This is a genomic window from Massilia horti (genome assembly GCF_004614195.1).
GTDB classification, from domain to species: Bacteria; Pseudomonadota; Gammaproteobacteria; order Burkholderiales; family Burkholderiaceae_D; genus Telluria; species Telluria horti.
In genome coordinates this window covers 1-56,795 of sequence record NZ_SPUM01000123.1, presented here as the reverse complement: position 1 = coordinate 56,795, position 56,795 = coordinate 1, and the positions used below count along the sequence as shown (strand labels likewise).

52 protein-coding genes and 1 pseudogene are annotated in these 56,795 nt (G+C 64.8%); 31 read left to right on the top strand and 22 right to left on the bottom strand.

All coding sequences use genetic code 11. From position 1 onward, the window contains the following. Positions 1-330 precede the first annotated feature (330 nt). Positions 331-1,356: a tryptophan--tRNA ligase gene (gene trpS, locus E4O92_RS18555; protein ID WP_135191137.1), complete on the bottom strand. Its 1,026-nt coding sequence runs from the start codon at positions 1,354-1,356 to the stop codon at positions 331-333. A 290-nt stretch (positions 1,357-1,646) separates the two neighbouring features. Here trpS and E4O92_RS18550 point away from each other — a divergent pair, with 290 nt between their 5' ends. After that, complete coding sequence (locus E4O92_RS18550) at positions 1,647-3,914, top strand: family 1 glycosylhydrolase (RefSeq protein WP_135191136.1); 2,268 nt, start codon at positions 1,647-1,649, stop codon at positions 3,912-3,914. A gap of 24 nt (positions 3,915-3,938) precedes the next feature. Here the strand turns inward: E4O92_RS18550 and E4O92_RS18545 are convergent, their stop codons facing one another. Next, on the bottom strand, positions 3,939-4,379 hold the full coding sequence (locus E4O92_RS18545; RefSeq protein ID WP_167759825.1) for a host attachment protein: 441 nt from the start codon (positions 4,377-4,379) through the stop codon (positions 3,939-3,941). Positions 4,380-4,503: 124 nt separating this feature from the next. Here E4O92_RS18545 and E4O92_RS18540 point away from each other — a divergent pair, with 124 nt between their 5' ends. After that, a complete protein-coding gene (locus tag E4O92_RS18540) occupies positions 4,504-6,261 on the top strand; it encodes a cation:proton antiporter domain-containing protein (protein ID WP_135191134.1) in 1,758 nt (585 codons plus the stop codon). 22 nt (positions 6,262-6,283) lie between these two features. On the opposite strand, the gene E4O92_RS18535 is transcribed toward E4O92_RS18540, so the two are convergent. The 3 genes from E4O92_RS18535 to E4O92_RS18525 form a co-directional block, all read right to left on the bottom strand. Next, entirely contained in the window at positions 6,284-7,510 is a 1,227-nt protein-coding gene (locus E4O92_RS18535) for an SGNH/GDSL hydrolase family protein (RefSeq protein WP_135191133.1), read from the bottom strand. A gap of 260 nt (positions 7,511-7,770) precedes the next feature. Next, positions 7,771-9,381, bottom strand: coding sequence for an NAD(P)-binding protein (locus tag E4O92_RS18530; protein WP_135191132.1), 1,611 nt, complete (start codon positions 9,379-9,381; stop codon positions 7,771-7,773). Next, the gene (locus E4O92_RS18525) at positions 9,381-10,892 is read right to left on the bottom strand and encodes a polyamine aminopropyltransferase (RefSeq protein ID WP_135191131.1); all 1,512 of its coding nucleotides are present in this window, start codon (positions 10,890-10,892) and stop codon (positions 9,381-9,383) included. Before E4O92_RS18525 ends, E4O92_RS18530 begins: the two co-directional genes overlap by 1 nt. 63 nt (positions 10,893-10,955) lie before the next feature. Here E4O92_RS18525 and E4O92_RS18520 point away from each other — a divergent pair, with 63 nt between their 5' ends. From E4O92_RS18520 to E4O92_RS18500, 6 genes are read left to right on the top strand one after another with little or no spacing between them, the layout of a single operon-like run. Beyond that, positions 10,956-11,342: a DUF350 domain-containing protein gene (locus tag E4O92_RS18520; protein WP_135191130.1), complete on the top strand. Its 387-nt coding sequence runs from the start codon at positions 10,956-10,958 to the stop codon at positions 11,340-11,342. Positions 11,343-11,369: 27 nt separating this feature from the next. Next, on the top strand, positions 11,370-12,404 hold the full coding sequence (locus E4O92_RS18515) for an SPFH domain-containing protein (protein ID WP_135191129.1): 1,035 nt from the start codon (positions 11,370-11,372) through the stop codon (positions 12,402-12,404). Between the two features lie 10 nt (positions 12,405-12,414). Next, entirely contained in the window at positions 12,415-13,878 is a 1,464-nt protein-coding gene (locus E4O92_RS18510) for a DUF4178 domain-containing protein (protein ID WP_135191128.1), read from the top strand. Beyond that, positions 13,875-14,042 (top strand): hypothetical protein, encoded by a 168-nt coding sequence (locus E4O92_RS24910; protein ID WP_167759824.1) that lies wholly within the window; start codon positions 13,875-13,877, stop codon positions 14,040-14,042. The genes E4O92_RS18510 and E4O92_RS24910 overlap by 4 nt, the downstream gene beginning before the upstream one ends. After that, entirely contained in the window at positions 14,039-14,401 is a 363-nt protein-coding gene (gene speD / locus E4O92_RS18505; protein WP_135191127.1) for an adenosylmethionine decarboxylase, read from the top strand. The genes E4O92_RS24910 and speD overlap by 4 nt, the downstream gene beginning before the upstream one ends. A 34-nt stretch (positions 14,402-14,435) precedes the next feature. Continuing rightward, complete coding sequence (locus E4O92_RS18500; protein WP_135191126.1) at positions 14,436-15,683, top strand: CaiB/BaiF CoA transferase family protein; 1,248 nt, start codon at positions 14,436-14,438, stop codon at positions 15,681-15,683. A 166-nt stretch (positions 15,684-15,849) separates the two neighbouring features. Here E4O92_RS18500 and E4O92_RS18495 read toward each other — a convergent pair whose 3' ends face one another. From E4O92_RS18495 to E4O92_RS18460, 8 genes are all read right to left on the bottom strand, one after another. Then, entirely contained in the window at positions 15,850-17,445 is a 1,596-nt protein-coding gene (locus tag E4O92_RS18495; RefSeq protein WP_135191125.1) for an MFS transporter, read from the bottom strand. A 59-nt stretch (positions 17,446-17,504) separates the two neighbouring features. Next, on the bottom strand, positions 17,505-19,613 hold the full coding sequence (locus E4O92_RS18490; protein ID WP_135191124.1) for a TonB-dependent receptor plug domain-containing protein: 2,109 nt from the start codon (positions 19,611-19,613) through the stop codon (positions 17,505-17,507). A 3-nt stretch (positions 19,614-19,616) separates the two neighbouring features. Further along, positions 19,617-21,182, bottom strand: coding sequence for a M23/M56 family metallopeptidase (locus tag E4O92_RS18485; RefSeq protein ID WP_135191123.1), 1,566 nt, complete (start codon positions 21,180-21,182; stop codon positions 19,617-19,619). Then, the gene (locus E4O92_RS18480; RefSeq protein ID WP_135191122.1) at positions 21,179-21,565 is read right to left on the bottom strand and encodes a BlaI/MecI/CopY family transcriptional regulator; all 387 of its coding nucleotides are present in this window, start codon (positions 21,563-21,565) and stop codon (positions 21,179-21,181) included. Before E4O92_RS18480 ends, E4O92_RS18485 begins: the two co-directional genes overlap by 4 nt. Positions 21,566-21,863: 298 nt before the next feature. Then, a complete protein-coding gene (locus E4O92_RS18475; protein WP_135191121.1) occupies positions 21,864-22,736 on the bottom strand; it encodes a DUF6178 family protein in 873 nt (290 codons plus the stop codon). Between the two features lie 17 nt (positions 22,737-22,753). Then, complete coding sequence (locus tag E4O92_RS18470; protein WP_135191120.1) at positions 22,754-23,533, bottom strand: hypothetical protein; 780 nt, start codon at positions 23,531-23,533, stop codon at positions 22,754-22,756. Continuing rightward, complete coding sequence (locus tag E4O92_RS18465) at positions 23,530-24,039, bottom strand: hypothetical protein (RefSeq protein WP_135191119.1); 510 nt, start codon at positions 24,037-24,039, stop codon at positions 23,530-23,532. Before E4O92_RS18465 ends, E4O92_RS18470 begins: the two co-directional genes overlap by 4 nt. A gap of 43 nt (positions 24,040-24,082) precedes the next feature. After that, positions 24,083-24,373: a DnaJ domain-containing protein gene (locus E4O92_RS18460; RefSeq protein ID WP_135191118.1), complete on the bottom strand. Its 291-nt coding sequence runs from the start codon at positions 24,371-24,373 to the stop codon at positions 24,083-24,085. A gap of 251 nt (positions 24,374-24,624) precedes the next feature. Here E4O92_RS18460 and E4O92_RS18455 point away from each other — a divergent pair, with 251 nt between their 5' ends. Together E4O92_RS18455 and E4O92_RS18450 are read left to right on the top strand one after the other, a co-directional pair. Continuing rightward, positions 24,625-26,382: a glutamine--tRNA ligase/YqeY domain fusion protein gene (locus E4O92_RS18455; protein WP_135191117.1), complete on the top strand. Its 1,758-nt coding sequence runs from the start codon at positions 24,625-24,627 to the stop codon at positions 26,380-26,382. 349 nt (positions 26,383-26,731) lie between these two features. Beyond that, a complete protein-coding gene (locus tag E4O92_RS18450) occupies positions 26,732-27,463 on the top strand; it encodes a zinc-binding metallopeptidase family protein (RefSeq protein WP_135191116.1) in 732 nt (243 codons plus the stop codon). A gap of 137 nt (positions 27,464-27,600) precedes the next feature. On the opposite strand, the gene hemW is transcribed toward E4O92_RS18450, so the two are convergent. Then, a complete protein-coding gene (gene hemW / locus E4O92_RS18445) occupies positions 27,601-28,830 on the bottom strand; it encodes a radical SAM family heme chaperone HemW (RefSeq protein ID WP_135191115.1) in 1,230 nt (409 codons plus the stop codon). Then, complete coding sequence (gene rdgB, locus E4O92_RS18440; protein WP_135191114.1) at positions 28,827-29,411, bottom strand: RdgB/HAM1 family non-canonical purine NTP pyrophosphatase; 585 nt, start codon at positions 29,409-29,411, stop codon at positions 28,827-28,829. Before rdgB ends, hemW begins: the two co-directional genes overlap by 4 nt. Before the next feature lie 183 nt (positions 29,412-29,594). On the opposite strand from rdgB, the gene E4O92_RS18435 reads away from it, so the two are divergent. Further along, the gene (locus tag E4O92_RS18435; RefSeq protein WP_167759823.1) at positions 29,595-30,338 is read left to right on the top strand and encodes a CPBP family intramembrane glutamic endopeptidase; all 744 of its coding nucleotides are present in this window, start codon (positions 29,595-29,597) and stop codon (positions 30,336-30,338) included. A gap of 169 nt (positions 30,339-30,507) precedes the next feature. On the opposite strand, the gene rph is transcribed toward E4O92_RS18435, so the two are convergent. Genes rph through E4O92_RS18420 form a run of 3 tightly spaced genes read right to left on the bottom strand, consistent with a single transcriptional unit; the run spans position 30,508 to position 33,179 of the window. Beyond that, positions 30,508-31,242 (bottom strand): ribonuclease PH, encoded by a 735-nt coding sequence (gene rph, locus E4O92_RS18430; protein WP_135191112.1) that lies wholly within the window; start codon positions 31,240-31,242, stop codon positions 30,508-30,510. 12 nt (positions 31,243-31,254) lie between these two features. After that, positions 31,255-32,190, bottom strand: coding sequence for a PP2C family protein-serine/threonine phosphatase (locus tag E4O92_RS18425; RefSeq protein WP_135191111.1), 936 nt, complete (start codon positions 32,188-32,190; stop codon positions 31,255-31,257). Between the two features lie 8 nt (positions 32,191-32,198). Next, positions 32,199-33,179 (bottom strand): serine/threonine protein kinase, encoded by a 981-nt coding sequence (locus E4O92_RS18420; RefSeq protein WP_135191110.1) that lies wholly within the window; start codon positions 33,177-33,179, stop codon positions 32,199-32,201. 93 nt (positions 33,180-33,272) lie between these two features. Between E4O92_RS18420 and E4O92_RS18415 the strand changes: the two genes are divergently transcribed. The 4 genes from E4O92_RS18415 (at position 33,273) to E4O92_RS18400 (ending at position 37,629) form a co-directional block, all read left to right on the top strand. Further along, positions 33,273-34,160: a YicC/YloC family endoribonuclease gene (locus tag E4O92_RS18415; protein ID WP_135191109.1), complete on the top strand. Its 888-nt coding sequence runs from the start codon at positions 33,273-33,275 to the stop codon at positions 34,158-34,160. A gap of 130 nt (positions 34,161-34,290) precedes the next feature. After that, positions 34,291-34,941 carry a guanylate kinase gene (gene gmk / locus E4O92_RS18410; protein WP_135191108.1) on the top strand — a complete coding sequence of 217 codons (651 nt, stop codon included), beginning with the start codon at positions 34,291-34,293 and terminating at the stop codon, positions 34,939-34,941. Positions 34,942-35,104: 163 nt separating this feature from the next. Next, a complete protein-coding gene (gene rpoZ / locus E4O92_RS18405; protein ID WP_135191107.1) occupies positions 35,105-35,308 on the top strand; it encodes a DNA-directed RNA polymerase subunit omega in 204 nt (67 codons plus the stop codon). 80 nt (positions 35,309-35,388) lie between these two features. Then, positions 35,389-37,629 (top strand): RelA/SpoT family protein, encoded by a 2,241-nt coding sequence (locus E4O92_RS18400; protein ID WP_135191106.1) that lies wholly within the window; start codon positions 35,389-35,391, stop codon positions 37,627-37,629. A 206-nt stretch (positions 37,630-37,835) separates the two neighbouring features. Here E4O92_RS18400 and E4O92_RS18395 read toward each other — a convergent pair whose 3' ends face one another. Together E4O92_RS18395 and greB are read right to left on the bottom strand one after the other, a co-directional pair. Beyond that, positions 37,836-38,267: a YciI family protein gene (locus tag E4O92_RS18395; protein ID WP_135191105.1), complete on the bottom strand. Its 432-nt coding sequence runs from the start codon at positions 38,265-38,267 to the stop codon at positions 37,836-37,838. 160 nt (positions 38,268-38,427) lie between these two features. After that, positions 38,428-38,994, bottom strand: coding sequence for a transcription elongation factor GreB (greB, locus tag E4O92_RS18390; RefSeq protein ID WP_135191104.1), 567 nt, complete (start codon positions 38,992-38,994; stop codon positions 38,428-38,430). 64 nt (positions 38,995-39,058) lie between these two features. On the opposite strand from greB, the gene E4O92_RS18385 reads away from it, so the two are divergent. The 12 genes from E4O92_RS18385 (at position 39,059) to E4O92_RS18330 (ending at position 51,836) form a co-directional block, all read left to right on the top strand. Continuing rightward, positions 39,059-39,646, top strand: a complete 588-nt coding sequence (locus E4O92_RS18385; RefSeq protein ID WP_135191103.1) for a hypothetical protein — start codon at positions 39,059-39,061, stop codon at positions 39,644-39,646. Continuing rightward, positions 39,643-41,118 carry a PAS domain-containing sensor histidine kinase gene (locus tag E4O92_RS18380; RefSeq protein WP_135191102.1) on the top strand — a complete coding sequence of 492 codons (1,476 nt, stop codon included), beginning with the start codon at positions 39,643-39,645 and terminating at the stop codon, positions 41,116-41,118. The genes E4O92_RS18385 and E4O92_RS18380 overlap by 4 nt, the downstream gene beginning before the upstream one ends. Further along, positions 41,119-41,763: a response regulator gene (locus E4O92_RS18375; RefSeq protein ID WP_135191101.1), complete on the top strand. Its 645-nt coding sequence runs from the start codon at positions 41,119-41,121 to the stop codon at positions 41,761-41,763. Positions 41,764-42,069: 306 nt separating this feature from the next. Next, positions 42,070-43,617: a GGDEF domain-containing protein gene (locus tag E4O92_RS18370; RefSeq protein WP_135191100.1), complete on the top strand. Its 1,548-nt coding sequence runs from the start codon at positions 42,070-42,072 to the stop codon at positions 43,615-43,617. 492 nt (positions 43,618-44,109) lie between these two features. Beyond that, entirely contained in the window at positions 44,110-45,579 is a 1,470-nt protein-coding gene (locus E4O92_RS18365) for a flagellin N-terminal helical domain-containing protein (RefSeq protein WP_135191099.1), read from the top strand. A gap of 84 nt (positions 45,580-45,663) precedes the next feature. After that, on the top strand, positions 45,664-45,993 hold the full coding sequence (locus E4O92_RS18360; RefSeq protein ID WP_135191098.1) for a flagellar protein FlaG: 330 nt from the start codon (positions 45,664-45,666) through the stop codon (positions 45,991-45,993). 99 nt (positions 45,994-46,092) lie between these two features. After that, positions 46,093-48,756: a flagellar filament capping protein FliD gene (gene fliD / locus E4O92_RS18355; protein ID WP_135191097.1), complete on the top strand. Its 2,664-nt coding sequence runs from the start codon at positions 46,093-46,095 to the stop codon at positions 48,754-48,756. Between the two features lie 20 nt (positions 48,757-48,776). Then, positions 48,777-49,205, top strand: coding sequence for a flagellar export chaperone FliS (fliS, locus tag E4O92_RS18350; RefSeq protein WP_135191201.1), 429 nt, complete (start codon positions 48,777-48,779; stop codon positions 49,203-49,205). Beyond that, on the top strand, positions 49,202-49,534 hold the full coding sequence (locus E4O92_RS18345) for a flagellar protein FliT (RefSeq protein WP_307721755.1): 333 nt from the start codon (positions 49,202-49,204) through the stop codon (positions 49,532-49,534). Before fliS ends, E4O92_RS18345 begins: the two co-directional genes overlap by 4 nt. A 167-nt stretch (positions 49,535-49,701) precedes the next feature. Next, positions 49,702-50,748, top strand: a complete 1,047-nt coding sequence (fliK, locus tag E4O92_RS18340; RefSeq protein WP_135191096.1) for a flagellar hook-length control protein FliK — start codon at positions 49,702-49,704, stop codon at positions 50,746-50,748. Then, the gene (locus E4O92_RS18335; protein ID WP_135191095.1) at positions 50,741-51,100 is read left to right on the top strand and encodes an EscU/YscU/HrcU family type III secretion system export apparatus switch protein; all 360 of its coding nucleotides are present in this window, start codon (positions 50,741-50,743) and stop codon (positions 51,098-51,100) included. The genes fliK and E4O92_RS18335 overlap by 8 nt, the downstream gene beginning before the upstream one ends. Further along, positions 51,093-51,836: a flagellar brake protein gene (locus E4O92_RS18330; protein WP_229483508.1), complete on the top strand. Its 744-nt coding sequence runs from the start codon at positions 51,093-51,095 to the stop codon at positions 51,834-51,836. The genes E4O92_RS18335 and E4O92_RS18330 overlap by 8 nt, the downstream gene beginning before the upstream one ends. 139 nt (positions 51,837-51,975) lie before the next feature. Here E4O92_RS18330 and E4O92_RS18325 read toward each other — a convergent pair whose 3' ends face one another. Both E4O92_RS18325 and fliE read right to left on the bottom strand, forming a co-directional pair. Further along, entirely contained in the window at positions 51,976-52,587 is a 612-nt protein-coding gene (locus E4O92_RS18325) for a hypothetical protein (RefSeq protein ID WP_135191093.1), read from the bottom strand. 13 nt (positions 52,588-52,600) lie between these two features. Further along, a complete protein-coding gene (fliE, locus tag E4O92_RS18320) occupies positions 52,601-52,948 on the bottom strand; it encodes a flagellar hook-basal body complex protein FliE (RefSeq protein WP_135191092.1) in 348 nt (115 codons plus the stop codon). A gap of 160 nt (positions 52,949-53,108) precedes the next feature. On the opposite strand from fliE, the gene fliF reads away from it, so the two are divergent. From fliF to E4O92_RS18300, 4 genes and pseudogenes are all read left to right on the top strand, one after another. Next, positions 53,109-54,776 carry a flagellar basal-body MS-ring/collar protein FliF gene (gene fliF / locus E4O92_RS18315; protein ID WP_135191091.1) on the top strand — a complete coding sequence of 556 codons (1,668 nt, stop codon included), beginning with the start codon at positions 53,109-53,111 and terminating at the stop codon, positions 54,774-54,776. After that, positions 54,773-55,777, top strand: a complete 1,005-nt coding sequence (gene fliG / locus E4O92_RS18310) for a flagellar motor switch protein FliG (protein ID WP_135191090.1) — start codon at positions 54,773-54,775, stop codon at positions 55,775-55,777. The genes fliF and fliG overlap by 4 nt, the downstream gene beginning before the upstream one ends. Positions 55,778-55,780: 3 nt before the next feature. After that, entirely contained in the window at positions 55,781-56,455 is a 675-nt protein-coding gene (gene fliH, locus E4O92_RS18305; RefSeq protein ID WP_229483506.1) for a flagellar assembly protein FliH, read from the top strand. After that, positions 56,452-56,795: pseudogene (locus E4O92_RS18300) on the top strand (flagellum-specific ATP synthase FliI); the annotation flags it as partial. The gene fliH and the pseudogene E4O92_RS18300, both read left to right, overlap by 4 nt.

The following is a 56,795-nucleotide window of genomic DNA, read 5'->3' as shown; positions in this document are numbered from 1 at the left end:
CAAACGTTCAGCAGAAGAAGTACGAAGGTCAGCTGGTATAGCCAGCTCGTACTCGATTTTGCTGACGTCACGGTTGTTGCTAGCCGTCTTCCCTCCCTTGGTCCTCGCTCAATCACATGCAATAGACCTGACCCAAGTCCTTTCCGCGTTTACGGTCCAGCCAGCCGCCCCTATGGGCGCTCTAGCATGTCGGCTTGGTGCAAGATTTCACACGCACATCTGTTGCATTTGCAAACGAACAGCGACCCGGCAATCCGTGGCATATATGTGCGAGCCGGTAACCGAAAACGCGCAGCGCCCTGACCGGGGCCGCCTGCGCGCGCCAGTGCGTCAGAAGTATGACAACCCCAGCCCCCGGCGCAGCTCGTCGACCGTGCTGGCCGCCACTTCGCGCGCCCTGGCCGTGCCTTCCTTGAGCACCTGCATCACGTAGCCTTTGTCCTTGGCAAATTCCTCGCGCCGTGCGCGGATCGGCGCCAGCAGCTCCTGCAAGATGCCCTCCAACCGTTTCTTGACCACGCTGTCGCCCAGGCCGCCGCGCACGTAATGCGCCTTCATCTCGGCCAGGCCCTCCTTGTCCGGGTCGAACGCATCGAGGTAGATGAAGGCGACATTGCCCTCCAGGTGCCCGGGGTCGGACACGCGCAGGTGCAGCGGATCGGTGTACACCATCTTCACCGCGGCGCGGATCTCGTCCGCCGACGCTCCCAGGTTGATCGTATTGCCGAGCGACTTGCTCATCTTGGCCTTGCCGTCGATCCCAGGCAGGCGCCCCACTTCCGGCACCAGCGCCCGGCACTCGACCAGGATGTCCTGCCCCGCCACGCGGTTGAAACGCCGCACGATCTCGTTGGTTTGCTCGAGCATCGGGATCTGGTCTTCGCCCACCGGCACGATGCTCGCCTTGAACGCGGTGATGTCCGCCGCCTGGCTGACCGGGTAGGTCAAAAAGCCCGCGGGAATATCACGCTCGAAGCCGCGCAGGCGGATTTCTTCCTTCACCGTCGGGTTGCGCTCCAGGCGCGCGACGGTGACCAGGTTCAGGTAGTAAAAGGTCAGCTCGGCCAGTTCGGGAATCTGGGACTGGATCAGGATCTTCGATTTGGCCGGGTCGATGCCAGCGGCCAAGTAATCGAGCGCCACCTCCACCACGTTCCGGTGTACCTTACCGAGGTCATCCATGTTGTCGGTCAGGGCCTGCGCGTCGGCAAGCATGACGAACTGCCGGTAGTGATGCTGGTAGGCCACGCGGTTGCGCAGGCTGCCGACGAAATGGCCCAGGTGCAGCGGGCCGGTGGGGCGATCCCCGGTCAGGATGACCGGAGCGGGAACAGCAGAAATGTCTTGCGAGCTCATCGAGTTTCCTTATCTATGCCTCGATCCTGCTGCGCGCGAAAAGACAAAACGCCACCCGAATCGAGGCGGCGTTCGCTGAATGTCACATCCTGTCCAGTAGCGCCGCAGTCAGCGGCGCCACCATGGGAAAAGGAGAGGATGCGGGTTCAAAAAATTCATGGATCGCATGGTTACAGGTTGGCGCGGCGCTGTCAACCGCCTTTGGGGCCCGGTTCAGCGCGAACTTTCGCCGGTCGAGCTCGCTCTAAGGAAATGTTTTGGCGTCAAGAAATCAGGAAACGGCAGGTCTTATGCAGTCACAACCAAGCAAGAATCCCCCGCCGCACCCGCTCGAACTGTGGGGCGGCCTCGAATGCACCGTCAACCGGGTGCGCGACACCTATTTTTCCCAACTCGACAGGAACGGGCACGCCACGCGCCTTGACGATATCGCCCGCTTCGCCTCGCTCGGCATCCGCGCGATCCGCTACCCTATCCTGTGGGAACGCACCGCGCCGGACGGGCTGGCCAGCGCCGACTGGAGCTGGGCCGATGCGCGCCTCACGGCCCTTCGCGACGCTGGCGTAACGCCGATCGCGGGACTGGTCCACCACGGCAGCGGCCCGCGTCACACCAGCCTGATCGACCCGGACTTCGCGACGCAACTGGCCGCCTACGCGGCTGCCGTCGCCGCGCGCTACCCCTGGCTCGAGTATTACACGCCCGTCAACGAACCCTGCACCACAGCCCGCTTTTCCGGCTTGTATGGCGTGTGGTATCCGCACGGGCATGACGACCGCACGTTTGTGCAGACCCTGCTCAACCAGTGCCGCGCGGTCGTGCTGTCGATGCGCGCGATTCGCCAAACCAACCCGAACGCCAAGCTGGTGCAGACCGACGACCTCGGCAAGACCTACAGCACGCCCGAACTGGCGCACGTAGCCGATTTTTACAATGAGCGGCGCTGGCTGGCGTGGGATCTGCTGTGCGGCAAGGTCGATCCTGAACATACGTTGTGGGACTACCTCACCGGCACCGGCATCGACGCAGCCGAATTTCTCTGGTTCCGCGACAACCCCTGCCCGCCGGACATCATCGGCGCCAACTACTACGTCACGAGCGAACGCTGGCTCGACCACCGCCCGCAACGCTATCCAGCCAACCGCCGCGGCACCGCCGGCGACCGGCCATGCGCGGACATCGAAGCCTCGCGCGCGCTGGCCACGCCGACGCCGGGCATCGGGCCGCTGCTGCAGGAGGCATGGGACCGCTATCGCCTGCCGCTGGCCGTCACCGAAGCGCACATCGACGCCACCCGCGAAGACCAGTTGCGCTGGCTGCGCGAAATCTGGGAAGCGGCCCGGCGGGCGCGCGACAACGGGGCGGACGTGCGCGCGGTCACGGTATGGTCGCTGCTCGGCTCGTTCGACTGGAACTGCCTGGTCACCCAGTGCCACGGCTATTACGAACCGGGGCCGTTCGATGTGCGATCGCCCGCACCGCGCCCCACCGCGCTTGCCAAGATGATGCGCGAGCTGTCGGCAGGGAGCGCGTTGTCACACCCGGCCCTGCACGGCCAGGGCTGGTGGCGCCGCCCGGGACGCTTCTTGTGCCCGCCCGTGGCAACGCCCGCCGCGCTGACCTCGATTCCCGCAGACCCGCACCACCTGGTCCGCGCCCCGGCCGCGCCAATCCTGGTCATTGGCGCCACCGGCACCCTGGGCCGCGCATTTGCACGCATTTGCAAGGAGCGCAACCTAGCCTGCCGCCTGCTGTCCCGGCAGGACATGGACATTGCCGACGCCAACGCCGTGGAACGGGCGCTGGAACAGTACCAGCCATGGGCAGTCATCAATGCATCCGGTTACGTGCGCGTCGACGACGCGGAGCGCGAACCGGACCTGTGCTTCCGCGAAAACACGCTCGGCCCGGCGATCCTGGCTGCCGCGTGCGCACGCCACGGCGTGCACCTGACCACGTTTTCAAGCGATTTGGTGTTCGACGGCAAGCGCGACGCGCCCTACGTCGAATCGGACCGGGTCTCCCCGCTCAACGTCTATGGCAGGAGCAAGGCCGAAGCGGAGGCAAGCGTGCTCGACCGGCACCCGAACGCTCTGGTCGTGCGCAGCAGCGCCTTCTTCGGGCCGTGGGACAGCCACAACTTCGTGACGCAGGCCTTGTGCGCGCTGGAACGTGGCACACCTTTCGTTGCCGCCAGCGACATGACCGTCTCGCCCACCTACGTTCCCGACCTGGTGAACGCGTGCCTGGACCTGGCGGTCGATGGCGAAAGCGGCGTGTGGCACCTCTCGAACGGGCATCCGGTCACCTGGGCGGAACTGGCCTTGCGGGCCGCCGAACGGGCCGGCATCGATGCCAGCCGGTTACAGGCCCAGCCGAGCAGCGCCTGCCAATACCGCGCGCCGCGGCCGGGCTACAGCGCCATGGGCAGCGAACGCGCGCTGCTGCTCCCTGGGCTGGACAGCGCACTGGACCGGTATTCCCAGGCGCGTGGCGTCAAGGACGCCGAGTACGAGGAACTGGTCAACGCAACGGTGGGCCACCGGCGCGCAGGATGATGATGCTGCCCGGTGGCCGCAGGCCTAATGCGGCCGCTGGCGCAGGTACTCCTCCACCTGATGGCCCTCGAACCAGGAAATATCCTTCGGAATTTCCTCTTCGACCATCTGCTGCACTTCCTTCGTCATGTTTTCACGCAGCAGGCCCAGCATCTCGGGCGCGGCAATCACGCACAGCTTGTCAAAGCGATGTTCGTTGCGCGCCTTGTCGAGCTCGCGCGCAACCGTCTCGGAGAACCGTTCCACCTCTTTCTTAACCGGCGTCACGTCCGGTTCGTAGGTGTCGCTCGGGGCCTGCGCGCCCTTGCCGTAAAAGCGGTCCTGCGGCTCGGCATTGATGTCCTCGTTCTTCATCCGGCCCTTGGGGTTGACCATGTCCTCGACCTCGTGCAGATGCTGATCCGCCGACCATTCGAAAATGCGCGCGCGGTAGCCGTCCGCGGCCAATACCCATGTCGTTTGCATAGACTCCTCCTGTAGATTCGGATACATCGAAGGAACAGTGTAGCGCCCTGCGCAAAAACGCGGAGTTTGGTAAGCAACGTTATAAAATGGACCGCTTGTCAAACAATCACAAGGGCCCGACACAGTGCAAGAGCAACACGCATTCCCCTTCATTCGAGAAATTCTTTTATTTCTCACCCTCGCCGGCATCCTCATTCCCACGCTGCAGCGTCTGCGCATCAACCAGGTGCTCGGCTTTCTCGCGGTCGGCGCGCTGGTCGGCCCGTACGGTCTGGTGCTGCTGGCGCCGCACTACCCGCTGCTCGGCTTCCTGACCTTCCCCAGCGGTGGCGGCGTGTCGATGCTGGCCGAACTGGGCGTGCTGTTCCTGATGTTCATGATCGGACTCGAACTGTCCGCCGCGCGCCTGTGGGCGATGCGGCGCTGGGTCTTTGGCGCCGGCAGCCTCCAGGTGCTGGCCAGCGCCCTGCTGATCGGCGGGGCGGTCTACCTGCTCGGTGAACCGCCGGAAGCCGCGGTGATCCTCGGCCTGGTGCTGTCGCTCTCGTCCACCGCCGTGGTCATGCAGCTGATGAGCGAACAGCACACAACCGGCAGCCCGCTCGGCCAGGCCGCGTTCGCGGTGCTGATGCTGCAGGACCTGGCCGTGGTGCCGATCCTGATCCTGATCGGCGCGCTGGGCGGCGGCGGGCATGAAAACGTAGCGATGCTGGCCCTCTTCACCATGCTCAAGGCCGGCGCCGCGATCGCGCTCATCTACCTCGTTGGCGGGCGCGTGATCCACCCGCTGTTTCGCGCCTTTGCGCGCCAGCGCCAGCCGGACGTGTTCATGGCGCTGATCCTGCTCTCGACCTTCGGCATCGCCAGCCTGTCGGCGGCGGCCGGGCTGTCGATGGCGCTTGGCGCGCTGATCGCGGGCCTCCTGATCGCGGAGACCGAGTTCAAGCACGAAGTCGAACTGATGGTCGAGCCGTTCAAAGGGCTGCTGATGGGCCTGTTCTTCATGACGGTCGGGATGGGCATGGACGCACGCCAGATCATGCAGGCGCCGCTGTGGCTGTGCGAAGCGGTGATTGGACTGGTGCTGCTCAAGGCACTGGTCGTGGCGCTGCTGTTTCGCGCCGGCCGGCTGCCCTGGGGCCGCGCGCTCGAAGGCGGCCTGCTGCTCGGCCAGGGCGGCGAATTCGCGTTCATCGTGGTCGGCTACGCGGTCTCGCAAAAACTCCTCGATCCTGGACTGGGCGCGCGCGTGATGCTGGCGGTCGGCCTGTCGCTGTTCATCACTCCCCTGCTCGCGCGTGTCGGACGCTCGCTTGGGGAAAAGTCGGAGAAGGCCGAACACGAACATGTGACGAGCCTGGATGACGCACAGCTCGAACCGGCATCCGGGCGGATCGTCATCGCCGGCTTTGGGCGCGTCGGCCAGCATCTGGCCAAGCTGCTGACCGAACAGGGGATCGAGTACGTCGCGTTCGAGATCAATGCCAAGCAGGTGTCCAAGCTGCACAAACAAGGGCTGCCGGTCTACTTCGGCAATGCTTCCCGCTCGGAGCTGCTGCGCCGCGTGCACGCGGGTAACGCCCGGGCGATCGTGCTGACGATGGACCATCCGGCATCGGCCCTGCAAGCGGTGCGCGGCATCCGGCGCGAGTTCCCGCACGTGCCGGTGTTCGTGCGCTCGCGCGACGAAAAGCATGCGCGTGCGCTCAAACAGGCCGGCGCGAGCGTGGTGGTGCCGGAGACGCTGGAAGCGAGCTTGCAGTTATCGGCGTTCGTGCTTGACGCCCTGGGGCTGGACGAGCGCACGGTCGACCGCATCGTTGAAAATGAACGGGAACTGTTCGTGGCGACACTGACGGGTGAAGCGACGCCGCCAAAGTAAATCATCAGCGCCCAGCAGCCGTTCAACCCGGATTATTCGGCCGCAGTTCCACTCCGAGCATGTGCAGATCGATCGTCTCTGCCATCAATCTGTAGCCGGCTTCGTTAGGATGAAGATGATCGCCGCTGTCCAAGTCTGGGCGAAGCCGGCCCGGATGGGCCGGATCCCGTAGGGCCAGGTCGAAGTCGACAACCACATCAAATGCGCCAGAGTTGCGAATCCACGTATTGACCGCCTGGCGTTTGGCCTCGGCCGCTTCGGAGTAGAAGCGTTTGGTACCTTCGAAGGGCAATAAGGTACCCGCCCAGATCCTCACCCCGCTTTCCCGCGCGCGCGCAGCCAGCGTCTTCATCCCCTCGATAATCTGTTCAACCGACACCTGTTCCTTCGCGCTGGGCAGCATGTGCGAGGCTGCAATGTCGTTGATTCCTTGATGCATTAGGATCCAATGTACCCCTGGCTTGTCCAGCGCGTCCCGCTGGAAACGCGACAGCGCGCTTGGGCCGACGAAGGGTTTGGACGCATCGTTCAGCAGACGATTGCCGGCAATGCCCGCGTTCAGGATCGCGATCTGTGCGAGGCTGGGGTTCCCCTGCATGCGCTGCGCCAGTGCATCGGTCCAGCGAGCGTTGTGGTCGATCCCGGATCCGATTCCATCGGCAATCGAATCCCCCAGCACGACAAAGGTACGTGCTTCGCCGGAAGGAACGACCTCAACGTCGGTCAAGAAGTAGCGGCTGTCGTCGGTCTGCTCCGCGAAAAAACTCTGCGCAGCACCAAGATCGTCAGTCGTCATGAACGCGGTCTGCATCCCGGCGCCGTGAATGGTCGACACGGTCACTTGGGTGGGCAGGTACATACTAATCACGAGGTTGCGTAAAGCTGGCACCTCCATGTCGACGGGATCGCTCAGCACGCTCTCGCCGGCAGCGATCGTCACTTTCGGCCCGCCAGCGAACGTCAGCGTATGATCGGTGCCCGATTGTACTTGCCCGCCGCCAGCGTCCACGCCCAGATGCACAGGACCAATGCTGACAGGAGCGGTGCCGTACAGGTTGGACAGTCGAATGCGGATTTTCGACCCGGCGATGGTGTTCCGGACCACTTGTCGGATCGTTTGGGCTTTCAGCGCCGGGCCTGGGGAATCGGGCACGGCGGCCCAGGAGGCATTCCAGCGCTCATTCTCTGCGCCGTGCGCGAATGCACTAAACGTTAAAGATAGAAGCAACGCATTCAGCACATGTCTCATTATGGCTCCGTAGTCACGATTAATTCGAACACGATTTTGCTAACGATTAATTTCCAATTCGCTATCGATTCTACGCGGTTCTACGTGTGCGATTACTCTCCAAATCTTGCAGTTCCAGATATATTCAACGATCCTCGCAGGAGTAGCGTCAGGCCGGGGAAGACTGGGCAAACGTCGTTCCTGGCCGGTTGCGGCCGTCTGTCAAGGTTCGGTTACGACGAATGTTATTTTCACGTCAATCAGGACTTTAGTTACTCGTTCTAAGCCATCGCCCGCTCGGCAGCACGAATTCCCCACCACGCCGCCTCTTCAAACACCGAAAACCCCGACAGGTCCGCATGCGCGAACAGGATCGGCCCATCGGCTTCGCGCAATGCCTTCAATCCTTCGTTACTGCGAAACCCCGGCAATGGCGCCGCCATCGCGTGCCCGCGCAGCGTAATGTCCACGCGCTCCACGCAGGGCGCGAAGCGCCAGCCGTACGCAGTTTTCAGGTCCACGCTCGCCAGTTCGACCAGCTCGTCGGCGCCCGCTTTCATCAGCCACTTGCGCGCCTCTTCAGGCGTGCGGTCCGAAAGCGCCACGTAGGCCGTGAACACTGTCTTTTCGGGCGGCCGCACGCTGATGTCCTGGTGCGTGGAGACCACGTAGCCCAGCCCCGGCTCCTGGTAGGCCACGTTGTCCCACGAAAGCGGCGCGCCTTCCCGTTCGCGCGGGAAGTCCTTCATCAGGAAGTTCGCCACCATCCACGGCGCGTAGGCCGGTATGTGCCGCTTGGGGTCGAAGCCGTATGCGCCGATATCCTCGACCACACGCGCCGCCACGTACACTGGTATGGCGCAGATCGCCTTGCGCGCCCGCGCCACAAAGGTTTGCGGTACGCCGCCTTCGAGCGTAAAACACAGCGCCTCGATACCGGCCTGCGTACGCCGAAGCGATACCGCCGTCCCCGCCATACGCTTAACGCCGGAATGCGTAGCCATCGCCTCGGCCAGCGGCGCCAGTCCGCCGGGCCATGTCAGCCATGCGCCGTTGCCGGCATTGGCGGCCTGCCCCCAGCGGCTGCAGTAGTAGTGCAATCCGGCCCACGCCGAAACCTTGTCGTAGCGCGTGCCGTAGTCGTCGCGGCAGCAGTAGTTCAGGTACCAGTGCAGGGTCGGCGAGCGGTAGCCTTCGCGCTCCAGCCAGTCTTTGAGCGTAATGCGGTCGAGCGCCTGCCACTCTGGATCGAGCGACGAATGCACGGTCGGGAACACGAATACCCGCCGCCCGTCCGCCCCGTGCGTGCGTCGCAGCTCTTCCACCTGCGCGAAAAAGCGCTTGTGTTCAAGCAGCTCGTGCGCCGGCACGCCCTCGGTCGGCAAAAAACCGTCCTGCCATTTGCCGTTGAAAAGCAGGCGCTCTTCCGGTCCGTGCAGGATGCAGCGCTCATCGTAATATGGCTTCTCGCCGAACGAATCGCGCTCGATGATGCCCAGGTCGGCCAGGATCTGGCGCACGTGGGTCGATTCCGGCGACGGCAGCGGCAGGTAGTGCGCGCCGGTCGGGCAGGCCAGATCGCCAAAGCGCGCGCCGGCCGCGTTCCCGTACGGCTGCGGCCCGTCGATCATCAAGAAGTCCCGGTGCCCTTCGCGGTTCAACTTCCACGCTGCGGACAGGCCGCCGACGCCGGAGCCAAGGATCAGCACGTCGGTCTCGACCACGTGCGACGGCTTTGGCAAGGCGCGGCGGTCGCGCAGGTAGTGCCCTTCGTCCCGGCCCGGATACTGCACCGTCGCGGGAATCTCCTGCCAGCGCGCGAAACCGGCGGCGCTGCCGACGGCCGACAAGCCCGCCGCCCCGCCCCACGCGATGAACGAGCGGCGATCCATCAGCGGATCACCTGGCGCCAGTCCTGCTCGAACTCGCGCACCAGCGACTGCGTGTTCAGACGGTTCGGCGCCATCGCCTTGCGCTGCATGTCGGGCGGGAAGCTGAACATCTCGCGCGTGGTCTCGGCATTCAGGTAGCGCATCGGCAGCGCATAGCTGATTGGGGGCGTGTAGCGCCCCTGCGGCGACGCCAGGATGAAGCCCCACTCGCCGAACGACGGCACATAGGCATGGTACGGCCAGGTGGACAAGCCGACGTCGCGCAGGGTGGCATCGATGGTCCAGAAGGCGTGCGGCGCAAAGAACGGCGACGTCGACTGCACCACGATCAGCCCGTTGGCCGCGACGTGCTTCTTGAGCATCCCGTAGAACGGCACCGAATACAGTTTGCCGAGCGCGAAGCTGGATGGATCGGGGAAGTCGACGATCGCTGCATCGAACATGCCGTCAGCCTGCTGCAGCCAGATCGCGGCGTCGGCGTTGATGACCTTGACGCGCGGATCGTGGAACGAGCCGTGATTGAGCTTGACCAGTTCCGCTCGGGATGCAAAGGCTTTGGTCATCGCCGGATCAAGGTCCACCAGCGTGACCTGTTCGATGTTCGGGTAGCGCAGAATCTCGCGCAGCGCCAGGCCGTCGCCGCCGCCCAGCACCAGCACGCGCTTAGCCCACGGCAGCGCCGCCAGCGCGGGGTGCACCAGCGCCTCGTGGTAGCGGTATTCGTCGCGCGAGGAGAACTGCAGGTTGCCGTTGATGTAAAGGCGCAGGTCATCCTTCCAGCGCGTGACCACCAGACGCTGGTACGGCGTGCTGGTCGAGAAGATCACCTCGTCGCCGAACAGGCCATGCTCGCCCCACTCCACCATCCGGTCCGACAAGGCAAAGCCGAGCACCAGCGCAAACATCACCGCCGAAGCGCGCAGCGCCCTGCCCCCCACATCGGCCAGTTCGGCGCGGAATGCGTACAGGGTCCAGAAAGCGACGCCGACGTTGAGCATCCCGAACAAAAAGCCGGTGCGCACCAGGCCAAGGTATGGCGCCAGCACCAGCGGGAACAGCAGCGACACGGCCAGCGCGCCGAGGTAGTCGAAGGTCAGCACGCGGCTGACCAACTCATTGAATTCGGTGCGGCGCGCGTTCAGCGCCCGCATCACCAACGGCACCTCCATGCCGACCAGCGCGCCGACCATGAACACCAGTACATACAGCAGCGTGCGAAACGGCGCCGTCATCCACGAGAAGGTCATGAACAGCAGCGCCGCCGAGACGCCGCCGATCAGGCCCACCGCCAGTTCGATGTCGATGAAGCGCGCCAGAACGTCCTCGTCGTTGACGTACTTCGAGAAATGTGCGCCCACGCCCATGGCGAACAGGTAGCAGCCGATAATGGTCGAGAACTGCAGGATCGAGTCGCCCAGCAGGTAGCTCGACAGGGCGCCGGCGATCAGTTCGTAGGCCAGTCCACAGGACGCGACAACAAATACCGACAGGATAAGAATTTTTTTGGTCATCAAGTCTCTTTTGCTCTAAGATCGCCCTGTGCTGTCATTCTGACTATTTCTCAGGAGAACATCTTGCCCGCCATCGTAAACTATCTGCTGCATCTTTTAACGGCTGCCGCGCTGGTTTTGGTGTTTTTCGTGATTTACGTCCGCGTCACTCCGTATGACGAGGTCCTGCTGATCCGCCAGGGCAACTGCGCCGCCGCACTGTCGCTGGGCGGCGCCCTGATCGGCTTTTCGATCACGATCGCCTCGGCCCTGCTGCATACCCTCGGCTATTACGAATTCGCGCTCTGGGCCTTCGGCGCCATGGTGGTGCAGGTGCTGGTGTTCGCGGTCACCACCTCCCTGCTGCGCATGTCGAAGGACCAGATCGAGGCCGACAACCGGGCATTCGGCGGCCTGCTGGGCTCGATCTCGCTGGCGATCGGCTTCGTCAACGCAGGCTGCATTTCCTGAACCATCTTCCATACACGGAGACCTACCATGTCATTCGGCTCGTTCATCAAGAAGCAGTTTATTGACGTCCTCCAGTGGAACGAGGAGGTCGATGGTGTGCTCGCCTGGCGCTACCCGATGCAGGATTTCGAGATCCAGAATGGCGGTGTGTTGATCGTGCGCGAATCGCAAGTGGCGGTGTTCGTCAATGAAGGCCGCATCGCCGACGTGTTCGGACCCGGCACCCACAAGCTCACTACCCAGACGCTGCCGGTGCTGACCAACCTGATGAACTGGGATAAGCTGTTCGACTCGCCGTTCAAGTCGGACGTGTACTTCTTCAGCACCCGCGTGCAGACCGGCCGCAAGTGGGGCACGGCGCAGCCGATCACGATCCGCGACAAGGACTTCGACATGATCCGCGTGCGCGCCTTCGGCATCTATTCGTACCGCATCGCGGACGCGCGCAAGTTCTTCACCGAGATCAGCGGCACGCGTGAAGCCTATGCGCGCGATCAGGTCGAAGACCAGCTACGCTCGATCCTGCTCGCGACCATGGCCAACTCGCTGGGCGCATCGCAGATCCCGTTCCTGGATATGGCCGCCAACCAGACGCTGATGGCGCAGCAGGTCAGGAGCGACCTGGTGGCCGCGTTCGCGCGCTACGGCATCGATCTGGACGAATTCAACGTCACCAGCGTCAGCCTGCCGGAAGAACTGCAGGCGTCGCTCGACGAGCGCATCGCGGCCGGCATGAAGGGCGGCCTGTCGGCCGAGAAGATGGGTGGCTTCACCCAGTTCCAGGTCGCGAGCAGCATTCCGCTGGCAGCGCAGAACGAAGGCGGCATCGCCGGCATCGGCGCCGGCATCGGGGCTGGGATGGCGATCGGGCAGACCATGGCCCAGGGCCTGGCGGGCGCATACACGCCGCCCCAACCCGCTGCCACGCCAGCCGCCGCGCCGGCCGCCGAATCGATCGAGGACCGACTGCAAAAGCTCAAGGGCCTGCTCGACAAGGGACTGATCTCGCAAGCCGACTACGACGGCACCAAGGCCGAGCTGCTCAAGAAGCTGATCGGCTAAACCGCGGTCCATGCAGAACGTCTCCTGCCCAAGCTGCGGCGCGCCGGTTCAATTCAAGTCGCATGCCTCCGTCATGGCGGTATGCGAGTACTGCCACGCCACGGTGGTCAAGGATGCCGAGGGCGTCAAGGACCTGGGCAAGATGTCGTCGGTGCTGGAGGATTATTCGCGCATCCAGGTCGGCACCGCGGGCAGGCTGGGCCAGCGCAGCTTTACGGTAGTGGGCCGGATCCAGCTGCGCTATTCGGCCGGCATGTGGAACGAATGGTACCTGCTGTTCGACGATGGCGGCAGCGGCTGGCTGGGCGACTCGTCCGGCATGTACGTGGTGACAACCGAACGCGAACTGGGCGCGGCATGGCCCCCGTTCGACGAGATCCGGATCGGAAAGGAGTATGCCTTCGGTGGCGGCCGCTACGCCGCGTCCGAACGGCGCGTGGCCGACTGCATCGGCGGCCAGGGCGAACTGCCCATGCGCGTGGGCGCCGGATGGCAGGCGCGGGTTGCCGATTTCCGCAGCGGGACAGGCTTTGCGACGCTCGATTACTCGGATGGCGAGCAGCCGGTGCTGTACTGCGGCACCGCCGTGACGTTGGAAGAGATGCAGTGCCAGCTGCTGCGCGAGGACGAGCAGATCAAGGAGAGCGCCGGCAAATACCGCGGGCACGTCGCCTCGCTCGAATGCCCCACCTGCGGCACCGCGATCAGCTACCTGCCTGGACTGACATCGCACATCGTCTGCCAGAGCTGCCACACCCAGCTCGACGCAGCCAGCCCGCAGGTCCAGGTGCTGGCCAAGGGCGCCGCTCTCGAGCACGTCAGCTTTACCCTCCCGCTCGGCGCCACGGCCAACATCAACGGCAACGAATACAGCGTGACCGGCGCCATGAAACGCCGCGACGGCGAAGGTACCGCCTGGAGCGAATACCTACTGTACAGCACGCGGGCGGGATTCCTCTGGCTGGTCGAAACCACAGAGGGCTGGTCGCGCGCGCTGGTGATGCACGACTGGCCGGCGCCCGTGAACCCGGATGCGTCCCAGCTCGTGGTCGACAAACAGGGCTTCAAGCGCGAATACGGCTACGCGGCGCGCGTCGAGTACGCGGCCGGCGCCTTCAACTGGCGGGTCACCGTTGGGGACGAGGTGCAAGTGGTCGAGTTCGCGCAGGGGCAGACGCGCCTGGCGGCCGAATTCACGCCTGAAGAATTGACCTGGTCGCGCTCCACCCCGGTCGCCTACGACCAGATTACCGCATGGTTCGGCCAGCAGGCGACGCGCCTGGCAGCGCGCACCCCGCCCGGGCTGCCCGTCAAGCTGGAAACCATGGCGAAGAACTTCATGGTCGCCATCGTGCTCATGAACCTGATTCCGCTGATATTTAACACTGGCGGATCGATTGGCTGGGTCCTGTTTGGCCTGGCTGCAATCTACCTGCCCTCGCAATTCATTGGCGGCGGAGTCCCCAAAGAATGAACCACAAATTCTTCGTCTACGCGCTCGCGGTCACGATCATCTCCACCCTCGCCAGCTGGGGCAGCATGGGCGAATCCTCGAGCACGCCGGGCGGCAGCAGCTGGAGCTCGCAATCGCGCGGCGGCTACAGCGGCGGCTATACCGGCGGCGGTGGGCACAAGTGACAGATTGCCGCCATCGTCCCGCGGGGCTGCATCTGCTGGCCGACCTGCACGGCGTCGCCCCTGCCCTGCTGTCCGACGCGGCGCGCATCGACGCGCTGCTGCGCGAGGCCGCGCAAGCCGCTGGCGCGCGCATCCTGCACAGCCACTTCCACCACTTCGGGGCAGGCTGCGGCGTCACCGGTGTGCTGCTGCTGGCCGAATCCCACATTTCGATCCACACCTGGCCGGAAGACGGCTTTGCCGCGGCCGACATCTTCATGTGCGGGTCGGCGCAGCCGGAGCGCGCGCTCGAACTGATCGAACAGGCGCTGCAGCCGGCGTCGCGCATGGTCAAGACCATCGAACGCGGACGGCTATAATCTTCGGATATTACTCATCCGACCGGGAAGCAGCATGAACGACACAGCCAACGCCGCGCCACCCAAGGCGCTCGGCCATATCCGCGTACTCGACCTGTCGCGCGTGCTGGCCGGGCCGTGGTGCTCACAGAACCTGGCCGATCTGGGCGCGGACGTGATCAAGATCGAACGCCCCGGCAGCGGCGACGACACGCGCGCCTGGGGGCCGCCGTACGCCAAGGACGGCGCCGGCCGCGACACCAGCGAAGCCGCCTACTACCTGTCCGCCAACCGCGGCAAGCGCTCGGTGACGGTCGACATCGCCAGCAGCGAAGGCCAGGCGCTGGTGCGCGAACTGGCGCGCCATGCGGACGTGGTGCTGGAGAACTTCAAGGTCGGCCACCTGAAGCGCTATGGCCTGGACTATGAATCGATCAAGGCCGTCAAACCGGACATCGTCTACTGCTCGATCACCGGCTTTGGGCAGGACGGGCCGTACGCGCACCGCGCCGGCTACGATTTCCTAATCCAGGGAATGGGCGGCCTGATGTCGGTGACCGGCGAGCGCGACGGCCAGCCGGGCGGCGGCCCGCAAAAAGTCGGCGTGGCGCTCACGGATCTGATGACCGGCATGTACGCGACCGTGGCGGTGCTGGCCGCGCTCACCCACCGCGATCGCACCGGCCAGGGCCAACACATCGACATGGCGCTGCTCGACACCCAGGTCGCGATGCTCGCCAACGTCGGCAGCAACTACCTCAACAGCGGCAAGCCACCCAAACGCTGGGGCAACGCGCACCCGAACATCGTGCCGTACCAGACCTTTGCCTGCTCCGATGGGCACATCATCGTCGCGGCGGGGAACGACGGGCAGTACCAGAAATTCGTCGAGGCGGGCGGGCGGCCTGAGCTGGCCGGCGACGCGCGCTTTGCGACCAATCCGCTGCGCGTGCAGAACCGGGACACGCTGGTGCCGCTGCTGGCCGAGATGGTTGCCACCCGCACCCGCGACGAATGGATCGATCTGCTGGAAGCGCGCGGCGTGCCCTGCGGACCGATCAACGACGTGGGCGAAGTGTTCGCCAATCCGCAGGTGCAGGCGCGCGGGATCGCAATCGAGCTGCCGCACCCGGCGGCCGGAAAGGTTAAGCTTGTACGCAGCCCGATGAAGATGTCGGCCACGCCTGCCACCAGCGAGAAGGCGCCGCCGCTGCTGGGCGAGCACACCGACGAGGTGCTGGCCGAGGTGCTGGGCAAGAGCGCCGGCGAGATCGCGGCGCTGCGCGCAAAGGGTGTGCTGTAGAAATTCTCGTACGGCTTGCAGGAGGCGTAGGGGACGCGGGGCCGCCGAGCACCCGTGCGCACGCGGTACGGGTGAATATTGTTTGCCTCGGAATGCGCACGTACCGCGTGCGCACAGGTGCGCACCCTACGGTTGACTACGCCCACGCTACGACGCCGGCCGCGCCCTAGTGCAGCTTATGCTTGAACTCCGACAGCTCCGCATGCACGCGCGTGACCACGGACTCCAGGTGCGCCGGCATGTTCGACAGGCTGCGCGACAGGCGCTTGGCCTCGTCCCCCATCGCTTCAAGATTGTCAACGCATTCCGTGATCCGTTGCTGGTCATTCGACTGGATAATCGGCTGCGCCTGCTTGTACTCGCGCCACAGTTTGTCGATGCAGTCGCGCACTTCGGTCGGCGTGTCCGGCGTGTGGGCGGCCTTCTCGGCCTCGCCAAGGGTCTGCTGAAGATGAGAAAAGCGTTGCTGGATTTCGGCGTTTTGCAACATGATGGCCTCCTCTTTCGGAACCAGTTTGATCTCGTCCAACGCCGGAAGTTGCACCGCAGCCGGACTAGCCGCTAGCGGCTCGAGCGGCGCGAGGCCGCGCAGCCGCAGCGCGATCAGCATCGCCACCACGAGCGTTGCGCCCAGCAGCCCGATCACGCCCGGCCAGCGCGCATGTGCCCACACCACGCCGCTCAGCCAGCCGACAACGCTCGACCCCAGATAGTAGAAGAACAGGTAGAGTGCCGAGGCCAGCGCCTGCGGCGGGCGCGCGCGGCGCCCTACCCAACTGCTGCAAACCGAGTGCGAGGCGAAGAAGCCGAATGTGGCCAGGCCCATGCCAAGGATGATGACGACCATGCTGCCAAAGAGCGTGAGCAGCAGCCCGGCCAGCATCACCATCATCACCAGCCACAGCACGTTGCGGCGCCCGAACCGGTCGGCCAGGCGCCCTGCCCATACCGAACTGAAAATGCCGAGCAGGTACAGGATCGACAGCGCGCCGACCGTGCTCTGGCGCATGCCGAACGGCTCGCCCAGCAGGCGGTAGCCGATGTAGTTGTACAGGCTGACAAAACTGCCCATCAACAGGAACGAGAGCGTGAAGAACCACGGCAGGCCGGCATCTAGCATGTGCTGGCGCACGCCGTCGGCCAGGCCGGCAAAGCCGCCCTTCTGCCCGGGGCGGAAATTGCGCGACTCGGGCAGGCTGCGGCGGAATTCCCAGGCGGCGTACAGGCCCGCCACGCCAAGCGCCGCCAGCGCCACACGCCACGACCAGAAATCGCTCATCAGGGACGCCAGCACGCGCCCGCTCATGCCGCCGAAGGCGCTGCCGCTGATGTACATGCCCATCGCCACGCCGAGCGACTTGGGTTCGATTTCCTCGGACAGGTACGCCATCGCCACCGCCGGCATGCCGCCGAACATAAAGCCGAGCAGCGCGCGCAGCGCCAGCAGTTGGCCGAAGCCGTGGGTGAACGCGGACAGTAGCGTCAATACGGCGCCGCTGAACATCGATGCGACCATCAGGCTCTTGCGCCCAAAGCGGTCTGACACCAGGCTGGAAAACAGCAGCGCGATCGCCAGCGTGGCAGTCGAGACCGAAAGCGCCAGGCTGCTTTGCGCGGGCGTCAGCGCAAAATCGCGCGCCAGCAGCGGCATCAGCGGCTGCACGGAATACAGCAGGGCGAAGGTCGAGAAGCCGCCAAAGGCCATGGCGCGGTTGATGCGTTTGAACTCGGGAGTGCCGGAAGCGATGGCGGTGTGATGCATGGACGGTCCTGAAACTGGTCCGACCATGATACGCCCAAACTGCCGCGCTCGCAGGAACCCTACCAGCTGTGCTCCCAGGCCGCGCGCCAGGTCGCAAAGCTGCGCAGGCTGTTTGTGCGCAGCAGGCTGCGCGTGGCGTCGGCATACAAGGCCTGTACCAGATAGTCCTGGTGCAGGAGATTGATTGCTGCCAGGCGCAATTTGGAACCGGGACTGAGTTGCCAGGCAGCGTACAGGTCGAGTTCGCGTTTGGCGCTGGTAAAGCCGGATCGCGTTTCCGACTCGCGCACCGCGCCGCCGCTGCGGTAGCTGAAGCTGCCGCCGGCGGCAAGCCGCGATGCGCCGGGTTGATAGTCCAGGCCAAGGGTGGCGGTCAGTGCTGGTTGTGCGTCCAGCCGGTTATCCGGTCCCGGCACGCTGTCAACGTGCGACCAATTGCGCGCAACGTTGGCCCGCGCGGCCAGTGCGCGCCAGCCGAACCTCGCTTCCAGTTCGATGCCGTGTACGGTCGCGTTGCCGCTGTTTTTTGGCGTGGCCATCCATACGCCGGTGCTATCGTCGACATGGTCGAGCGTCACGTCGCGAATACGCTTGGCATACGTTGAAATGCTGATCATGCCGTCCTTGCCGAAATAGCGTTCCCAGGCCGCGTCCACGCTCCATGCCAGTTCGGGACGCAGGTTCGGATTGCCCTGCTGGTCCGGATTGGTGGGGTTATTGTTGTTGTCGACCGTGTAGCGGCGCGGCATGAGCTGGACGATCTGGGGCGGCTTGTAGGTCCTGCCCAGCGCCAGGCGGAACTGGTCGCGCGGCTGGCCCGGCTCCGCATCGCCCGCTTTGAACAAGGTTTGCGCGACCGGACTCCAGACGCCTGAACGCAGGTCCACCGGCACGTGCGCATTGCCTTCGCCAAGCGTGTGCAAATCCTCTCGCCGCACGCCCAGGTACAGCGACCAGCGCGGCGTGATGTCCCACTCGTCCTGCACGAACAGCGCGGTGCGCTGGACCAGCGCGCTGTAATGTTCGTCGGTGGCGAGGGTGAGCGCGTTGCTGGCGTCGAACTGCTGTTCACGGCGGTATTCGCCGCGCCTTTTGCGGCCCGCTTCCCAGCCGGCTGCCAGCGCGTGCGCACCGTTGATCGAACGGCGGTAGCTGCCGCTGAACGAAATGTCGGACTCCTGCGGGCCGGACGCGACCAGGTGCCGTCCGCTCGGCACGTTGGCTGCGTCTGCGCCATCAAAGACAAAGCTGGCGTCGCGCGTGTTCGAATAGCCGGAGAGCTTGGCGGTCACGCGGCCATCGTCCAGGCGCCGGGTCCAGCTCACGTCGCTGTACAGGTAACGCGGATTGGCGACGTAGTGGCTCTGCGAGTTGGGGAATTCGCTCGGAGAGCCGACAAGCAGGGTCTCATTGTCGCGGCCGCGATTGTCCATGCGGCGCAGCCGCAGGTAGCTTTGCGAGGTCCAGCTGTCGCCGCCTGGCGGTTGCCAGGACAGGCGCGGCGCCAGTTCGAACATGTCGTCGACAAATCTTTCGTTGCCAAGGCGCTGGCGCACCAGGGCTGGCCCCGTGCCTTCTTCAATCGTGTCAGCCGGTATATCGACGTCGCTGCGCTTGACCGTCACGCCGATCGTGTAGCTGAGCGCGCCCTGCCGTCCCGAGCGCTGCCCAGCGATAGTTGGCGCGGCGCGGCCGTGGGTAAATCCCACGCCCGCCTTCAGCTCGCCCTGCTTGCCGGATGGGCCCTTGCGCAAGACCACGTTGATCGTGCCGGCGATAGCCTGCGAGCTGAATTCGGCGCTGGCTGCGCGCATGATCTCGATGCGCTCGATCAGGTCGGGGCTGATCGACTCCAGTGAAAATCCGCTCGGAGCCGGTTGGCCATTGAGCAGGATCGATGCATAGCCGTTGCCCAGCCCGCGCATGCGCACGGTGGCCGGGCGGCCCGGCGCGCCGTCGATCGTGATGCCCGGCTGGCGTTTAAGCACATCGGCCAGCGTGCCGTCGCCCTGGCGTGCGAGGTCGTCGCGGCCAATGACGATGGCCGTCGTCGTCGCGCGCTCGCGCTCCTCGGTTTTGGTGGCACTGATCGTCACCTGCTGCATGTCCTGCGCGCAGGCGCAACCAGCCAGCAGCAGCATGGCGCTGCCGGCGGAAAGTCGCATCATGAATTACTCCTGGTGGGGTTTTGACGGGAATTGGGCTCGATGCAGTGCCAGGGCCTTCACCGTGGTGTAGGGGTCAAGATCGGGCAGCAACAGCTGTGGGTCACGCAACTGGCCGTCGCGGCGATATTCGAGATGCACATGCGGCCCAGTCGCCATGCCGGTGGCGCCGGCCGCGCCGACCTGTTGGCCGGACTTTACCTGCTCGCCCTCACGCACGTCCAGGCGATTTAGGTGCGCCATCATCGACTCCCGCCCTTCGCCGTGATCAACCCGCAGGTAGATGCCGTAGCGCTCGTCACGGCCGGTTTCGATGACACGGCCCGGGGCAACCGCGTGAACCGGCGTGCCTCGGCGCGCGCCAAAGTCAACGCCGCGATGTCCTTTTGGATGTGCGCTACTCACCACGCCATACCTGCTGGTGACGTGCAGGCGGTCGAGCGGGTAGCCCCAAATTGGTGTTCCAGGCTCGGCCTGCATCGGCGCCAACTGCGGCAGACCGGGCCCAGCCACCGGCAGCGCCGCTGTTGATGAAAACGCGGGCTGCAGCAGCGCCGCGGCGAACGCAAGAACTACTGCGCCCGCGCCGGACGTGACTCGCCCGGTGATGCCCAGTCGTGCGGGAACGGCATCGCGCATGCGTGCCACACGTTCGGCGACGCCAAAAGCGCCGAACGCGGGCGCAGCGCCGATATGCTGCAGGCGGAACTGCGCTACCAGCGCAGCCGCATACGCTTTGCGTTCGTGCTGAGCACGACCTGCGAGCACCGTGTCGTCGCAACCCAGTTCGACCGCTTCCTGCAGACCCTGCACCAGTTTGCGGAACGGCGGGTTAAACCAGAACAGCAATTGCAGCAGGTTGGCAGCCAGCAGCCACCAGCCGTCCCGGCGGCGCCAATGAGCCAGCTCGTGTTCGATGATCATTCGCTGCTGTTCGGGCGCGAAGCGTTCCATTTGCCGGGGCAGAAGGAGGCACGGACGCCATATGCCAAGCAACAGCGGCGAGATCGGCGCGTCGATCGTTCGCACGGCAAGGCCAGCACTTGCGATCTCGCGCGCCTGGCTGCCGGTGCAGACGCCGCTTGAGTGCAGCATGGCGGTGTCGACTGGCTCGGCCGCGGCGCGGATGCCGCGCCAACGCTTCCAGGACAGGAACCGCCGCCCGGCGAACCACAGCAGTCCGATGGCATACGCGCCGGCGAAGACCAAGGGCAGTGCCTGCAAAACGTCCTGCGCGGTAGCCGCCGCCTCCTCGGCTTCGCCGGCCGGCTGCGCGGAGCCGTCCGGGGGAGGTGCGGCACGGGCCATGGTTACGGCGCTTGCATCGGCATGCTGCAGGGGCGCGATCTGCACCGTGGGCAGCACACTGGTCCCGCGCCCAGGGAGCAATGCGACGACAAGGCAGGTCGCTACCGCAAACTGCGCCATTGTCCAGACGCTGCGATGTGCGGCCAATGCCGGCCAGCGGCCGCGCGCGGCCGTCAACGTCGCGACCACCAGCGCGGCGAACAGCACGCTGGACGCGCAGGCGGCGCAGAAGGTCCAAAGGATGGCTGGCGTGAGGGGGTTCACTTGTCGTCCCCGGGCCAGTTGCGCAGCATTTCGTCGAGCTGGTCCAGCTCCTCTTCGTTGACCAGTTTGGAACCGGTGAACATGGCGGCGGTGAGCGGCGCGTCCATCTCCATGACGCGCTGGCTGAAATCCTTGGCAAAGGCTGCGAGCGTGCTGACTTTTTCGGAAAGCGCGCGGTAGACGTGCACGCCGTGGGCCGATTCCTGCGCCACCAGGCCTTTTTCGAGCATGCGTTCGAGCGTCTTGCGCGTCGACGAATAGGACCAGGCTAGTTCGTCCTGCACCTGCTCGTGCAGTTCACGCGCGCTTAACGGGGCCCGCCGCCACAGTGCCTTGAGCAGGGTGAGCTCGGTTGCCGAGGGGATGTGATCGGGTGTGGCCATGCAGTGCCTCCTTGTTGGAGGCGCCAGTATGCGACATTTGTCGCATTCATTGCAAGAGGAATATGAACGCGGGTGAAAATGCACGCCAACGGTGTGCAAACGTACCGCGTGCGCACAGGTGCGCACCCTACGATCCTAGACGTCGTTCCCGGGCTCGGCGCCCCCCTTGGCGGGAACCCATGCTGAGCGTCATTTCACGCTGCCTATGGGTCCCCGCCAAGGGGGGCGCCGAGCCCGGGGACGACGACTTTTGAGCAAACTATTGTTGTGACGTGCGCTTGGCGCGATTCATGCGCCTCTACGGGTAATCGGCCTCGATCTCCGAACCGGCGTAGTTTTCCAGGTCGGTCCACAACTGCTTGATCGATGCCCGCGTGCCGATCTTTTGCAGCACGGTGCAGCTCTTGCGGTAGGTGTTGATGCGCTCGGCCATCACCGGCTGGTGCGGCGCGGGGATGTGCTCCATCAGCAGCGCCCAGCCTTCTTCGAAGTCGGGCTTGGTCTTGCGTACCGCGGCCACAAAACGTTCGAAGTCCTTCTGCCCGGCACGCGCCACGATCCGCCCGTCACCTTCGGCCGCAAAGATGATCGCCAGCGCGATCACGCCTTCCGCATTCAGGTCCGGGTCGTTGATCGGTCCTTCCCAGTGATGGCGGCGCAGCCAGCGGGCCGCGCGCACGATCTCCTGCACCTTCTGGCGCTGCTGGAGCTGGCCCTGGTAGCGCTCGTACCCAGACCAGGTCTCGCCCGGGTCGGCCGTGCACAGGTCGACGAACAGTTCCTTCAAGCGGCGCTGGGAATACACCGGGTCGTTGTCGTATTCGCCGACCAGCGAGTCTTCGGGCAGCGCGGCCAGTTCGCGGATCAGGCGAAATCCCGCCTGGAACACGTACTCGGCGCCCTCGTCGATCAAGAGGTCGAGCGCCGCGCCGTCGTCCTCTTCCCCGGCCATGTGCTCCAGTCCCAGCGACACCCCGCCGATGGTCAGCAGTTGTGCGCGCTGGATGCCTTCGGCGGTACGGTCGTTGGTGAACTTCTCGGCCACCATCGCGGTGATCCCGGCCAGTTCCTCGGCCAGGATCGCCGCTTCATCAAGGGTCGCGCGATCGGGGATCAGCCTGATCGCGCGCACCAGCCGCGGCAGTTTTTCTATGACGATTGCAGGCAGCATGCGCTAGTGGCCCCCAATCACGAGAAGATGTCCGTGCCCATGCTCTTGCGGGTGCCACGGCGCGGCGTTGCGCGCACCGATGGCACCTGCTTGCGCAGGCGGTACAGCAGCTCCTTGGTCGAGCGCTGCATGAACTTCGATTCCTCGTCCGGGTCTTCCGGCAGCTCGACGTCGGCCAGGTCCGCGGTGTGGCGGAACTCGGGGAACAGTTCGAGCAGTGAACGATCCCAGCCATCCTCGCTGGCCTTGGCCAGCTCCAGCGCCAGCGGCACGATGTCGCTGTCGGACGAGGTCTGGCCGGTCACGTACGGGCCCTTGGCGATGATCTCGCCGGACACTTCGAGGATCTCCTTCGGCGCCAGCGACCAGATGATCGCGAACACGGTGGCGCCGTAGTCGGTGGCCGAGGCTTCGGCCAGCAGTTCGGCACGGCGTTCGGGATCGTCGGTCGCGTACACGACGCCGTGCACGTGGTTGAACAGGTTTTCGGCGATGCGCTCGGGGTCGTCCTCGATTAAGTCGTCCGGCCAGGTGGCGGCCATGTAGGCCAGGCTTTCGGCCCACGCCTTGGGCGGCACCAGCAGCGTGGCCAGCGAGGTCTTTGAACCGTCAAAGCCGGCCAGGTGCAGCGCGGTGACCTGCGGCGGCAGGGTCGACAGCACCTCGGCCACCGCGTAGTCGCCCTGCTGGTCGGCCGCCTGCGACAGCGCCTCTTCGGCGTGCTGCAGCGAGCCGGCCAGCACCAGTTCGCTCACCTGCCTGGACAGTGCGGGCAGATAGGTCTTGTCGTCGCTCATTCGCGCTCTCCTTCCTGATCGAAGATCTGCATGAAGTCGTCGGAGACGGCGGTGTCGTCCATCTCGTCCTCGTCGCCGGCCTCTTCGCTCTTGGCCAGCTCGTCGAGCGACTGGCCTTCGTCTTCCCAGCGGGCCGGGTGCTTGTGCAGGAAGGCGGTGATGATCGCGCGCCGCGCCAGTTCCGGATGGTTTTCGGTGATCGCCTGGTACATCGCAGCGCCCTCGCCGTCGATGGTCGCCATCGCGAACACATGCGCCGGGTCGCCATCTTCATAGTCGGCCGCCTCGCGCAGCAGGCCTTTGGGGTCGAGGAAGCGGATGCGGTCGAACAGCGCGAACGCCATCATGTTCACGTCGTCCAGGCCGCCGCCGCTGGCGTACTCGGACACCAGCGCCTCGACCATCATGTCGTAGTTCTTGCGGTTGGGCGGGTCGCCCAGGATGCCTTCGATCTGCCCTTCCAGTTCGCGCGCCTGGTAGGCAAATTCGGGATGCACTCTAGTCATATAAAAAATCCAGTTTGGTACTTTGTTCAGGGATGCGCCCGGCTTACGCCGGCACGTTCACGCCGTTGAGCGCGAACAGTGAACGCCACAGCTCGAATGCCTCGCCTTCGGCATCGAGCACAATGCGGTGGTTCACGCTCTGGTTGTATTCGGCGCGCTTGACCGGGTCCGACAGGACCTCGTATGCCTTGGTCACCGCCTTGAAGCGTGCTTCGGCGCCCGGCGCCTGGTTGCGGTCCGGGTGGTAGCGCATCGCCAGCGAGCGGTAGACCTTCTTGATCTCATCGTCGCTGGCATTCGGCGCGACGCCGAGAATCGCGTATAAATTTTCCATCTTGGAACTCTGCGGCTTGTCCGAAAAATCGTGAAACCGAGATTATCCTATAGAAAAGCGCAACTTCACAGGCGGCCCGCAAGTGGTGCAGCGACAAGTACGGGACCCGCAATGGCATGATTTTGCATTGCAATGGAAATAGCAAGCCCAAAGTATGAACCTGTGGGCAGTCCCCTATCGACATAGACAGGCCGGCAAGCCGCGCCTGCGGTAAAATGGCTGCAACTTACCAATCTAAAACTAGTTTCTTCATGAGCAACGAAAAGAACAATGCGGGAGCGCCGGCCGCGCCGTCGTCCAATTTCCTGCGTGCGATCATCGAAAACGATCTCGCTGCCGGAACGCACAAGCGCGAGGGCATGCCCTCGGTCATCACGCGCTTCCCGCCGGAGCCGAACGGCTACCTGCACATCGGCCACGCCAAGTCGATCTGCCTGAACTTCGGCCTGGCGCGCGACTACGCCGGCCGCTGCCACCTGCGCTTTGACGACACCAATCCGGAAAAGGAAGAGCAGGAATACGTCGACACCATCATGGACGGCGTGCAATGGCTCGGCTTCACCTGGGAGCAAGGCGGCGAGGAATACCTGCACTACGCCAGCGACTATTTCGACAAGCTGTACGAAATGGCCGAGTACCTGATCAAGACCGGCAAGGCCTACGTCGACAGCCAGAGCCCTGAAGAAATGGCCAAGAACCGCGGCAACTTCTCCACGCCGGGCGTCAACTCGCCGTACCGCAACCGCCCGGTTGAGGAATCGCTGCAGCTGTTCCGTGACATGAAGGCCGGCAAGTACAAGGACGGCGAACACATCCTGCGCGCCAAGATCAGCGAAGACGCAATGGCCTCGCCGAACATGAACATGCGCGACCCGGCGCTGTACCGGATCCGCCATGCACACCACCACCGCACGGGCGATGCGTGGTGCATCTATCCGATGTACGACTTCACGCACCCGATCTCGGACGCGATCGAGAACATCACGCATTCGATCTGCACGCTAGAGTTCCAGGACCACCGGCCGTTCTACGACTGGGTCATCGAGATGCTGACCGAAGGCGGCTTCTTCCAGCGCCCGGTGCCGCGCCAGTACGAAATGGCGCGCCTGAACGTGACCTACGTCGTGACCTCCAAGCGCAAACTGCGCCAGCTGGTCGATGAAGGCATCGTCACCGGCTGGGATGATCCGCGCATGCCGACCGTCGTCGGCCTGCGCCGGCGCGGCTTTACGCCGGAATCGATCCAGCTGTTCTGCGAGCGCATCGGCGTGTCCAAGGCGGACGCGTGGATCGACATGAGCACGCTCGAAGGGGCGCTGCGCGACGATCTCGATCCAAAGGCGCCGCGGGGAGTTGCCGTACTGCGTCCGCTCAAAGTCATCGTCGACAACTTCCCGCAAGGCGAATCGGTCGAATGCAACGCGCCGGTGCATCCGCACATTCCTGCGCTGGGCAAGCGCAGCTTCCCGTTCACGCGCGAGCTGTGGATCGAGGAAGAAGACTTCATGGAAACGCCGACCAAGGGCTACTTCCGCTTCACGCCGCCAGTGGGCGACCAGCCGGGCAGCCGGGTGCGCCTGAAGTACGGCTTCGTGGTCGAATGCACCGGCTACGAGAAGGACGAAAACGGCAAGGTCACGGCGGTGCACGTGAAATACTTCGAGGATTCGAAGTCGGGCACGCCGGGCGCCGACAACTATAAGGTCAAGGGCAACATCACCTGGGTGTCGGCTGCGGCCGCGTTGCAGGCCGAAGTGCGCCTGTATGACCGCTTGTTCAGCGACCCGCACCCGGACGCCGGCGGCAAGGACTTCATGGCCGCGCTCAACCCGCGCGCGCTGGAAGTGGTGAACGCCTACCTCGAGCCGGGGCTGGCCAATGCCAAGCCGGACGAGCGCTTCCAGTTCGAGCGCCACGGCTACTTCGTTGCCGACCGCGTCGATTCGACGGCAGGGAAACCGGTGTTCAACCGCATCACGACCCTTAAAGACAGCTGGGGCGGCAAGTAACAAGCCCTCCCCCCGCCAATCCCGCCCGGCCTTGCCGCGGCGGGATTTTTTTTTGGCGCTGTCACAGGCGTAGGGTGTGCACCTGTGCGCACGCTGTACCTTTGCACGCCGTTGGCTCCTGCATGCATACGTACCGCGTGCGCACGGGGTGCGCACCCTACGCCGGTGACAGCGCCTTTTGTTGGCTTTCTAAAGCGCCCAAACCATCCGGTGAACTTGGCGGCCCCTGGACGGTCTAGCAGAGAGCGATCCCCTTTCCCTGCTCCCCCCTACTGCCATGCGATCATTTTTTGCCACGCACTGGAAAAGCTTAGTCGCGCTCATCATCCTTGTAATAGTGGCGGCGTTCGTGTTGTCGCCCAATGCCGCCAGCGCCGATCTCGCGGCGCGCCTGCGTACGCACATGCACGCGTGCGCAGGCGCGCCCGACTCCGACCGGCTGGAACAGGCGGCACGCCACATCGAAACGACGCTGGCAGCCCAGGGCTACCAGGTGCGGGAAGAGGCCTACGATAACGGTCCTCGTAACATCGAGGTTTCGATTGCCAACGTCGCCACCGGCGCCCAGCCCGAACGCATCTTCATCTTTGGTGCGCATTACGGCTGCGGCAACCGTGATGATGGAAGCGCCAGCGCCTTCGTGCTGGAATTGGCGCACCTGCTGCAGGTGGTGCAGCCAGCTCAAGGGACCGAACTCAAGTTCGTGTTCCTGCCGCCAGGAGCGGCCGGACGGCGCGCGGCCAGCGGCAATTTCGTCGCCTTTGTCGGTGACCTCGAAACATCGCGCGCGGTGCGCCAGGAGTTATCCGTGTTCCGCGCTGCGGATTTATCGGTCCAGGGTCTGGCCGTGCCGGCCTACGTCCAGGGGGTTACCTGGTCCGATCCCCTCTCCAATCGGCGCCATGGCTACCCGGCGATGATGGTCACCGGCACCACGTTCCTGCGCTACCCGTACCAGCATCTCGGCGCGAGCACGCCGGACAAGACCGCGGGGGACAAGGTCGATTATGCGGACATGGCGCGCACGGTCGAAGGGGTGGCGCGCACGATCGCCGCGCTGGCGGGTGGCACGCGGACATGATCGTCATGGCCATCCCGCGGACTTAAGCCAGGGCGTAGGGTGCGCACCAGTGCGCACGCGGTTCGCGAACGACGCGTAGTAGAGCGACAGCCGCAAGTCAGCATGCGTTGACCGCGTGCGCACCAAAGGTGCACACCCTACGCCAGGAACATCTCGTGCAAGTCATTCAAAAAGCGCTGCCCCAGCTCGGTCGGCCGAATCACCTTGAAATCGCGGTACAGCAACCCCTTGGCCTCGGCCTGGTCCAGCGCCTTTTCGATCGCGGTGATGCTCATTCCGGTGCGCTCGGCGAACAGGTTCGGATCGAAACCGCCGGTCAGGCGCAGCGCATTGAGCATGAACTCGAAGCCCATCTCGTCACGCGTAATCTCGTGTTCTTCCTGCACCGGGTTGCCACGCCGCGCCGCTTCGATGAACGAGCCCGGCTGCTTGAAGCGCGCCTGCCTCAGCACCCGGTGCGGGAACGATATCTTCGAATGTGCGCCAGCGCCGATGCCGAGATAGTCGCCAAAGGTCCAGTAGTTCAGGTTGTGGCGCGCCTTGTGGCCCGGCCTGGCGTAGGCCGACACCTCGTAATGCTCGTATCCGGCGGCGCCAGTAGCCTCCAAAATCATGTCCTGGATGTCGGCACTGGTGTCGTCGTCGGGCAGCGGCGGCGGATACTTGGCGAACACCGTGTTCGGTTCCATCGTCAGGTGGTACAGCGACAGGTGCGGCGGCGCAAACGACAGCGCTGTGGCGAGGTCGCGCCGCGCCTCTTCCAGCGTCTGCGATGGCAGCGCGTACATGAGGTCGAGGTTGAAATTCTCAAACGTCGACTGCGCAATCTCGACCGCGCGCAGCGCCTCGCGCTCGTCGTGGATGCGCCCCAAAGCCTTCAGGTGCGCGCCGTTGAAGCTCTGGATGCCGATCGACAGCCGGTTCACGCCGCTGTCGCGAAACGCGCGGAACTTGCCGACCTCGAAGGTGCCGGGGTTGGCCTCCATCGTGATCTCGGCATCCAGCTCCAACGGCAGCAGCGTGCGCACGTCCGACAGCAGGCGGTCGAGCGCCGCGGCGGACATCAGGCTCGGCGTGCCGCCGCCGATGAACACCGTGTGGATCTTGCGGCCCCAGATCAGCGGCAGCGCCTGTTCCAGGTCGAGCCGCAGCGCGTCCAGGTATTCCCGCTCCGGCAGCTCGCCCTTGGCTTCGTGCGAATTGAAGTCGCAATATGGGCACTTGCGCACGCACCATGGCCAATGGATGTACAGCGACAGCGGCGGCAGCGCGGCCAGGTTTAGCGCGCCCGGCTGAAGATAATGCAGGGCGCTGGTGGCCGGAGAGCGCGGTTCCGCAGGGCTGCCCGCGACCTTAATCGGGATCATCGCAGCTTCTCTACCAGTGCGCGCAGCGCCTGGCCGCGGTGCGAGATCGCGTTCTTTTCCTGCGGGTCCAGTTCGGCCGTCGTCTTGCCAAGCGCCGGCAGCAGGAAGTAGGGATCGTAGCCGAAGCCGTTGGCGCCGCGCGGGCTGCCGATGATCTGGCCGTTCCAACGCGCGTCGGCGATCACCGGCTGCGGGTCGTCGGGGTGACGCACGTAGACCAGCACGCAGTAGTAGTAGGCCGACTTGTCGGCGTGCGGTGCGAGATTCGCGATCAGTTTCTCGTTATTGCGCGCATCCGACTTCGGTTCGCCGGCGTAGCGCGCCGAATACACGCCCGGCGCCCCGCCCAGCGCATTGACGCATACGCCGGAGTCGTCGGCCAGGGCCGGCAGGCCGGTCAGGCGCGAGGCGTGGCGCGCTTTCGCGAGCGCGTTCTCCAGGAAGGTGGCGTAGGGCTCTTCCGCTTCCGGCACGTTGAATTCGCCCTGCGGGTGCAGCTCGAAGCCGATCGGATCGAGCAGTTGCGCGAATTCCTTGAGTTTGCCGGCGTTGTTGGAGGCGAGGACGAGGCGTTGGGTCATGACGGTAACGAGGTGTGAATCGAATCGCCTATTCTACCGTTTTCGCTTGCTGACCGCCGGGCCAGCAGCGCGTATTTACCATTTATTCCCGCAATCTTGCGGTCTGTCGCATCCGGCTGGCTCGGCGCACGACCCGGCCGATACAGTTCAGTCATTCCTATAACAATGATCGGTCTGAATGACATGTCCCTCCGTAACCTCGCAAAACAATACCCGGTTCTCACTGCCTTCACCTGCGCTGCCCTCCAGTTCGCGCTCACCTTCCTGATCCTGATGGCCGGCAAGAAGTTCGCCCCGGCGGAAGCCTATGGCAAGGTCAAGCTGCTCGCGTTCTCCAGCACCGTGATCTTCCCTCTGCTTCTTACGCATGTGTTCGGCATGTGGCGTGAGATCGGCTTCGGGCTCGACAAGCTGAAACCCAGCCCATTCTTCCTCGCCTGCCTGCTGCCGGTTTTGATGTTCGCGTCGATGGGCGTGCGCCTGCCTGAGCATGGCGGCGTTCGCGGCGACCTGCTGATCCAGCTGTTCAATGCGTTTGGCGAGGAACTGCTGTTTCGCGGTGTGATCTTCGTGATCCTGCTCAGCCTGCCGCAATGGAAGGCGATCCTCATCAACGGCGTGCTGTTCGGCTCGATGCACCTGATGCGTGGCTACATGGACGGCAACTGGGGGCACGCCTTCGTGTGGGCATTCATGAGCGCGATGGCGGGCATGATGTTCGCGGCCGCACGCTACCGCGTCAGCAGCCTGTGGCTCTTGGTATTCCTGCACATGATCCTGAACCTGTCGAGCATGTATTCGAACATCGAGACCGTCGCCGGTCCGGACGTCAAGCGGATGATGGACTGGGCGACCAAGGCGGTCGAGCTGGGGCTTGGGCTCTATGTGATGTGGCAGGGGAGCCGGCGCCAGGCGCTGGCCGCCTGACGGGTCGTACGGCTTAACGAAGGCGTAGTAGGGTGCGCACCTGTGCGCACGCGGTTCGCAAACGCGGCGTGGTGAAGCAGCAGCCGCAAGTCGGCGAACGGTGACCGCGTGCGCACAGGTGCGCACCCTTGCGCCCTCAGATAAGCAGTACGGCCAGAATTAAGCGATCTCAGGCAGCCATTCCCAGCGCCGCCTTCTGCAGCTTGATCAAGCGCGCAATACCCAGCTCCGCCAGGTCGAGCAAACGGTTCATGCGCGCGCGGTCGAACGCCTCGCCCTCGGCCGTTCCCTGCACTTCGATGAAGTGCCCGCCATCGGTCATCACCACGTTCATGTCGGTGTCGCAGCCGGAATCCTCGACGTAGTCCAGGTCCAGCACCGGCTCTCCCTGGTACACGCCAACCGACACCGCCGCCACGAAATGCTTGAGCGGGATCGCGCCGATCGCGCCTTGCGCGGCCAGCGCGGCAAACGCGTCGTGCGCCGCCACCATCGCGCCGGTGATGGACGCGGTGCGGGTGCCGCCGTCGGCCTGGATCACGTCACAATCGAGGTGCAGCGTGCGCTCGCCGAACGCATTCAGGTCGAATGCGGCGCGCAACGAGCGTCCGATCAGGCGCTGGATCTCCTGCGTGCGGCCGGTTTGTTTGCCACGCGCGGCCTCGCGGTCCATCCGGGTGTGCGTCGAACGCGGCAGCATGCCGTACTCGGCGGTTAGCCAGCCCTGCCCTTTCCCCTTCAGGAACGGCGGAACCTTGTCCTCGATGCTGGCGGTGCAGATCACCTTGGTGTCGCCGCATTCGATCAGCACCGATCCTTCGGCGTGCTTGGTGTACTGGCGGGTGATGCGGATTTCGCGCAGCTGGTCGACGGCGCGGCCGCTCGGGCGCTTTTCAAAACTCATGTTGGTCCTTTTCTATTTGAGTAACTGGGAGGATTTTTCGATCGCGTCGCGGATTTCGGCTATCGCCCGTTCGATCGCTTCCTCGTCGAATACGTCCGCCTCGCCCTCGGCAACCGGTTCCGGTGTCGCGACGATCGTGCTGCTGACATGGTCCGCGTCCAGCATCTGGGTCGAGATCACATCCTCAAGCGCTGGATCGGCCTGAATCCCCGAACCCTGCCACATGATCGCCAGCGCTGTCGTGTTGTCGGCGCGCGCGCCGCCGATCGCGGTCGCCATCGAGATCATGTCCGGCACCGCGCGCACCACGGTCTGGGTCGAGAGCTGGTGCGCGATCTCGGTATCGGGCAGCATCGACCACAGGCCGTCCGAACACAGCATGATCACGTCGCCCGGCACGAGCAGGGCCTGGCGCGACAACTCCACGCGCGGCAGGTTGGAGGCGCCCAGGCAGTTGTACAGCTTGTTGCGGTCGGGGTGGGTATTGCGTTCGGCGGGCGTGGCGCGGCCGCGCTCGATCAGGTATTCGACGTGCGAATGGTCGCGCGTGCGCCCCAGGATCTGGCCGCGGCGCAGCCAGTACAGGCGCGAGTCGCCGCAGTGCGCCCACACTGCGTGGTTGTGCTGCACCAGGCAGGCCACCACCGTGGTGCGCGGCGTGTCGGGCAGCTGGTGCTGCCCACCGTAGCGCACGATCTCCTCGTGCGCCTGCAGCAGCGCCTCCTCCAGGAAGCGCTCGGGCTTTTTCACGTAGGGCCGCGCCTGCGCCTGGAACTGCGCCGACATCGTTTGCATGGTGATCGTGGCGGCGACTTCGCCGCGCACGTGGCCACCCATGCCGTCGGCCAGCACCAGCAGCAGCGCGTCGCGGGTGTAGCAGTAGCCCATGCGGTCCTGGTTGACCTTGCGCCCGCCGATGTGGCTCTGCTGGTAGACGGAGAACTGCATGGGACTCCTCAGGTCTGGTTGTCGCCGCGCCGGCCGAATGCGCCGATTCTACCGACCAGGCCGCGCAGGCCGGATGGCTTGGCGGACGCGGGCGAAGACTGCGCAGGCAGCGCGTGCTGCAGCCGCTTTTGCACGGTGAAGACGCTCTGCGGCCGCGCGAGCGGGTCGAGCGCAAGGCAGTCGCGCACCAGCGCCAGCAAGTCAGGCGAGTAGGCGCCCTCCAGCCTGGCATACCGGCCGTCCATGCCATCTTCAAGCTTGCGCTGGTCGGCCGGCTGCGGCGGCGCGCCGCTCATGCAGGCGTAGATCGCCGCGCCGATGCTGTAAATGTCGGACCACGGCCCCAGCTCCGTGCCCTTGGCATACAGGTCGGGGGCGGCAAAGCCGGGAGTGTACATGGGCGCGAGCATCGGCGAGTCGGCATTGATGGTCTGGCGCGCAGCGCCGAAGTCCAGCAGCAGCGGCGAGCCGTCGGTGCGCAGGTAGATGTTCGCCGGCTTCAGGTCCAGGTGCAACAGCTTGTTGGCGTGAACTTCACGCAGCCCGCTGCACACGCTTGTAAATACCGTGCGAATGAAAGCTTCGCCCAGCCGGCTTTCCCTGGCATGGGTACGTGCGATATGCTCCTGCAATGTGTGGCCGGATTCGTAGGCCATCACCATGTAAACCGTTTCATTGGCCCTGAAAAAATTAACAACCCGGACCACATTGGGGTGGACGATGCGGGCCAGCGCCCGGCCTTCTTCAAAAAAACACTTCAGACCGATGCGAAAAACGGGCAGGTTTGGCTTTGGAATGACCGGAATTAACTCGCCAGCTTGTCTTAGCGCAAGCGCACTCGGCAAATATTCCTTAATTGCCACAGCATTGCCGTCGCAATCATATGCAAGATATACAATACTGAACCCACCGGACGCAATTTTCTTTACAATGCGATATCCGGCAATTTCGAGCCCATCGGGCAAGGGAGCGTTATTTTGTGCAGCCATGTCGAAGGGTTCCTTGCATAACAGGGCGATTGTGTGGATAAATCACTGCTTTGTAAAGAATAAAAACCGGGGCCTCCATTGAGCATTTCAAGCATGACTGGTTATGCAGTCGCCACCAGCGAAGGCGCTGCAGGAACCTTGACGATCGAGATCAAGAGCGTTAATTCGCGTTTTCTCGATCTGCAGTTCCGCATTAACGACGAGCTGCGCGCGCTGGAGCCGGATTTGCGCGCCGCGATCATGGGCGCGATTACACGCGGCAAGGTCGAAGCGCGCCTGTCATTCGGACGCAAGGTCGGCACCGGATCGCAAGTGCTCAACCAGGAACTGCTGGCCGATCTGGCCCGGCTGCAGGGCGAGGTCACGCGCCACTTCGTGTCCGCGCCGCTGATGACGGTCGCCGAGCTGCTGCGCTGGCCGGGGGTGATCGAGGAATCGCACGTGGGCCAGGAATCGCTGCAGGCCGATGTGGCGGCGTTGACACAGCAGGTGATCGCCGCCTTTGTCGAAAGCCGCAGGCGCGAAGGCGCGGCGCTGGAGGCGATGCTGCAGTCGCGGATCGACGCGATGGAAGCGATCGTCAAGCGCATCACGCCGCTCATCCCGCAGGTGATCGCACAGTTCCAGCAAAAGGCGGTCGAGCGCATGCAGGACGCGCTGGGTCTGGCCGGGCATGGCAACGGCACCACGCTCACGCGCCAGGAGGTGTTCGAGCGCATCCGCCAGGAAGTGACGCTGTACGGCATCCGCATCGACGTATCCGAAGAACTGTCGCGCCTGACCGCGCACCTGAACGAGACCCGCCACATCCTCAAGAAAGGCGGCCAGGTCGGCAAGCGGCTCGACTTCATGATGCAGGAACTGAACCGCGAAGCGAACACCCTGGGCGCCAAGGCTTCGGTCAAGGAACTGGCCGACGCGTCAATGGAATTGAAGCTCCTGATCGAGCAGATGCGCGAACAGGTGCAGAATCTGGAATAGCAAATAGAGTCGGCGCCGCCACGGCGCCGGCTTCGCTCCGCGCATGTCCCGTGCGGAGCGGAAAGACCAAGAATTACCCTTGCGGGCGCCGGCCCGCAACCCGCGAAACAAAGCATTAAGGAATCACCACATGTCCTCCATCTCCCCCGCCTATTCCGGCAGCCTGTTCATCGTCGCCGCCCCTTCGGGTGCCGGCAAGTCGACGCTCGTGAACGCCCTGCTCGCCCTCGAGCCCGGCATCAAGCTGTCGATCTCGACCACGACGCGCCCGCCGCGTCCAGGTGAAGTGGACGGCCGCGAATATTTCTTCACGACGGCCAAGGACTTCGTGGCACGCGCCGAGCGCGGCGAATTCCTCGAATGGGCGGAGGTTCATGGCAATTACTACGGCACCAGCCGCCTGACGGTGGAGCAGGAGATGAAAAACGGCACCGACATCCTGCTCGAGATCGACTGGCAGGGTGCACGCCAGGTGAAAAAGCAGTTCCCGTCCGCCGCCGGCATCTTCATTTTGCCGCCCTCGATTGCCGCGCTGGAAGAGCGCCTGTACAAGCGCGGCACCGACGAGCCGCACATCATTACCCGGCGTTTGCTGGCCGCCGGCGGGGAGATGGCTCACGCTCCGGAGTTCGAATATGCTATCATCAACGAAGAGTTCAACGTCGCCTTGGCTGAGCTGCAGGCGATTGTCAAAGCTACACGTTGCCGGTTCGCCCAGCAAGCCGCCCGCAACGCCGTGCTTTTTGCCCAGTTGGGAATCCACGCGCAACACCAATCGTGATCGCCCGCGCCCGCTCTAAAGGTCGTTTCAAAATGAGCAGGGCAAGGCGCGGCGGCGAAGACAGTGCTATTGCACGGCAAGGAGCCGCAACGCAGCCATGCTCGTTTTGAAACGACCTTGGCGAAGGCGCGGTGTACCCGACCAGATTATTTAAGGAGTGAAAATGGCCCGCATTACCATTGAAGATTGCCTCAAGAATGTTCCGAACCGCTTCCAGCTGACCCTGGCCGCAACGTATCGCGCCCGCCAGCTGCTGCAAGGCCACACCCCGAAAGTCGAAGCCAAGGACAAACCGACGGTTTTGGCGCTGCGTGAAATCGCAGCCGGCAAAGTCGGCATCGAGATGTTGAAAAAGGTCCCGATGTAAGGAACCTTTGCAGTGCCTGAGGCGTGTCAGTCGTTTATTCTGTTATTCTGTCACCACATAACGGCTGATCGGCATCGCGTATGAACCTGACTTCCACGGATTCGACAAACTCAGGCACGCCTGCCGCGCGGGCCCGGCGCAAGCCGGCCAACCCGCAGGACGGCGAGCCTGCGTCCGATCCTAGTGTCGCTTCGGTCACGCAGCTGGTCGGCAAGCTGTCCGACTACCTCACCCCCGCTGAACTCAAGAAGGTCAAGGAAGCCTACCGCTTCTCCGACGAAATGCACCTGGGCCAGGTGCGCAAATCCGGCGAACCCTACATTTCACACCCGATCGCGGTAGCGGAAATTTGCGCCGACTGGAAGCTCGACGCGCAGGCCATCATGGCCGCCCTGCTGCATGATGTGATCGAGGACCAGGACGTCAAGAAAGAAGAGCTGATCGAGCGCTTCGGTCCGCAGGTGGCCAACCTGGTCGACGGCCTGTCGAAGCTGGAAAAGATCGAATTCCAAAGCCTGGTCGAGGCCCAGGCCGAAAACTTTCGCAAGATGCTGCTCGCGATGGCGAGCGATGTGCGGGTCATCCTGATCAAGCTGGCCGACCGCCTGCACAACATGCGCACGCTGGGCGTGATGATCCCGGCCAAGAAGCGCCGCATCGCATCCGAGACGATGGAAGTGTACGTGCCGATCGCGCACCGTCTCGGCCTGAACAACATCTACCGCGAACTGCAGGATTTGTCGTTCTCGCACCTGTACCCGCTGCGTGCGCGCACCCTGGCCAAGGCTGTCAAGGCGGCGCGCGGCAACCGGCGCGAGGTGGTCAAGAAAATCCTCGAAGCGGTCAAGAACGCGCTGGCGATGGCCGGCCTGCGCGCCGAGGTCTACGGGCGCGAAAAGACGCTGTACGGCATCTACAAAAAGATGCGCAACAAGCACCTCGCGTTCTCGCAGGTGCTGGACGTGTACGGCTTCCGGGTCGTGGTCGACAGCGTGCCCAACTGTTACGTGGCGCTCGGCGCCCTGCACGGCCTGTACAAGCCGATGCCCGGCAAGTTCAAGGACTACATCGCAATCCGCAAGATCAACGGCTACCAGTCGCTGCACACCACCCTGATCGGCCCCTACGGCACCCCGGTCGAATTCCAGATCCGCACGCAGGAAATGCACCGTACCGCGGAATCGGGCGTGGCCGCGCACTGGCTGTACAAGAACGGCGAAGCCAACATGAGCGAGCTGCAGCAGCGCACCCATGCCTGGCTGCAGTCGCTGCTCGACATCCAGCAGCAGACTGGCGACTCGGCCGAGTTCCTCGAGCATGTGAAGGTCGACCTGTTCCCCGACTCGGTGTACGTGTTCACGCCCAAGTCGAAGATCATCGCCCTGCCGCGCGGCGCTTGCGCGCTGGACTTCGCGTACTCGATCCATACCGGCATCGGTGACCACACGACCTCGGTCAAGATTAACAACGAGCCGGCACCGCTGCGCACCGAACTGCACAACGGCGACATTGTCGAGATCGCCACCGATCCGAACTCGCGGCCGAGCCCGGCATGGCTGAGTTTTGTACGCACCGGAAAAGCGCGCTCGGCGATCCGCCACCACCTGCGCACTGTGAACGTGAACGAATCGGTCGAGCTGGGCCAGGAACTGCTGGCGCAGGCGCTGGCGGCACGCGGCATCAAGCCGGAGCTGCCGGAGCTGGTGGTGCAAAAGCTGCTGTCCGAATCGTCGGCCAAGTCGATGGACGAGCTGTATGCGGACATAGGGGTGGGCAAGCGCATGCCAGCGTTGGTGGCGCGCCACATTTTCGGCCTGATGGAAGGCGAAATGGAAATGCTGCCGGCCGCGATGCCGGGGCCGGGCGAGCTCGATCCGGTCACGATCTACGGCGGCGAAGGTGTGGCGGTGCAGCTGGCTGCGTGCTGCCTGCCGATTCCGGGCGACCAGATCACCGGCCAGCTGCGGCGCGACCAGGGGCTAGTGGTGCATACCTGCGACTGTTCGGCAGCCAAGCGCCTGCGCGCCAAGGAGCCGGACCGCTGGATCGCGGTGCAGTGGGGCACGGAAATTAACCGGCGCTTCGATTGCCGCATCCGGCTGTTGATCAACAACGAAAAAGGCATCCTCGCACGGGTGGCCGCCGAGATCGGCGAGTCTGACGCCAACATCACTTATGTTGGCATGGACGAGGACGACGAACACATGATGACCCAGCTGCGCTTCACGATTCAGGTGAAGGACCGGGTGCATCTGGCGCACCTGATCCGCAACCTGCGGCGCGTGGCTGGCGTGAATCGCGTGGAGCGCGAGCGGTCGTAATCAAGTGGCCGTCCTGTAACACCCGGACGCAAACTTTAAAGGATCGTAGGGTGGGCACCTGTGCCCACGCGGATGCAAACTCTGCTCAACCGTACAGCGTGCGCTACAGCCTCGCCGGCCGCGCGACACCCTACACCCTTTCGAAGGCTCGTAGGTGCACGCAAACGCAAACTCTGCGCGCCCTACAATTCGCCTCCACTTTCTGTTTACGACTGGCGCGCCAGCTGCTCCCGCTGCCGCTCTTCCAGTTCGCGCAGCTCGGGCGTGAACTCCTCGCCGAAATCCTCCGCCTCGAATACCTGGCGAATCTCGATCTCGGCTTCGCCACTTTCCATCGGCATCGGCACCCGCTTGACCCACTCGATCGCCTCTTCCTTCGATTTGCATTTCCAAATCCAGAAGCCGGCGATCAGTTCCTTGGTCTCGGCGAACGGGCCATCGACCACGCTCACTTTGCCGTCCTTGGTAAACTTCACCCGCGCGCCGCGCGAGGACGGCTGCAGGCCTTCCCCGGCCTGCATGATGCCGGCGTCGATCAGTTCCTGGTTAAATTGCGCCATCTTGGCGAACATTTCCTCGCCGGGCATTTTCCCGGCTTCGGTGTCCTTGTCGGCTTTCAGCAAGATTGCAAAACGCATCACATCCTCCAGTTTGTTCAGGTTGTTGGGCGGCGGGATTGCCGCCTTTGATGCTACGACGAGCGAGAAGGCGCCAGATCGACAACGCCGCGCGAATTTTTTTACGAGTGTATCAGCCCTGCCCGGCAGCGCCGGTACCAGCCTGTAGAGTTTCCCGGGCTCAGTCGCAGTGCGGCTCGGGGTATTCGACGGACAGGATCTCCAGTTCGTCGATACCTTGCGGCGTGTGCAGCGTGACCGCGTCCCCCTCGCGCCCCTTGGTGAGCGCGCGCGCGACCGGCGAGACCCAGCTGATCTTGCCCTTGAGCGGATCGAGCTCATCCACGCCGACAATCCGCACCGTATGCTCCTCGCCGGCCTTGTTGGTATAGGTGACCGTGGCGCCGAAGAATACCTGGTCGTTCCCGTGATGAACCGAGGGGTCGACCACGAAGGCCGAGTCCATGCGCTTGGTCAGGAAGCGGATGCGGCGGTCGATTTCGCGCAGGCGCCGCTTGCCGTAGATATAGTCGCCATTCTCCGAACGGTCGCCGTTGGACGCGGCCCAGTGCACCACGCGCACGACCTCCGGCCGCTCGACGTCGATCAGCTGCAGAAGCTCGTCCTTGATGCGCTGGTAGCCCTCGGGCGTGATGTAATTCTTGGCGCCGGCGGGAATCGCCTGCGCCAGCGCCTGCGCTTCCTCGTCGTCGTCGGTGTCGGACTCTTTGACAAATGCCTTGTTCATAAGCCCTATTGTAGCGGCAGCGATGCCGACGGTGGCGCGCCGATTGCCGTATCATTGCGCGACGATGATATCGACCTCTCCGTCCCGCAGCCGCCTGCTCGCCCCGCTGATCCAGCTGGCGGCGCTGGTGTTGCTGCTGGAAGACTGGTTCTGGGACCTCGGCGCGCGCCTGGCCGGCGTGCTGGAGCGCTGGGCGCCGCTGCGCGCCCTGGAAGAGCGAGTGAGCGCGCTGCCGCCGTACCCCGCCCTGTGCCTGTTCGTGCTGCCGGGCCTGCTGCTGCTTCCGGTCAAGCTGCTGGCCGTGGTGGCGATCGCGCGCGGCCATGCGATGGCCGGCATCGCGACCATCGTCCTGGCCAAGGTCGGTGGCGCGGCCGTGGTGGCGCGCGTCTACGTGCTAACCCTGCCCAACCTGCGCCGCCTGGGCTGGTTCGCGCGCCTGCACAACTGGTTCATCGCGGCCAAGACAAGCCTGATCAGCCGCCTGCGCGCCAGCCGCGGCTACCGACAGGCGCGCTGGCAGATGCGCAAGCTGCGGCGCAAGCTGCGGTTCGGCGGCCGCCGGGCAGGATACACTTCCCGCATCCTGCGCCGCTTTGTCGCGCTTTGGCGTGCGCGGCGCCGCAAATCCACCCGGACAGAACAAGAATGAACGCGCCCTCTCCCACGCTGGCCGCCCCGATGCAGGCGGCATCATCCGAAATCTACCTGATCGACGCCGACACCTTCGCGCTGGTCGACGTGAACCAGGCCGCGCGCCAGAACCTGGGGTACGACCACGCGCAGCTCCTGACCATGACGCCGCTCGACCTGGCGCCGGCGGTCTCGCGCGACCAGTTCGAGCGCCTGCTCGCTTCGCTGGGCGAGGACATCGGCGCCCAGGTCACCCTGCGCACCCGCCACCGCCGCGCCGACGGCAGCAGCTACCCGGTCAAGCTGTGTGTCCTGCGCATCGTGCGCGAGGGCCAGACGCTGCTGCTGGCGATCGGCGACGACCTGTCGCTGGAACAGGCCGCTGCGGCGGCGCTGGAACAGTACCAGGCGCGCTTTAATGCGATCGTCGACCACATGCCGGGCCTGGTCTACCAGTTCGTGCTGCACGAAGATGGCAGCACGGCCTTCCCCTACCTGTCCGAAGGCTGCGCCGCGCTGCTGGGGCGCACGGTGACCGAGCTGCAGCAGGACCCCGGCCGCTTCCTCGAGCTGGTGCTGCCGGAGGACCGCAAGAGCTACCTGGATTCGATGGCGACCTCGCGCGCCCTCATGGCGGGCTGGAACTGGGAAGGCCGGATCTGGATCGATGGCGCCTGGAAGGACGTCAAGTGGGTCAACCTGCGCGCGACCCCGCAGCGGCTGCCGGGCGGCGCCGTGCAATGGGACGGCATCATGACCAACATCACCGACAGCAAGCTCAAACAGCAGGAAGTGATGCGCTCGCGCTCCCGCCTGGCCGAGCTGACCGCCCACATCGAGCAGGCCAAGGAGCAGGAGCGCACCCGCATCGCGCGCGAGATCCATGACGACCTGGGCGGCAACCTTACGGCGATCAAGATGGCGCTGGCGATGCTGGCCGCGCGCCTGCCGCCCGAACCGGCGCTGCTCGACAAGGCGACCTACCTCGACGACCTGGTCGATCGCACCATCGACGCCGTGCACCGCATTTCGCTGGCCCTGCGGCCATCGACCCTGGACCTGGGGCTGGTGGCCGCGCTCGAGTGGCAGGCGCGCGAGTTCGAGCGCCAGGCCGGCGTGGGATGCGTGTTCCGCTCACTCGAGAAGGAGATCGACCTTGATCCCGACCATGCGACCGCGCTGTTTCGTATCTTCCAGGAGGCGCTAACCAATATTGCCAAGCACGCCCAGGCCACCCGGGTGACGGTGTCGCTGCGGCGCCAGCGCCAGCAGCTGCTGCTGACGATCTGCGATAATGGGCGCGGCATCACGCCCGCCGACCGCGTCAAACCCGGTTCGTTCGGCTTGCGTGGCATGAGCGAGCGCGCACGTGCGCTGGGCGGCAAGTTGACCTTGTCGGCAGCGCCTGGAGGTGGCACGATGGTAGCCATTAAGACCAGGCTGGCTGCCGCGGGCGGCGGCGCTGGCAGAATCACCCCAAACCAAGAATAAATGTCTGACAAAACCATCCGAGTATTCATCGCTGACGACCATGCCATCGTCCGCGAGGGCCTGAAGCAGATCCTGGCCGAGCAGCGCGACATCATCGTCGCCGGCGAGGCTGAAAACGGGCTGGACGCCGTGCGCCTGTTCCGCAAGTCGAAGTGCCATGTGCTGCTGCTTGATATCTCTTTCCCGGACCGCAACGGGATCGAGGTGCTCAAGCTCGTAAAAAAAGAACAACCCGAGCAGGCCGTGCTGATGCTGTCGATGCACCGCGAAGACCAGTATGCGATCCGCTCGCTCAAGGCGGGCGCGGCCGGCTACCTGACCAAGCAAAGCGCGCCGCGCGAACTGGTCACGGCGATCCGACAGGTCGCCGCCGGCCAGAAATATGTGAGTGCCGCGCTGGCCCAGGCGCTGGCCAACCAGGTTGGCGCCGACCACGAACTGCCGGTGCACGACACCCTGTCCGACCGCGAATACCAGACGCTGACGATGATCGCGTCCGGCAAAACGGTCAGCGAGATCGCGCGCGAACTGTCGCTGTCGGTCAAGACGATCAGCGAATACCGGGCGCGCCTGCTGGTGAAGATGAAGCTCAAGACCAGCGCCGAGCTGACGCATTACGCGATCCGCAATCAGCTGATCGAGTGAGACGGCACGCAAGCGCTGGTTTTTCGTAGGGTGCGCACCTGTGCGCACGCGGATTCGACCGACTAGCGACGACGTTTTATGCGAACAGCGAGAACTCCCGGTCAGCACGCGGTTCGCGAACGCAGCGTAACGAAGCGGCACCGCAAGTCAGCATGCCGTGACCGCGTGCGCACAGGTGCGCACCCTACGAGAATCAGGCCAACCCGCGGTTTGCAGGAGTAAGCGGCTTTCTTACCGCTATTCAACGAATGATGTCCAGCAACGATTGATTATCATTGTGATCATTGCACTCTGCACAACCGTTCCATGTCCACCCCGCCCTCCCCGTCCCCGGCCGACATCGCGCGCGAAGCCTTCCGCCGGCTTGCCGCGCGCCGCATTGCGCCGACTCCGGAAGCCTACAGCGCCATCTACCACGAGATCGCCGGCACCCCGCCCGCGGCGCCGGTAGCCGATCCGGGCGCCGAACAGGTACTGTCCCGGTTCGCGACGCGGCTGGCCGACACGCCGGGTGAACTGGCCGAGTTCGGCAAGCGCTTCCACCGCCAGGTCAAGCTGCGCGACTGGGACGGCTACGCGCGCCTGCTGTCGCATCTGGTCGAGCGGCACTTTCGCAAGGGCAGCACGCTGGAACTGCTGGGCCAGGAAAGCAACGACGCCCGGCAACTGCGCGACATGCTCAGCCGCACGCTGGCGTTCGCCCTCGCCTCTCTGCTCTCGGGCAACCCGTCGCTGGTGACCGAGGCCGAGTCGCTGGGCGCGGCGGTCAAGGTCGCGCACAGCGAGGAAGCGCTGCAGGAGATCGCCGCGCGCCTGAAGGAACTGTGCTACCAGATTGAACTCAAGAGCGGCGACCTGGGCGAACAGCAGGAACTGCTGCTGCGCCTGTTCCGCCTGCTGCTGGAAAACGTCGGCGAGCTGCTCGACGACGACAGCTGGATGCGCGGCCAGATCGCGGCGGTGCAGGACCTGATCAGCGGCCCGCTCGACCAGCGCGCACTGGAAGAGGCCACGCGCAGCCTGAAGGACGTGATCTATAAACAGGGAATGCTGAAAACCGGCCTGTCCGACGTCAAGCTTACGGTCAAGCAGATGATGCTGACCTTCGTCGACCGGCTCGGCTCGATCGCGGCCTCGACCGGCGTATTCCACGACAAGATCGGCGGCTACTCGCGCCGCATCAGCAGCGCGGCCGACATCGCGGAACTGCAGGATGTGCTGGACGCGGTGCTGCGCGAGACGCGCCAGGTGCAGGACGAGGCGCTCAAATCGCGCGACCAGATCATGCAGGCGCACCAGGAAGTGCAGGACGCCGAGCAGCGCATCCGCACACTGGAGGCGCAGCTACGGCAGATGAGCGACCTGGTGCGCGAGGACCAGCTGACCGGCAGCCTGAACCGGCGCGGGCTGGACGACGTGTTCGAGCGCGAGAGCGCGCGCGCCGACCGGCGCGGCACGCCGCTGTGCCTGGCGCTGCTGGACCTGGACAACTTCAAGCGCCTGAACGACACCTACGGCCACGGCGCAGGCGACGGCGCGCTGCAGCACCTGGTGCGGGTGGTCAAGCAGACCTTGCGGCCGATGGACGTGGTGGCGCGCATGGGTGGGGAGGAATTCGTGATCCTGCTGCCGGAATCGACGGTCGATGCGGCCGCGGCAGCCATGACGCGCCTGCAGCGCGAGCTGACGCGCCATTTCTTTATGCATGAGAACGACAAGCTCCTGATCACATTCTCGGCCGGGGTCGCGCTGCGCCTGCCAGGCGAGGACCAGGCCGCGCTGATCCGTCGCGCCGACCGCGCGATGTACCAGGCCAAGCACAGCGGCAAGAACCGGGTGGTGGTGGCCGACTGATCCGGTGTGCTTGCCGACAGGCGTAGGGTGTGCACCCGTGCGCACGCGGTACGTGCGTGTGCAGAAGCCAACGACATGCGACCGTACAGCGTGCGCACAGGTGCGCACCCTACGCCCCTTCTCGAACCGCGTGCGGTGTTCCGAAGCCAACCACATGCGAACGTACCGCGTGCGCACAGGTGCGCACCCTACGAATTCTTGAGCCGCCTCAATCGGTAGCGCGCCTAGCATGCGGTGACACAGCCTTTTGTGTTGCAAAAATAATAATTTAATGGCCGTTTAGCGTGTCGCGCCATTGAAAATAAATATTTTTTTGCCCTAAAGATTTCGCAATCGCGGCCGTTTAGACGTCAACACGCGCTGAACTTGAGGCATCGCAACGAAATTTTTTTTTGTTTTTCTCTATCAACTTTTTCAGACGGGCTCCGTTACCTGCATTAACAGCGGCGCAAACGGCCGCCAACCTCAACACCAAACGTCTGGAGAGAAATCATGGCATCCGTAATTAACACCAACATCGCTTCCCTGAACTCGCAGCGCAACCTGTCGACTTCGCAGTCGTCGCTGGCCACCTCCCTGCAGCGCCTGTCCTCGGGCCTGCGCATCAACAGCGCCAAGGATGACGCCGCCGGCCTGGCAATTTCGGACCGTATGACCTCGCAGATCCGCGGCATGACCCAGGCAAGCCGCAACGCCAACGACGGTGTGTCGATGGCGCAGACCGCCGAAGGCGCGCTGGCAAGCTCGGGCGACATCCTGCAGCGTATTCGCGAACTGGCTGTGCAGTCGTCGAACGCATCGAACTCGGCCAGCGACCGCCAGGCGCTGCAGACCGAGGTGACCCAACTGTCGTCGGAACTGAACCGCATTGCCCAGACCACCTCGTTCAACGGCCAGGCCCTGCTCGACGGCACGATGGGCACGGCCCACTTCCAGGTCGGCGCCGACGCCAACCAGCTGATCTCGGCCTCCGGCGCGAACTTCCTGACCAATACTTACGGCAACAACCGCATCACCGCGGACGAAGTGGCGGTCGACGGTACGGCCACCAAGGTGGCTGGCTCGAAGGACATCACGATCAACGGCTCGCTGGGCAGCGACAAGTACACCACGCAAGCGGGCGACACTGCCAAGTCGATCGCGGCCGGCATCAACAACAAGACCGCCACCACCGGCGTGACCGCCACCGCGAAAACCACCGCCAACCTGGCGCTGGCCGGCAGCGGCGAATCGTACGCGTTCACGATCCAGTCGGACAACACTACCGCGGTCACCGTGTCGTTCTCGGTCGGCGGCAGCGCCAACACGGCCAGCGACTACGCCGCCGGCATCGCCGCCATCAACGCCCAGTCGGCCAACACTGGCGTGACCGCCGAATACGACTCCAAGCTCGGCGGCATCAAGCTGACCAACGCCAGCGGCAACGACATCAACCTGGCAAACAAGATGTCCGCCGCAAATAGCCAGTTCGACGTGGCGAGCTACGCCGACGACGGTACGCTGACCGCCGTCAACGACATGAAGGGCACAACCGGCAAGAGCTTCATCAACGGCACCGTAACCTTCGACTCGGATAGCTCGTTCTCGATCAACGACGGCGGCTCGGGCTTGGCGCTGGACACCCTCAGCGGCAGCTCCACTCTCAAGTCGGTGGCGTCGCTGGACGTGACCAACTTCGACAACGCCCAGCTGGCGATCAAGATCGCTGACGCCGCGCTGTCGTCGGTCAACAAGCAGCGCGCAGCGTACGGCGCACTGCAGTCGCGCTTCTCGTCGGCGATCTCGAACCTGCAGTCGACCACCGAGAACCTGCAGTCCTCGCGCAGCCGCATCGTCGACACCGACTTCGCAGCTGAAACCGCGAACCTGACCCGCGGCCAGATCCTGCAGCAGGCCGGCACCGCGATGCTGGCCCAGGCCAACTCGCTGCCGCAAGGCGTGCTGTCCCTGCTGCGTGGCTAAGCAACTGACAGCGCTTGACACGGCGCACTAAGCGGTTCCCCGGCCGGAGCAATCCCGCCGGGGAATTCTCATAAAGGGAATGCCATGAACATTCACCCCGTTGGTTCCCCCGTTACCTTGAAGACGGAAGAGCGCGTGCTGCCCGTCGCCGAGGCGCCCCAGCCGCCGCCGGCCGAACCCGCTGCGCCCTCGCGTGCCCAGGTCGCCGCCGCCGTCAAGCACATCAACCAGTCCCTGCCAGCGTCGTCGAACACGCTCGAATTTGCGATCGACGAGGACAGCAAGCAGACCGTCGTCAAGATCGTCGACCAGAACACCAAAGAAGTGGTGCGCCAGATTCCGTCGGCCGAGGCGCTCGAGATCGCCAAGTCGCTCGACAAAATGATGGGCCTGCTGATCAGCCAGAAGGCCTAGCGCGGGCGCAAGCCGACAATTGGCCCGGTTTTCCCGCTCTCAAGTCTGCATTACTTCTGTCGATAATGACTTACATTGTCGCTTTCACAGGAGAAACAATTGGGCATCTCTTCCGCCGGCATCGGCTCCGGACTTGACATCGAAGGCCTCATCAGCAAGCTGATGAACGCCGAGGCGGCGCCGCTCGCCAAGTATGACAAGCAAGCCGCGGTGCTGCAGAACAAGCTGGCAGCGCTGGGCAAGCTCGGCGGGGCGGTCGGAGTGTTCCAGGGTACGCTCTCCACGCTGAGCAACTCATCGACCTTCCGCGCGCTCACCAGCAAGTCCGCTGACGAGACCATCCTGACCGGCAGCGCCGGCAGCAGCGCGGCGCCTGGCAAATACAACGTCAACATCAGCCAGCTGGCGCAGGCGCAGACCTTGCACACGGCCGGCCGCGCCAGCATGACCTCGCTCATCGGCAACGCCACGCCCACCGTGCTCACTTTCCAGTTCGGCACCGTCGGCGGCGGCCTGTTCGGCATCGAAGGCAGCGCGCTGAGCACGGCGGTGGCCACCAATGGCATCGCCAACGGCTCGCTCACCATCAACGGCACCGCCATCGCAACCGACGGCTCCACCACCGGCGCGCGCGCGCTGGCCGAGGCGATCAACGCCAAGAGCGCCACCACCGGAGTCACCGCGAGCGCCGGCGCCACCGCCACAAACGCCACCCTGTTCGCCGGCTTCGGTGCAGTCGACACTAGCGGCGGCGGCAGCTATGGGCTGGCGATCGGCGGGGTCATGATCGCCACCCAACAGCCCGGCATCGCCCCGGGCGAAGCCGGCAGCCTGGATGCTGCCGCGATCGACAATGCGCTAACCAAGCCCGCCACCGTCAACTCGTTAGCCGATGCCGGCGTCACCTTCACCGGCAGCGCCGTCGACGGCACGCTGCAGTTCCATTCCGCCAGCGGCGCCAACATCACGATCTTCGAGGTCGTGGGCGGCAACGTGGCCGGCGGCATCGGCGCGCCCGCGGCCAACAACGGCTCGACCGCGACGGCCACCGCCGGCATCACCCTGGCCTCGACCAACGCGAGCCCGATCACGGTCGGCGGCAGCGCCCCCGCGCTGGCCGGGCTGACCGCCGGCAGCGGCGGCAGCTACCTGGGCTCGAACTTCACGCAGGACGGCGCGCGCGCCAGCGGCACCGTGGTGCTGGATCCCGCCAACCAGTCGCTGGCCGGGATTCGCGATGCGATCAACAAGGCCAACATCGGGGTGCAGGCCAGCATCGTCTCGGACGGCAGCGACAATCCCTACCACCTGGTGATCACCTCCAACAACACCGGCGCCAGCGCCGCGCTGAAGATCAGCGTGAGTGGGGTCGACGGCAACCCGCCCGACGCGGCGCTGGCCAGCCTGCTTGGCTACGACCCGGGCGGGGCCCAGAACCTGAGCCAGACCGCCGCCGCCCAGAGCGCCAAGCTGAACGTGAACGGCATCGCCGTCACCAGCAGCACCAACAGCGTCTCGGACGCGATCCAGGGCGTGACCCTGAACCTGGCCACAGAGGGCAGCACCACCCTGACGGTCAACCGCGACACCAAGTCGGTGAGCGATGCCGTAAACGCCTTCATCAAGGCGTACAACGATCTGAACAAGACAATCGCCAGCCTGACCGGCTACAACGCCGACGCCAAGGCCGGCGGCCCGCTGCAGGGCGACGCCACGGTGCGCGCCATCCAGTCCAGCCTGCGGCAACAGCTCGGGGTCGCGGTCGAGGGCCTGGGCGGCAAGCTGACCACCCTGAGCCAGATCGGCATCGCGTTCGAGAAGGACGGCAACCTGTCCCTCGACTCAAGCAAGCTCAACAAGGCGATCAACGACAACTTCGCCGACATCGGCGGCCTGTTCGCCGCGATGGGCAGCGCCAGCGACGGCATGGTCACGTTTGCCGGCTCGTCGGCCAAGACCAAGCCGGGCGAATACGCGCTCAAAGTGACCGCGCTGGCCACCCAGGGCCACCTGACCAGCGCCGAGCCGCTGACGGGCAGTAAAGTGATCGGCGCCGGCACCACCTGGAGCGTGACGCTGAACCAGACCGACCCGGCCACCGCCAGCAAAACGCAGAGCATCGCGATCCCGGCCGGAACCTACGACAGCAAGCAGCTGGCGGCCATGCTGCGCGCCGCGATCAACGGCAACAGCACCTTCGCCGGCGCCGGCGATTTGGTCGAGACGGATGTCGATGCCGAGGGGCGCTTGACGATCTCGTCGAGCCGCTACGGTTCGAACTCGAACATTTCGATCAGCCCGCTGACCGGGACTGGACCGGACGTGCTGTTCGGGGACGCGACGCCGGACCCCGGCAGCGACGTGGCCGGCACCATCGGCGGCGTGGCGGCCACCGGTTCCGGCCAAACCCTCTCCGGTGCGAAGGGCTCGGTGGTGGACGGGATGAAGCTGACGATCACCGGCGGCACCACGGGCGAGCGCGGCACGATCACCTTCTCGCAGGGCTACGCCTACCAGCTGAACAACCTGGCGGCCAGCTTCATCGGCACCAAGGGGCTTATCACCGGCAAGTCGGACGGCATCAACGTGAGCATCAAGGCGGTGCAGGACCAGCGCGACCGCTTCAACACCCGGCTGGCCGACATCGAGAAACGCTACCGGGCCCAGTTCACCGCGCTCGACACGATGCTGGCCTCGATGCAATCGACCCAGAACTACCTGACCCAGCAACTGTCGGCGCTGGCGAAGAACAGTAACTTTTAATTGAAACACTGGAGAACATGATGTTTGGAAGCATGCAACGGGGCGTCAACGCCTACGCCAAGGTCGGTCTTGAGACCAGCGTGGGAGCGGCCTCCCCGCACAAGCTGATCGTCATGCTGTACGACGGTGCGCTGGTGGCGGTACTGAGTGCCCTGACCAACATGAAGGCAGGCCACGTCGCCGCCAAGGGCGAGGCGATCTCGAAGGCGATCGCGATCATCGACAATGGCCTGCGCGCGGCCCTGGACAAACAGGCCGGCGGCGAGATCGCTGCCGGGCTGGACTCGCTGTACGAATACATGAGCACGCGCCTGCTGCAGGCCAACCTGAACAACCAGCCGGAGCTGCTGGAAGAGGTGCACAAGCTGCTGACGGACCTGCGCGATGCGTGGAACGCGATCGCCCCGCAGGGCGCACCGGCGGCCGCACCCAGCCTGATGAGCGCATGACCATGATGACCATCCAGGAAGTAGTGACTCAGTACGAGGAACTGGCCGGCCTGACCGGCCTGATGCGCCAGGCCGCAGAGGACGGCAACTGGGAGCGCCTGGTGCTGCTCGAGCAGCAGTGCGCGGCCTGGGTGCGCCGGCTGCAGGACAACGAGCCGCAGGCGCTGGCCGGCGCCGCGCGCGCGCAGAAGGCGGACGCGATCCGCCGCATGCTCGACGACGACCGCCGCATCCGCGACCTGACCATGCCGTGGATGGCGCGCCTGTCGTCGCTGATCCAGAACACCGGCAACGAACGGCGGCTGGCCCGCGCCTACGGCGCCGTCTGAACCTAGTGTCCTGAATTACAGATTCGTTGAATAAATATGGCGACAATCCAACTGATACTGCGTCACAAATGCGCGCAAGGCCTCGGCCTTGCTGTGCTTTGTTCCTTGTCTCAGCTTGATTTCGCCACATTTATTTTTCAACGAACTAGCAATTTAGGACACTAGCCATGCAGGCGCGCGACGCATTGCCGGTCGCCCCGCTCGCACCGGCGAGCGCGCTCGCAGCGCTCGCCGCAGTTGGCGACCAGCGCCAGCAGGCAGCATTCCAGCGCGCCCTCGGCGGCCAGCTCGGCAAGACGCTGCAGGGCCAGGTGCTGACCCGGCTGGGCGACGGCAGCGCCGTCGTGCAGGTGGACACTCTGGTGGCCCGAATGCGGCTGCCGGCCGGAATCGCGCCCGGCGCCGAACTGCCGCTGAAACTCATCGCGCTGACCCCGCGCCCGACATTCGAACTTGGCGTCGGCGGCGCGCGTGTGACGGCCGAAGCGCTGCCGGCGGCGGCGCTGGCCAGCCTCGAGTCCGGCGCCGCGGCCACGCACAGCGCCCCGGATCCGCATGCTGCCACCTTGAGCCGCACCGGCCAGTTGCTTGGCAGCGTGCTGGCAGCCGCGCAGCAAGCCGGACAGCCGGCACGCGCTGTGACAGGCGCCGCCCCGCTGCTGGCCGCGCCAGGCGCCGACGCAACCAGGTTGGCCGCGGCGATCGAAGGCGCGATCTCCAAAAGCGGCCTGTTCTACGAATCGCACGTAGCCCAATGGAGCCAGGGTCAACGCACCCTGGCCGAGCTGGCGACCGAGCCGCAGATGGCGGGGCCGCGCCCCGGCGCGAGCACCGATCCGGGCACGGCCCAATTCATCAGCATGCAGCTGGCAACGGGAGAGCAAGGTGCGCTCGCATGGCAGGGCCAGCTATGGCCGGGCCAGCCGCTGCAGCTCGAACTGGCGCGCACCGAGGTCGAACGCGACGCGCCGGACGAACGCGACGGCCAGAAGCCGGAACCCACGTGGCAGAGCCGCCTGCGGCTGCGCTTCGCCGGCCTTGGCGAAATTTCGGCCAACCTGGCGCTCACCGGCACCCAACTACACCTGCGGATCGAAGCCAGCAAGGAAGCCGGCCCGCTGCTGCATGCGCACGCCGAGCGCCTGTCCGCCGCGCTCACGGCGGCCGGCACCCCGCTGGCGACCTTCGCGATCGACGGACGCGCCGATGGCTGAGCGAGCCCACCTGCCGGGCGCGATCGCCCTCGCCTACGGGGCCGGCGATGCCGCGCCCAAGGTCGTGGCCAAGGGCCATGGCCTGATCGCCGACCAGATCATCGAACGGGCGCGTGCCGCCGGCGTGTTCGTCCACGAATCCAAGGAACTGGTGGCGCTGCTGATGAATGTGGAGCTCGACCGCGAAATTCCGCCTGCGCTCTATCGCGCAATTGCGGAACTGTTAGCATGGCTATATCATATTGAGTCAGCGCAAGAACACGGAGGAATACTTCCTTCCCCGCCGGACTTGACGCGGGCCATCGAGACAGGCAACACAACGGCGGAAATGAATGCAAGCGAGCATGAGTGAACTGGAAAACTGGCACGACTACGAAATTGCGTCGCGCCGAGAGATTATCGCCCTGCTGCGTCAGATCGGCGAAAAGAACCAACTGATCCGAATGCTGGTGCGCGGCGAGACCGATGTATGCGTGACCTCGATCCTGGAGGTCGACCCCGACACCGACAGCTTCATCCTCGACCGCTCGGTCAATCGGGACCAGAACGAACGCATCATCAAGGCCGGCCGCGTCAACTGCGAAACCTCGCTCGACAAGATCCGCATCCTGTTCGTCGCCGACAACCTGCGCGAAACCGCCTACGACGGCGGCAACGCGCTGCGCGCCGACATTCCCCCGACCCTGATCCGCCTGCAGCGGCGCGAGTTCTACCGGATGGCCACGCCCGTCACCAACCCGGTGCGCGCCATGATCCCGATGCCGCCGGAACTGGGCGGCGGCACCCAGGCGTTCCCGCTGGCCGACATCAGCTGCGGCGGCATCGCGCTCCTCGACAACAAGCTACAGTTGAACAATACGGTCGGCCAAACCTTCACCAACTGCCGCATCGACCTGCCGGAGATCGGGCCGATCACGACCTCGCTACAGGTGCGCAACTCGCTGGACCTGACGCTACTGAACAACAAGACCAACCGCCGCCTCGGCTGCCAGTTCGTCGACATGGGGCGCGCCAGCATGGCTGCGGTGCAGCGCTACATCACGCGGCTGGAGCGCGAGCGCAATGCGCGGTTGGCTGGGCTGGGCTGAACAGAGTCATACGCTGTACAGCTGCGCGAAGTTTGCGAACCGCGTGCGCACAGGTGCGCACCCTACGTCCCGTAGCCGCTGTAGATCGTAGGGTGCGCACCTGTGCGCACGCGGTACGGTGGCGTCAAGTTTGCTTCCGCTATTGCGAGGCGCGCGCATAAGCGCCAAAAAACAACAAGGTAGGCAGCGCCAGCACAAGATCAACGAGCGCAAACCAAAGGCTGCCGGACAACAGGTCGGTATAAATCCGCATGCCGAGAAAGGCCCCCAACAGCAAGCCCAGCATGACGACATACGTCATGCCGACGAAGCGCGACAAAGGCAGTTGCTGCCGTAGATAAAACGTCCCTTCGCGCGTGAAGGCGCTTGACGCCGGCGCCACACCCAGACCCGCGCGGATTTCGTCCTCCAGCACGCCCAGGTAGCGGTAGCTGCGCTTGATAAATGTAGTCCGGTGATACAGCAGCAGCGTCAGGTAGAGCACCACCATCAGCAGGATCGACTGCACCAGCCCGTAGGGAAAGCTGCCGCGCAGTTCATCGCGGCGCCCGGCATCGGCAATGGACAGGAATTTGGCGATCAGGTCCACCAGCAGCGGCTGCGCCTGGGACGCATTAAAGGTCAACAACGTGGCGCCCCCCACCACGGCCAGCAGGAGCAAAAAAGTCCTGTTGCGCTCATTCCACACGTGGAGCGTCACTTCGTAGGTTTTCTGGTAATGGTCAACCAGCAGGTCGGTCCCTTCCTGCATGACCCCACCCTCCTCAGACTTGCATATTCATAATCTCATGATACGCCGTCACCAGCTTGTTGCGCACCTGGACAGTCGCCTGGAAGTTGATGTTCGCCTTTTGCATGGCAATCATCGTGTCCGACAGGCTGACCGTGTCGTCGCCCATCGCGAAGCGCTTGCCCATATCCTCCGCCACGACCTGGGAATTGTTGACCTGCTCGAGCGAGGACTTGAGCGCATCGGCAAAGTTGACCGTGGCCGCCGGGGCCGCGCCCACCGCACGCACGCCCTGCGACGCCCCGGCCGGTCCGGTCGCCGCAGCCTTGAGCTGCGCCATCATCGCCTCGATCCGGCTGGTATCGATCCCGCCTAGACTCATGCTGTTTCTCCATATACAACAACTCAGGTTCACAGCATAACAGCGCCGCGCGCCCCGCCAGAGCCGAGGAAGACGGGAAATGTATTGCTATTTCGGAGTTTAAATGTTTCCTGTAGGCTTCATAATGTAGCCTGACCACATTCCCCTACACAAACCCGACATGGCAGCCGCAGCCGACGAACTTCTCGATCCGCCACCCGACCAGCCGCAGAACTTCCTGCAGACCCCGTTTGGCAAGCGCATCGTCATCGGCGGCGCGGTCGCGGTGGCGCTGGCGGTGATCCTGGCGCTGTGGCTGTGGACCCAGCAGACCGACTACCGGGTGCTGTTTTCGAATTACACCGACCGCGACGGCGGCGCGATCACCGCCGCGCTCGACCAGATGGGGGTCAAGTACAAGTTCTCCGACGGCGGCAGCGCGATCCTGGTCCCCAGCGACCGCGTGCACGACATTCGCCTGCGGCTCGCGGCCCAGGGCCTGCCCAAGGGCGGCAATGTCGGCTTCGAGCTGCTGGAAAACCAGAAGCTGGGCACTTCCCAGTTCGTCGAACAGGTCAACTACCAGCGCTCGCTCGAGGGCGAACTGGCCAACTCGATCCAGTCGCTGGGCGCGGTCGCGTCGGCGCGCGTGCACCTGGCGCTGCCCAAGCCGTCCGTGTTCGTGCGCGACCAGCAAAAGCCGACCGCCTCGGTGCTGCTCAACCTGCAGCCGGGGCGCGCGCTCGATCCCGGCCAGGTCAGCGCGATCGTGCACCTGGTCGCCTCCAGCGTGCCCGAACTGACTCCGGGGAGCGTCACCGTGGTCGACCAGAACGGCAGCCTGCTCTCCGACCCATCCAGCCGCGCGGCCGGCACCAAGCAGCTCGACCCCAACCAGCTCAAGTACGTGGCCCAGCTGCAGCAGAACATCGTCAAGCAGGTCGAGTCGATCATCAGCCCGCTGGTCGGCCAGGGCAATGTGCGCGCCGAGGCCACCGCCGACGTCGACTTTGCCCAGGTCGACACCGCGGCCGAAATGTACAAGCCGAACTCGCCGCCCGAGCCGCAGGCGATCCGCAGCCAGCAGACTTCGGAGTCGAACGGGGCCACGCCTGGGGCATCCGGCGTGCCGGGCGCGCTGTCGAACCAGCCGCCGGGCACCGCGACCGCGCCGCTTACCGGCACTGCGCCGGGGACAGCGCCGGCCGCAGGCGCCCCGACCCGCAAGGACGCCACCACCAATTACGAAGTCGACAAGACCATCCGCTACGAGCAGCGCCCGATGGGCGGCATCAAGCGCCTGACGGTGGGCGTGGTGGTCAACTACCGCCGCAGCGTCGATCCCAAGACCGGCAAGGTGACCGCGCGCCCGCTGGCGCCGAACGAAGTGGCCCAGATCCAGGAGCTGGTCAAGCAGGCGATGGGCTACTCGCAGGAGCGCGGCGACACCCTGAACGTGACCAACGCCCCGTTTGACGGCGTCGACCGCCCGGCCGACGAGCCGGCCCCCGACTGGTGGCGCGACCCGGCCAACCTGCCGCTGGCCACCCAGCTTGCCAAGTACCTGTTCGCGTTCGCGGTGATCGCCTTCCTGTGGTACCGCATCCTGCGTCCGCTCGTGCGCCAGGGCCTGAACAAATTCGACAAGGTGACCGAGGTGCCTCCCGAGCCTGAGCCAGACCCGGAGCTGGAACCCGATCCTGAGGCGGAAGCGGCGGCGTTGGAAGAGCTGGAGGTCCAGAAGCAGGCGAAGGGCTACCGCGAGAACCTGCAGATGGCAAAGGATCTGGCGCGCGAGGACCCGCGCATCGTGGCTAACGTGATAAAAACATGGCTGGGTGCTGAATGAGTGAGAAGGACAAGGACGCAATAAACCGGGCCGCGATTTTGATGCTGGCCCTGGGCGAGCACGAGGCCGCGGAAGTGATGAAATTCCTCGGCCCGCGCGAGGTGCTCAAGCTGGGCGCGGCCATGGCGACCATGAAGCAGGTGCCGCACGAGCACGTGGTCTCCACGCTGGAGCGGTTCCGCGAGCAGACCGACCTGCAATCGACCGTCGGCCTGGACTCGGACGAGTACATCCGCCAGGTGCTGACCAAGGCGCTGGGCGACGACAAGGCGGCCGTGCTGCTTAACCGCATCCTGGGCGGCAAGGACGCTTCGGGCATCGAGAGCCTCAAGTGGATGGACTCGCCCTCGGTCGCGGAACTGATCCGCAACGAGCATCCGCAGATCATCGCCACCATCCTGGTGCACCTGGAGCGCGACCAGGCCTGCGAAATCCTCGCCAACTTCACGGAGCGCCTGCGCAACGACGTGGTGCTGCGGATCGCCACCCTGGACGGCGTGCAGCCGGCCGCGCTGCGCGAGCTGAACGACGTGCTGACCAAGCTGTTGTCGGGTAATGAGAACATCAAGAAGTCGTCGCTGGGCGGGGTGCGCGCCGCGGCCGAGATCCTGAACTTCATGAGCGGCGAGCACGAAGCCGCGGTGATGGACAACATCAAGAACTACGACAACGACATGGCGCAGAAGATCATGGACGAGATGTTCGTGTTCGATAACATCATCGACATCGACGACCGCGGCATCCAGTTGCTGCTGCGCGAAGTGCAGTCCGAGATGCTGATCATCGCGCTCAAGGGCGCCTCGCAGGACCTGCGCGAAAAGATCTTCCGCAACATGAGCCAGCGCGCGGCCGAGATGATGCGCGAAGACCTCGAATCGAAAGGCCCGGTGCGCCTGTCCGAGGTCGAATCGCAGCAAAAGCAGATCCTGCAAATCGTGCGGCGCCTGGCCGACGAGGGCCAGATCGTCCTCGGCGGCAAAGGCGACGACTCCTTCATCTAAGCCATGATTCCGAAAGAGCTGCAAAGCGCCTACCAGCGCTGGGAAATGACCTCGTTCGACACGGCGCGCCCGAGCGCGGCCCCCGAACCGATCGAGCCACCGCCGCCACCCGCGCCGGTCGTGCACCTGCCGACCCAGGCCGAGGTGGACGCGATCCGCGAAACCGCGCGCCAGCAAGGCTTTGCGGAAGGCCACGCCGAAGGCCATGCGGCCGGATACGCCGAAGGCCAGCGCGCGGGCGCGAACGAGGCCCAGGAACAGCTGGCGCACCTGCAGGGCGTGGCCAGCGCCTTCGGCCAGGCGGTGGCCGCGGCCGACGAAACCATCGCGGGCGAGGTGCTCGACCTGGCCCTGCACCTGGCGCGCGCGATGCTGCGCACCGCGTTCGAGGTCAAGCCCGAACTGATCATCCCAGTGGTGCGCGAGGCGATCGAATACCTGCCGGCGCTGCAGCAGCCGGCGCTGCTGATGCTGCACCCGGAAGACGCCGACATCGTCAGGAACGGCATCGGCGAGGAACTCGACAAAGGCGGCTGGCGCGTGGTGCCGGATCCGGCGATTGCGCGCGGCGGCTGCAAGATCGACACCGCCACCAACCAGATCGACGCCCAGGCCCAGGTGCGCTGGCAGCGCCTGGCCCATTCGCTGGGCAAGAACGTCGAGTGGCTCGGCCCATGAGTACCACCGACCGCCACAGCGCGCGCTGGAAGGCGTTCCTGCGCGACTGCGACTCGCTGGTCAACTTCGTCGAGCCGATGCACATTTCCGGCCGCGTCACGCGCGTGGCCGGGCTGGTGATGGAATGCGTCGGCCTGCGCCTGGCGGTCGGCAGCGCCTGCAGCATCCCCCTGCCCAACGGCGCGCGCATCGAGGCCGAAGTGGTCGGCTTCGAGGGCGAGCGCCTGTTCCTGATGCCGCAAAGCGAAGTGGAAGGCGTGGTGCCCGGCGCGCGCGTGTTTCCGGTTGAAGCCAGCGTGCCGCGCCCGGGCAGCGTGCCGCACCCGCGCCGGCGCCCGAG

Bases quoted from the DNA above. Each gene is read 5' to 3' on its own strand.
- trpS (WP_135191137.1), bottom strand. From the start codon at position 1,356: ATGAGCTCGCAAGACATTTCTGCTGTTCCCGCTCCGGTCATCCTGACC.
- E4O92_RS18550 (WP_135191136.1), top strand. From the start codon at position 1,647: ATGCAGTCACAACCAAGCAAGAATCCCCCGCCGCACCCGCTCGAACTG.
- E4O92_RS18545 (WP_167759825.1), bottom strand. From the start codon at position 4,379: ATGCAAACGACATGGGTATTGGCCGCGGACGGCTACCGCGCGCGCATT.
- E4O92_RS18535 (WP_135191133.1), bottom strand. From the start codon at position 7,510: ATGAGACATGTGCTGAATGCGTTGCTTCTATCTTTAACGTTTAGTGCA.
- E4O92_RS18530 (WP_135191132.1), bottom strand. From the start codon at position 9,381: ATGGATCGCCGCTCGTTCATCGCGTGGGGCGGGGCGGCGGGCTTGTCG.
- E4O92_RS18525 (WP_135191131.1), bottom strand. From the start codon at position 10,892: ATGACCAAAAAAATTCTTATCCTGTCGGTATTTGTTGTCGCGTCCTGT.
- E4O92_RS18515 (WP_135191129.1), top strand. From the start codon at position 11,370: ATGTCATTCGGCTCGTTCATCAAGAAGCAGTTTATTGACGTCCTCCAG.
- E4O92_RS18510 (WP_135191128.1), top strand. From the start codon at position 12,415: ATGCAGAACGTCTCCTGCCCAAGCTGCGGCGCGCCGGTTCAATTCAAG.
- E4O92_RS24910 (WP_167759824.1), top strand. From the start codon at position 13,875: ATGAACCACAAATTCTTCGTCTACGCGCTCGCGGTCACGATCATCTCC.
- E4O92_RS18500 (WP_135191126.1), top strand. From the start codon at position 14,436: ATGAACGACACAGCCAACGCCGCGCCACCCAAGGCGCTCGGCCATATC.
- E4O92_RS18495 (WP_135191125.1), bottom strand. From the start codon at position 17,445: ATGCATCACACCGCCATCGCTTCCGGCACTCCCGAGTTCAAACGCATC.
- E4O92_RS18490 (WP_135191124.1), bottom strand. From the start codon at position 19,613: ATGATGCGACTTTCCGCCGGCAGCGCCATGCTGCTGCTGGCTGGTTGC.
- E4O92_RS18480 (WP_135191122.1), bottom strand. From the start codon at position 21,565: ATGGCCACACCCGATCACATCCCCTCGGCAACCGAGCTCACCCTGCTC.
- E4O92_RS18475 (WP_135191121.1), bottom strand. From the start codon at position 22,736: ATGCTGCCTGCAATCGTCATAGAAAAACTGCCGCGGCTGGTGCGCGCG.
- E4O92_RS18470 (WP_135191120.1), bottom strand. From the start codon at position 23,533: ATGAGCGACGACAAGACCTATCTGCCCGCACTGTCCAGGCAGGTGAGC.
- E4O92_RS18465 (WP_135191119.1), bottom strand. From the start codon at position 24,039: ATGACTAGAGTGCATCCCGAATTTGCCTACCAGGCGCGCGAACTGGAA.
- E4O92_RS18460 (WP_135191118.1), bottom strand. From the start codon at position 24,373: ATGGAAAATTTATACGCGATTCTCGGCGTCGCGCCGAATGCCAGCGAC.
- E4O92_RS18455 (WP_135191117.1), top strand. From the start codon at position 24,625: ATGAGCAACGAAAAGAACAATGCGGGAGCGCCGGCCGCGCCGTCGTCC.
- hemW (WP_135191115.1), bottom strand. From the start codon at position 28,830: ATGATCCCGATTAAGGTCGCGGGCAGCCCTGCGGAACCGCGCTCTCCG.
- rdgB (WP_135191114.1), bottom strand. From the start codon at position 29,411: ATGACCCAACGCCTCGTCCTCGCCTCCAACAACGCCGGCAAACTCAAG.
- E4O92_RS18435 (WP_167759823.1), top strand. From the start codon at position 29,595: ATGTCCCTCCGTAACCTCGCAAAACAATACCCGGTTCTCACTGCCTTC.
- rph (WP_135191112.1), bottom strand. From the start codon at position 31,242: ATGAGTTTTGAAAAGCGCCCGAGCGGCCGCGCCGTCGACCAGCTGCGC.
- E4O92_RS18425 (WP_135191111.1), bottom strand. From the start codon at position 32,190: ATGCAGTTCTCCGTCTACCAGCAGAGCCACATCGGCGGGCGCAAGGTC.
- E4O92_RS18420 (WP_135191110.1), bottom strand. From the start codon at position 33,179: ATGGCTGCACAAAATAACGCTCCCTTGCCCGATGGGCTCGAAATTGCC.
- E4O92_RS18415 (WP_135191109.1), top strand. From the start codon at position 33,273: ATGACTGGTTATGCAGTCGCCACCAGCGAAGGCGCTGCAGGAACCTTG.
- gmk (WP_135191108.1), top strand. From the start codon at position 34,291: ATGTCCTCCATCTCCCCCGCCTATTCCGGCAGCCTGTTCATCGTCGCC.
- rpoZ (WP_135191107.1), top strand. From the start codon at position 35,105: ATGGCCCGCATTACCATTGAAGATTGCCTCAAGAATGTTCCGAACCGC.
- E4O92_RS18400 (WP_135191106.1), top strand. From the start codon at position 35,389: ATGAACCTGACTTCCACGGATTCGACAAACTCAGGCACGCCTGCCGCG.
- E4O92_RS18395 (WP_135191105.1), bottom strand. From the start codon at position 38,267: ATGCGTTTTGCAATCTTGCTGAAAGCCGACAAGGACACCGAAGCCGGG.
- greB (WP_135191104.1), bottom strand. From the start codon at position 38,994: ATGAACAAGGCATTTGTCAAAGAGTCCGACACCGACGACGACGAGGAA.
- E4O92_RS18385 (WP_135191103.1), top strand. From the start codon at position 39,059: ATGATATCGACCTCTCCGTCCCGCAGCCGCCTGCTCGCCCCGCTGATC.
- E4O92_RS18380 (WP_135191102.1), top strand. From the start codon at position 39,643: ATGAACGCGCCCTCTCCCACGCTGGCCGCCCCGATGCAGGCGGCATCA.
- E4O92_RS18375 (WP_135191101.1), top strand. From the start codon at position 41,119: ATGTCTGACAAAACCATCCGAGTATTCATCGCTGACGACCATGCCATC.
- E4O92_RS18370 (WP_135191100.1), top strand. From the start codon at position 42,070: ATGTCCACCCCGCCCTCCCCGTCCCCGGCCGACATCGCGCGCGAAGCC.
- E4O92_RS18365 (WP_135191099.1), top strand. From the start codon at position 44,110: ATGGCATCCGTAATTAACACCAACATCGCTTCCCTGAACTCGCAGCGC.
- E4O92_RS18360 (WP_135191098.1), top strand. From the start codon at position 45,664: ATGAACATTCACCCCGTTGGTTCCCCCGTTACCTTGAAGACGGAAGAG.
- fliS (WP_135191201.1), top strand. From the start codon at position 48,777: ATGTTTGGAAGCATGCAACGGGGCGTCAACGCCTACGCCAAGGTCGGT.
- E4O92_RS18345 (WP_307721755.1), top strand. From the start codon at position 49,202: ATGACCATGATGACCATCCAGGAAGTAGTGACTCAGTACGAGGAACTG.
- fliK (WP_135191096.1), top strand. From the start codon at position 49,702: ATGCAGGCGCGCGACGCATTGCCGGTCGCCCCGCTCGCACCGGCGAGC.
- E4O92_RS18335 (WP_135191095.1), top strand. From the start codon at position 50,741: ATGGCTGAGCGAGCCCACCTGCCGGGCGCGATCGCCCTCGCCTACGGG.
- E4O92_RS18330 (WP_229483508.1), top strand. From the start codon at position 51,093: ATGAGTGAACTGGAAAACTGGCACGACTACGAAATTGCGTCGCGCCGA.
- E4O92_RS18325 (WP_135191093.1), bottom strand. From the start codon at position 52,587: ATGCAGGAAGGGACCGACCTGCTGGTTGACCATTACCAGAAAACCTAC.
- fliE (WP_135191092.1), bottom strand. From the start codon at position 52,948: ATGAGTCTAGGCGGGATCGATACCAGCCGGATCGAGGCGATGATGGCG.
- fliF (WP_135191091.1), top strand. From the start codon at position 53,109: ATGGCAGCCGCAGCCGACGAACTTCTCGATCCGCCACCCGACCAGCCG.
- fliG (WP_135191090.1), top strand. From the start codon at position 54,773: ATGAGTGAGAAGGACAAGGACGCAATAAACCGGGCCGCGATTTTGATG.
- fliH (WP_229483506.1), top strand. From the start codon at position 55,781: ATGATTCCGAAAGAGCTGCAAAGCGCCTACCAGCGCTGGGAAATGACC.